This is a genomic window from Rhodococcus sp. NPDC004095 (genome assembly GCF_053604015.1).
Window position 1 is genome coordinate 115344 of the sequence record NZ_JBSGGS010000005.1, and the last position, 57671, is coordinate 173014.

Consider the following 57671-nt stretch of genomic DNA (forward strand, 5'->3'; position numbering starts at 1 on the left):
AGTCCCGCCAGGAACGGTTCCAGCCCGACGTACGCGACGAGCTGCTTGAGCACCGACGCGCCCTTCGCGTAGGTGATGCCGTCGAAGTTCACCTCGACGGCGGCGAGGTCGGGGATGTCCGCGGCGATCGGGTGGGTGGACGGCAGCTGGTCCTGCCGGTACGCCCATGACTTCTCGACGTTCGCGAAGGTCGTCCAGGCGTTGGTGTACTCGGTGGCCTCGGTCTGGCACAGCACCGACGCGAAGGTGGCGAACGACTCGTTGAGCCACAGGTCGTCCCACCACTTCATCGTGACCAGGTCGCCGAACCACATGTGCGCCATCTCGTGCAGCACCGTCTCCGCGCGGCGCTCGTACGAGTAGCGGGTGACCTTGGACCGGAAGACGTAGTCCTCGAGGAACGTCACCGCGCCTGCGTTCTCCATGGCGCCCGCGTTGAACTCGGGCACGAACAGCTGGTCGTACTTTCCGAACGCGTACGGAATCCCGAAGTTACGGTGGTAGAAGTCGAAGCCCTGCTTCGTCTCGGTGAACAGGCGCTCGGCATCCATGTGTTCGGCCAGCGAGGAACGGCAGTAGATGCCGAGCGGAACGTGGCCGTGCTCGTCGGAGTACGAGTCGGTCCACTGCGCGTACGGTCCGGCGATCAGTGCCACCAGGTAGGTGCTCATGCGTGGGGTGGTGCGGAAGTGGTGCTCACCCGGCGTCGCGACCAGGGTCTCGACGGTCGCGGCGTTCGAGATCACCTTCCAGTCCACCGGCGCGGTGACCCGGATGTCGAAGGTGGCCTTCAGGTCCGGCTGGTCGAAGCACGCGAACATCCGCTTGGCGTCCGCGGTCTCGAACTGCGAGTACAGGTAGACCGCGTCGTCGGTGGGGTCGACGAAGCGGTGCAGTCCCTCGCCGGTGTTGGTGTACAGGCAGTCGGCGTCGATCACCAGCTCGTTGCGGGCCGCGAGGCCGGTGAGCGCGATCCCGGTTTCCTCCGAGTAGCCGGAGATGTCGACCGGGAGGCCGTTGAGGGTGGCCGAGTGCACGGTCTTCGCGATCAGGTCGATGAACGTCGCGCCGCCCTCGGAGGCGTCGAACGTGACCGTGGTGCGGGAGCGGAACGTGCTCTCGCCCGGGGCCCCGGCACCGTCGGTCAGGTCCAGGTCGACGGCGTAGTTGTCGACGGTCAGCAGCGCCGCGCGCTCTGCTGCCTGCTCGCGGGTCAGGTTCGGTGGGGCCACGTTTCGACGCTCCTCGGGATTGGATTCGGTAACGGACGACCCCTATCCCATCACGCGCGGGCGACGCGATCGACCGCTCACCCGAAGACGTCGTCCAGCGCGACCGCCGGATCGGTCAATCGATCGACGTCCACGGGCTGCCGGGAGCCGACGAGTTCCTTGACGTCGTCGGTGACGTCCCAGACGTTGACGTTCATTCCCGCCAGCACCCGGTTGTCCCCGTCGAGCCAGAACGCGACGAACTCGTGCCGGGCGGCGTCACCACGGACCGCCACCCGCGCATACCCGTGCGGGGCGTACCCGACGTACTCCATGCCCAGTTCGTACTGGTCGGTGAAGAAGTACGGCAGGTTCGTGTACTCGGCCGGGTGCCCGAGCATCGTCGCGGCCGCGACCGCAGGCTGGTTGAGGGCGTTGGCCCAGTGCTCGACGCGGATCCGGGCGCCGAGCACCGGGTGCTGCTGGGCGGCGATGTCGCCGATCGCGACGACATCGGGGTCGCTGGTGGTCAGGGACGCGTCGACGAGGACGCCCCCGTCGACGGCCAGACCGGCGCTCTCGGCGAGTTCGACGTTCGGTTGCGCGCCGACCGCGACCAGCACTGCGTCCGCATCGACCACCTCGCCGGTGCCCAGGCGCACCCCGGTGGCGCGCCCGCCGGCGACGACGACGGCGTCCACCGCGCTCTCGAGGCGCAGGTCGACACCGTGCTCGCGGTGCAGTTCGGCGAACAGGGTCCCCATCTCGGGACCGAGCGCCCCCAGCAGCGGGAGCGGCGCGGTCTCCACCACGGTCACCATGGCGCCGTGTCCGCGGGCGGCCGCGGCGACCTCGAGGCCGATCCATCCGGCACCGACGATCACCAGCCGAGCGCCGTGCCGCAGTGTCGCGAGGAGCGCGTCGGACTCGTCCACGGTGCGCAGGAAGTGCACTCCGTCGGCGCCGGAGCCGGGGATCGGGGGCCGTCGCGGTCGGGAACCGGTGGCCAGCGCCGCCTTGTCGTAGTGAACGGTGCTGCCGTCGGGGAGCGTGACGGTGTGGGCCGCGGGGTCGAGTGCGGTGACGGTGGTGCCCAGGCGCAGGTCGATGTGGTGGTCGCGGTACCAGTCGGAGGGGTGCACGGTGAAGTCGGCGAGTGGCTTGCCGCCGATCAGGTGGTCCTTCGACAGCGGCGGCCGCTCGTACGGCAGGTGCTCCTCCGCGCAGAACAGAACGATCCGGCCGTCGAAGTCCTTCTCTCGCAGTGCCTGTGCGAGTTTGGCGCCGGCGAGCCCACCGCCGACGATGGCAAAGGTCCGGCTCGTTGACATCGGTCACCCTCCGGGGTCCGCGGGTACGTCCGTACCTGTCGACCGTACTGCCCGGCCGCGGTGGGCGGGAAGCAAACGCGGCAGGTGTTGGTTGATCCCACAGGACGACTGTTCCCACCGACGAGTGATGGAGATGCGCGTGAGCGAGAGCCTGCAGAAGGACACCGCCGATTTCTGGTTCGACCCGCTGTGCCCGTGGTGCTGGATCACCTCGCGCTGGATTCTCGAGGTGGAGAAGGTTCGCGACATCGACGCCCGGTTCCACGTGATGAGCCTCGCGGTGCTCAACGAGGGCAAGGACCTCCCGGAGGAGTACCGCGCGATGATGGAGAAGGCGTGGGGCCCGGTCCGCGTCGCGATCGCCGCCGCGCAGGCACACGGGGACGAGGTGCTCCGCCCGCTGTACACCGCGATGGGCACCCGGATCCACAACGAGGGCAACAAGGACTTCGGTGTGGTGATCGCCGAGTCCCTCGCCGAGGTCGGGCTGCCCGCCGACCTGGCATCCGCCGCCGACACCGACGTCCACGACGAGGCGCTGCGCGCGAGCCACAAGGCGGGTATGGACGCGGTGGGCGACGACGTCGGTACCCCGACGATCCACGTCAACGGCGTGGCGTTCTTCGGTCCGGTGCTCTCGCGGATCCCGCGCGGCGAGGACGCCGGCCGGGTCTGGGACGGCGTCGTCGCGATGGCGTCCTACCCGCACTTCTTCGAGCTCAAGCGCACCCGCACCGAGGGCCCGTCCTTCGAGTAGCGGCGCTTCGCGCCCGTGCGCGCTTCCGGTGGCCAGGGCTACCGGAAGCGCGCACAGGTGGCGCGGCCGCCTAGATCATCGAGCGGTGGATGCCCTGCGGCTCGCCACCGAGCTCGGTGAGCGCGGACGCGTAGAAGATCGAGCCCGGCACGTGGATCGCGTGTGACAGGCCCGCGTGCGCGTCGCGCCAGAACCGCTGCAGCGGCAGCTTGTTCTGCAGCGCGCCGCCACCGGAACGGGCGAAGATCTCGTCCACTGCCCGCACCGCACGCCACGCGGCGGCGGTCTGGGTGCGCCTGCCGACGGCCCGCTGCTCGAAGGTGACCTCCTTGCCGCTGTCGGTGATGTCCCAGAAGCGGTCCACCGTCTCCAGGATCGCGGCGCGGGAAGCAGCGATCTCCGCGGCCGCCTCACCGATCGCGAACAGCACGTGCGGATCCTCCTTGATCGGCACGCCGGTGATCGCCACCCGGTTCTTCTGCGTGGCGATGTGGATCGCCAGGGCGCCCTCGGCGATGCCGATCAGCGAGGAGGTGATGCCGAGCGGGAAGATGCACGAGAACGGGAAGTTGTACAGCGTCTCGGGCCGGCCGGCGTTCTTCGGCGCGGTGCCGTCGTACACCGTCGCGGAGTCGATGGTCCGGTGCTCGGGAAGGAATGCGTTCTTGACGATCAGGTCCTTGCTGCCGGTGCCTCGCAGGCCCACGACGTCCCAGCTGTCCTGGTCGATCTCGTAGTCGCTGCGCGGCAGCAGCACGTGCAGGATCTTCGGCGGCATCTGCGGCTTGCCGTTCTGATCGCCGACCATCGCGCCGATCATCACCCACTGGCAGTGGTCGGTACCCGAGGAGAACGACCAGCGGCCGTTGAGGATGTAGCCACCGTCGGTCGGCACCGCGACACCCATCGGCGCGTACGGTGACGCGATCCAGGTGTCCTGGTCCTGACCCCAGACCTCCTCCTGCGCCTTTGGATCGAAGAACGCCATCTCCCACGGGTGCACGCCCACGATGCCGCTGACCCAGCCGGTGGCGCCGTCCATCGCGCCGATCGCCATCGCGGTCTCGGCGAACTCCCGCGGGTGCACCTCCAGGCCCCCGTGACTCTTCGGCTGCAGCATCCGGATCACGCCGGCATCCTTCAACCGCTTGGCGCTGGCGTCGGTCAGGCGCATCAGCTTGTCGCCCTCGACACCGTCCGCGCGGATCTCGTCCGCGTACTGCTCGATCCGATCCAGGACCTGCCCCATGACTTCCCTCATCTCTGACGTCGGTGGTCCGCTTCCTCCGGAATACTAGAACACGTTCTAGTTGGTTAGGGGCGAAAGAACACTCGCCCGTGCCGGGACCGGTCCCGGAGTGCGCTTGCCCGCCAGGTGAGCACCGGATGGCCGGCGAGCAGGTTCACCAGCCAGGGGAAGAATCCGGTCTCGGTGCGTGCGCGGTCGGCCATCTCGTGGAAGCCGACCAGTCCCAGCAGGTACTTGCCTGCGCCCATGACCCCGATCGCCCCGGCGGCGCCGTCGGGCCGGTAGCACAGGCCGTGGTTGTCGGCCGTGTACTCCTGCGCCCGTGAGAGCGCCGAGCCGAGCACCGGGATGTAGTTCGACGCGAACATCCCGAGCTGACGCCAGTAGGAGGCGTGCCCCGCAGCGATGTGCCCCACCTCGTGGCCGATGATGAACGCCAGGGCCTCCGGGTTGCGGGCCTGCCCGCCGACCTCGAACAGGTCGCTGTAGACCACCACGTACCGACGGAACCCGTGTCCGGAGGCGAACGCGTTGATCTGGCCGTTCCCGAGAACGACGTAGCCGTCCGGCACCTCGGCCATGCCGAAGCGAGCCGCGGCGTCGACGAGCATCCGGTATCCGTCGGGGAACTGTGTCGGCGACATCTTCACGCCGTTGACACGCTGCGCCGCGTACATCCGACCCCGTGCGAGGTACACCAGAACCGGGGCCGCCAGCAGGAGCGTCGCCACGTAGTCGAGACTGCCGCTCAGCAGCATGCCGAGCGCCGTCAGGTATGCGATTGCGGTGACCCCGACCGCGAGGACGAGCAGCGGATTCTCGAACCGGTGCCGGGCCGGCATCCCCCACGGAGACAGTCCGCGGGGCGGAACCACTTGCGGCGGTGGGAAACCCGGCGCAATCGGGGGCATGGGTGCGTGTCCCGGTGCGGGCGTGTACTGCTCCATGTGTTCCGACTGTAGGCGTGGGCGCCTCGTTCGCCCGGTTGCAGACCTGTCAGAATTGGGCCATGCGCGTATACCTGGGTGCCGACCACGCCGGCTTCGAGCTCAAGAACACCATCAAGGACCATCTGATCGCGAACGGGCACGAGGCCATCGACTGCGGGGCGCACGAATACGACGCCCTCGACGACTACCCGGCGTTCTGCATCGACGCCGCGCGCCGCGTCGTCGAGGACGAGGGCAGCCTCGGCATCGTGCTCGGTGGCAGTGGTAACGGCGAGCAGATCGCGGCGAACAAGGTGCCCGGCGCCCGCTGCGCGCTGGCGTGGAGTGTCGAGACCGCGCAGCTCGCGCGTCAGCACAACAACGCCCAGCTGATCGGAATCGGCGGCCGCATGCACTCGGTCGAGGAGGCGCTCGCGATCGTCGACGCGTTCCTCGCGACCCCGTGGTCGGAGGAGGAGCGCCACCAGCGTCGCATCGACATCCTCGCCGAGTACGAGCGCACCGGCGTCGCCCCCGCCGTCCCGGGCGCCGAGAACTAAACACGCATGCCCGAGGGGCACACCCTCCATCGACTCGCGCGGGAGCACCAGCGACACTTCGCCGGTGCTCCCGTTCGTGTGTCCAGCCCGCAGGGCCGGTTCGAGGCCGGCGCGGCAGCCGTCGACGGGCGCGTCCTCGAACGGGCCGAGGCCGTCGGGAAGCACCTGCTCCACCACTACGAGGGCGGCCGGATCGTGCACGTGCACCTGGGCCTGTACGGCAAGTTCACCGACCTGCCACTGCCGATGGGTGAGCCGGTCGGGCAGGTGCGGATGCGCATGGCCGGTGCCGACATCGGCACCGACCTCCGAGGCCCGACGGCCTGTGAGATCTACGACGAGCCCCAATTGCGCGCTCTCGAAAGCAGACTCGGCCCCGACCCTCTGCGTTCCGATGCCGACCCAGACCGGGCCTGGCGCCGGATCTCCAAGTCCCAGACCGCGATCGGGTCGTTGCTGATGGATCAGGCGGTGCTCGCCGGTGTCGGCAACGTGTACCGCGCCGAGGTCCTCTTCCGGCACGGCATCCACCCCGAGCGGCCCGGGTCGAAGATGAGTCGCGGCGAGTGGGACGAGATCTGGGCCGACCTGGTCGCGCTGATGGCCGTCGGCGTGGACGCCGGAGTGATGCACGTGGTGCGTCCCGAACACGACAACGGTGCGCCTGCCTACGCGGTGGACCGGCCGCGGACCTACGTCTACCGGCGCGTGGGGGAGTCGTGTCGGGTGTGCGGTACGCCCGTCCTGCACGCGGTCATGAAGGGCCGCAACCTCTTCTGGTGCCCGACCTGTCAGCCCGCCTGACGCACACAGCGGCCCGGGTCCGAGGACCCGGGCCGCTGCCGTTGTTCGTGACTCAGAAGTCGAAGCCGCCGTCGAAACCGCCGCCGTCGAAGCCGCCGCCGCCCCAGTCGCCGCCGCCCATGTCTCCGCCCCAGTCGCCACCGGCGTCGCCGCCCATGTCGCCACCGGCGTCACCGCCCATGTCGCCACCGTCGCCGCCGCCGGCCTCCAGTCCGTCCTGGTAGCCGTCGCCGTAGCCGTTCTCGAACGCCTGGGCGTCATACGGGACGCCGGACATGCCGCTGAACATCGCGGAGAACAGCATCATCGAGCCCAGACCCCACGCGCCGGCGACCAGCGCCGGCTTCCACCACGGCTCGGAGTACCAGCCGGCCGGGACCGGGCGGCCGGCAACCCGACCGCCGGGGTAGTAGTTCGGGGTGGCCGCGGACGGGTTCGGCGAGGCCGAGACCTGCCGGCCCTCGAACTCGATCTGCCGGTCCTCGGTGACCTGGCCCGCGGACTTCTGACCGTCGATGCTTGGCACCTCGGGGCCGGGGTCCATGCCCATCGCGGTTCGTGCGGCGCGGATGTAGTAGAGGCCCTCGAGCGCGGTCTGCTTGGCGAGGCGTGCCTGTGCCGGGGTGTTGGCCTGCTCGATCTGCGAGCCTGCCGCGGTGTAGCGCTCGGAGGCGTCGGCGAGCGCCTGCTTGGAGGCGTCGTCGGTGCCGGTCAGGTTGTAGACCTGCCCGCCGAGCCGCTCGATCGACTGCCGGGCGTCGGCCTTGGCGTCCTCGAGTTGGTTTGCGGTGTGCCCGGCGGTCTTCTTCTGGCTCTTCATGACCAGGTAGACGACGGCGCCGAGGACGACGAGGATCAGGAGGAGTTCCACGCGAGACCTTCCAGTCGAACCAGGCCCGACACGCTTTCGAACGCGGCGGGGCGATGATTCGAGCACAGGGACAAATCGGACAATCACAGGATACCGGTGATTCGACACCGCCTCCTGTTCTCCTATCGTGAAACGCCGGAGTTGTCGGTGGCCGATGCGAACATGTGTTCGTGTCCAACCCCGAAGCGCATGAGGCGTCGATCCTGCACGCCGATCTCGACGCCTTCTACGCGTCGGTCGAGCAGCGGGACGACCCGTCGCTCCGCGGAAGGCCGGTGATCGTCGGCGGCGGGGTGGTCCTCGCCGCCAGCTACGAGGCCAAGGCCTTCGGTGTGCGGACCCCGAGCAACGGTGCCCAGGCGCTGCGGCTGTGCCCGCAGGCCGTGGTCGTGCGGCCTCGGATGAAGGCGTACGCCGAGGCAAGCAAGGCCGTGTTCGAGGTATTCCGGAACACCACCCCGCTGGTGGAGGGCATCTCGATCGACGAGGCCTTCCTCGATGTCGGGGGCCTGCGCCGGGTGTCCGGCACTCCGGTCGAGATTGCCACCCGGCTCCGGCGTGAGGTCCGTGAACAGGTCGGGCTGCCGATCACCGTCGGGATCGCCCGCACCAAGTTCCTCGCCAAGGTGGCCAGCGCCGTCGGCAAACCGGACGGGTTGCTGCTCGTCCCTCCGGATCGTGAGCTCGAGTTCCTGCACCCGCTGCCGGTCGAGCGGTTGTGGGGTGTCGGTGCGGTGACGTCACGCAAGCTCCGCGATTACGGCATCGCCACGGTGGGGCAGATGGCGGCCCTACCGGAACGCGAGCTCGCCGCCGTGGTGGGGCAGGCGGCGGGACGACACCTGCACGCGTTGGCCTGGGCGCGGGACCCGCGCCGCGTGCAGACGGGCGCCCGGCGACGCTCCATCGGCGCCCAGCACGCCCTCGGGCGCCGGCCGCGATCCCAGGATGAGATCGACGTCCTCGCCGCGGCACTGGTCGACCGCGTCACCCGTCGACTGCGCCGAGCAGGCCGGGTCTGCCGCACCGTGGTGGTGCGGATGCGGTTCGCGGACTTCACCCGAGCCACCCGCTCGTTCACGCTGCCGCAGGCGACGGCGCGCACCGAGACGATCCTGTCGGCGGTGCGGGCCCTGCTCGACCAGGCGCGGCCGCTGATCCTCGGTCAGGGGCTGACGCTGATCGGGGTCGCACTGACCAATCTCGACCGCGAGGGCGCCGAGCAGCTGGCGCTGCCGTTCGACGCCGGGGTCGGGGCGCCCGAGCGGGCGTCGCGGGACGTCACCGCCCTCGACACCGCACTCGACTCGGTGCGGGATCGCTTCGGCGCGGTGGCCGTCACACGGGCCGCGCTGCTCGGGAAGGATCGGGGCCAGAGCGTCCCGATCCTTCCCGACTGACATCAGGCGTTCGCGGCCGCCTCGTTGAGCTGCTCGAGGGTGCCGGTGGCCTCGAGGTACTCCTGCACCCACCGCTCGATCACCGCGGAGGTCTTCTCGACCTTGGTGAACTGGCCGACGACCTGGCCGACCGGGTTGAATGCGACGTCGACGGTCTCGTCCGGGTACTTGTGGGTGGCTGCGACGGCCATCCCGGACACCATGTACTGCAGCGGCATGCCGAGCGGCTCCGGGTTGCCCTCCGTCTCCCACGCCTCGGTCCAGTCGTTCCGCAGCATGCGGCACGGCTTCCCCGTGAACGAGCGGCTGCGGACCGTGTCGCGGCTGGAGGCGTCGATGTACGCCTGCTGCTGGACCGTGGTGTTCTCGGCCTCCTCGACCATCAGCCACTGCGAGCCGGACCAGGCGCCCTGGGCGCCCAGGGCCAGCGCCGCGGCGATCTGCTGACCGCTGCCGATGCCGCCCGCGGCGAGCACCGGAACCGGTGCGACCTCCTTGACGACCTGCGGCCACAGCACGATCGAGCCGACCTCGCCGCAGTGGCCGCCACCCTCGCCGCCCTGCGCGATGATGATGTCGACGCCGGCGTCCGCGTGCTTGCGGGCCTGGTACGGCGAGCCGCACAGCGCCGCGACCTTGCGGCCCGCGTCGTGGATGTGCTTGATCATGTCGGCAGGCGGCGTGCCGAGGGCGTTCGCGATCAGCGTGACCTTCGGGTGCTGCAGCGCGACCTCGACCTGCGGGGTCGCCGTGGCCTCGGTCCAGCCGAGAAGCTGCAACGCGTTCTCGCTGCCGTCGTCGGGCAGGGGCACGCCGTGGTCGGTGAGGATCTTGCGTCCGAACTCGAGGGTGGACTGCGGCACCATCGACTGGAGCATCTTCGTGAGCTCGTCGGCGGACAGGTTCGAGTCCATGCCCTCGTACTTGTTCGGGATGACGATGTCGACGCCGTACGGGTGGTCGCCGATGTGCTCATCGATCCACTTCAGTTCGATCTCGAGCTCCTCGGGAGTGAACCCGACCGCGCCGAGCACGCCGAAGCCGCCGGCCTTGCTCACGGCGACGACGACGTCACGGCAGTGGGTGAACGCGAAGATGGGGAACTCGATGCCGAGTTCGTCGCAAAGCGGGGTGTGCATACGACATTCCTTCACTGAGGCGGATGGCAGACTGAAACATGTTCCACCTTAAGTGGAGCGGCTTCCGGATTGGGGCGGTCTGCGCATCGTTCTCAGTCGACTGCCAGGGTCCGTCCGGCGCGCGCCGCCCGCCACGCCGCGAACGCCTCCCTGGTCGTGTACCGCGGCGTGTATCCGAAGACGCACTTGAGGCGGTCGTTCTTGAGCACGGGACGGTACTGCAGGAACTTCGTCTGTTCCGGTCCGTGCACGGTCAGCCCCAGCGCGTTGCCGACGGCCAGCCCCGCGCGGACCGCGGCCGCCGGGACCGCGAGCGTGGGCTTGCCCAGTGTCTCGGCGATCTCGTCGATCGTCATCGCGCCGTCCCCGGCGACGTTGAAGATCCCGGTGCGGGTGCCGGTGACGGCCTGCACCATCGCGGCCGAGACGTCCTCGTCCCAGACGAAGACGAACGGACTGTCGCTGCCGCGGATCTTGAGCAGCCGCTTCTTGTCGAACAGCGCGGTGATCTGGTTGTCCACGTCGGCACCGAGAATGGTGCCGATCCGGAACACCGTCTGCTCCAGGTGGGGATGGTCGCGTCGGTACTCGGCGAGCATCTCCTCGACGAGACGCTTGTGCCGGCTGTAGGCGAAGCTGTCGTTGCCGCGCAGCGGCGTGACCTCGGTGATCCAGGGTGGATTGTCGGCGTGGTAGCCGTACGCGGCCCCGCTGGAGGACACGACGATCCGCCGGACGCCGTGTGCCACGCACGCCTCGAGGACGTTGCGCGAGCCGTCGACGTCGACGCGGTACTCCTGCTCGCGGGTCGTCGACCTGCCGGGGTTGACGATGGAGGCCAGGTGAACGACAGCCGTGCTGGGGTGTTCGGTCAGCGTCGCGGTCAGCGACGCCGGGTCGCACACGTCGGCGGTTCGGTAGACGACGCCGTCCAGTTGCTCGGCGGGCGGGCGCAGGTCCACGCTGATCACCTGCGCGCCGGCGTCGCGGAGCCCGCGAACCACCGACCGCCCGAGAAATCCGCTACCGCCCGTGACAGTCACGGTCATGCCGGAACCCCTTCCTTGTTCGTGGTGTCCCTGTTCGTGGTGCGACGTCGCGCCCACGCGCTCGCCAGGACGAGCCCGGCGACGATGTCCCAGATGCCCCACCAGCCGGCCACGATGGCCATGCCACCGAGGCCGTCGAAGAACGTGAACACCAGGCCCAGGCCGAGCCCGGCATTGCGGACGCCGACCTCGAACGTCACCGCCCGCCGGCTGTACTCGTCGAGTCCGGTCGCGGTCCCGCACAGATAGCCGAGCGCCAGGGCCGCCGCGTCGTGAAGGAACACCGCGACCAGGACGACCCCGATGTGCGCGGCGAAGACGGAGAAGTTCCCGGCGAGCGCGGCGGCGATGAACACAAGCAGTGCGAGCAACGAGAGGTTCTTGACCCAGGGTTCGGCCGCGGCCGCCCAGCCCGGCCGCCGGTTCGCCAGCAGCAGACCGAGGGCGAACGGGACACCGATGATCAGGGCGATGTCGGCGAGCATCGCGGCCGGGCTCAGCGAGACCGAGCGCAACAACGCGTCGGTCTCGGCCTGCCGGCTGCCCCAGAAGGCGATGTTGAGCGGCATCAGGAAGATCGCGAGCACGTTCGAGATGCCGGTCATCGACACCGACAGGGCGACGTTGCCCTTCGCGCGGTGCGTGAGCACGTTGGAGATGTTGCCGGGTGGGCAGCACGCGACCAGGATCATGCCGAGCGCGACCGACGGCGGCGGATTCAGTGCCAGCGTGAGCAGGTAGGTCACCGCGGGGAGCAGCAGGAACTGCGCGGTGATGCCGACGGCCATCGCGCGTGGCATCCGCAGAGCGGCGCGGAAGTCGTCGACCGTGGTGTCGAGGGCGATCCCGAACATGATCGCGGCGAGGACGACGTTGAGCAGGGTCAGCGACGTCGGGTTGAAGTTCAGCACCACGTCATCGATCGGCATGATCGGCTCCCTTCGGGACGACGGCCGCGGTGTCCAGGCGCGCGATGTGCTCGGTGACGGCGCGGCGGTACGCGTCCTTGTTCACGTAGTACGACATCCGGTCCAGTTCGAGGTACCGATAGCCGCCGCTGAGATCCGGCCGCGGTCCCGCCACCCGGGCCGCGAACTCGGCGGCGGCGTGCGGGGACTCGTCCTGCGCGCGAATCACCTTCGCGACGAGTTCGGCCTGCTCGTGCCGACCCTGCCAGCCGATGCCGGATGCCTCGACCATGCCGAGCACGAAGAGGTTGCGATGCCGCCGCGAGGCGATGTTCAGGTACAGAGACGGGGCGCGACCGGCCCAGTCCAGGTGTTCGGGATCGATGAACGGGTAGTGCAACCGGTAGCCGGTCGCGCACATCACCAGGTCGTAGTCGCGGCGGTCTCCGTCGACGAAGTGGACGGCGGTGCCGTCGAACCGGGCGATGTCGCGGCGGATGGTGACGTCGCCGTGTCCGAGGTGGTGCAGGATCAGCGAGTTCACGACCGGGTGCGACTCGTAGATCCGGTGATCCGGCACCGGGAATCCGAACCGGACGGGGTCGCCGGTGAACATGCGCAGCAGTCGCCCGTCGACGCGTTGCTTGAGCCAGGGCGGCAACTGCGCGCGGCCCCCAACGGTGTCGGCGGGGCGCCCGAACACGTACTTCGGCACGAAGTGGTACCCGCGGCGGACGCTGAGGTCCACCGACCGGGCATGGTGCACGGCGTCGACGGCGATGTCGCAGCCGCTGTTGCCCGCCCCCACCACGAGCACCCTCTTCCCGTCGAAGATCCGGGGATCCTTGTAGGCGCTGGTGTGCATGACCTCGCCCGAGAAGGCGCCGGGGAAGGCCGGAACATTCGGCTCGGAGAGGGTGCCGTTGGCGATGATCACCCCGCGGTAGCGGGCGGTCGTGCGGCGGCCGTCGGTCTCGGTGTCGACCATCCAGTGGTCGCCGTCGGGTTCGACGCGGACCACGGTCGTGCCGAAGCGGAAGTGCCGATGCAGGTCGAACCGGAGCGCGTACGCCTCGAAGTACTCGCGCAACTCGGAGTGTCCCGGATAGTCGGCGGCGCTGTCGGGCATCGGGAACTCGGTGAACTGCGTCGTCGTCTTCGACGAGATGAGATGTGCGGAGTGGTAGACCGTGCTGCGCGGGTTGTCGATGTTCCAGAGTCCACCGACCTCCGAGTGCGACTCGAATCCGTCGAACGCGATGTCGAGCCGGGACAGGTTGCGGGCGGCGGCGAGGCCGGACGGTCCGGCTCCGATGAGCGCGTAGCGGTCGTCGGTGCTCGTGGGCGGTGGTGTGGACATGATCACCCGGGCCTTTCGTGCCGATGGGCCGGATCCGCGGATTCGGTGCGTCGGTGAATCGTCCCGTTCGCTGCGACGGTGTCCACGTTTTGCAGGAAACCGTGAGAATAATTGGGTATGACGCAGGAAACTGACGGCAGCATCGACGAGGCGGACCTCCGGCTGATCAACGCGCTCCAACTCGCGCCGCGGGCGTCGTGGACGCAGCTGGCCGGGGCGCTCGACCTCGACCCGGTGACCCTGGCCCGCCGGTGGCAGCGGCTCGCCGGGGCGGGCAACGCGTGGATCACGGTGTCGCCGGCCGCGAGCGTGTTCCGGCAACTCTGCACCGCCTTCCTCGAGATCAGGTGCAGCCCGGACCGGGGAACCGCGGTGGCCGAGGCGATGCTCGACCACACCCTTGCGGTCACCGTCGAGCGGGCGAGCGGCGACGACGACCTGCTGGTGACGGCCGGCGCCCCCGACCTCGCGGCGATGTCCCGGTTCGCGCTCGAATTCGTCGCGGCGGTCGACGGCGTCGAATCGGTCCGGACACGGCTGATCACGCAGTGGTTCACCGAGGGAAGTCGATGGCGCCTGAACGCGCTCGGACCGGAGGAACGCTCCACACTGCCTGCCGCACGCAGGTCCGGGGGAGGAGTGGGTGCCCCCGCGATGTCGCAGGCCGACAGGGCGTTGCTCCGGATGCTCTCGCAGGACGGACGGATGTCGCTGACCGACCTCGCGGCCGGAGTGGGGATCAGCGCACCCGCCGCGCGGCGACGACTCGACCGACTGCTGCAACTCGAACTGGTCACCATGCGGTGCGAGTTCGCGCGCCCGCTAGCGGGATACGCGGTGCTCGCGACCTTCTGGGGGCGGGTGCCGCCCGCCGGACTGGAGGACACCGGACGGCGCCTCAGCCGCGAACCGGAGGTGCGCAACTGCTTCGCCCTGCACGGCCCGAACAACCTGGTCGCCCAGGTGTGGCTCCGGTCGGTCGGCGACCTCGGCGCGTTCGAGCAGCGACTCGCGGACGGATACCCGGATCTCGAGGTTCGGGACCGGTCGGTGGTCCTGCGTCTGCACAAACTGCTCGGGCACGTGCTCGACGAGCGGGGCAGGCGGGTGCGCTCGGTGGTGCCGGACGTGTGGGGAAACGACGAAGGCCCGTCACCTCGACGGTGACGGGCCTTCTCCCTGCTGGAGGGGATGACGGGAATCGAACCCGCGTAGCTAGTTTGGAAGACTAGGGCTCTACCATTGAGCTACATCCCCGAAGCACACGACATCTTGGGATCGCCATGACTGCCGTCTGCGTTGGAGACTGTACATAACCTCGCTTTGGATTCGCCAATCGGGTGGTCGTAGGATTCCCACTCGGTGCGGATGCCGCGGTTTCGATCGCGGTGTCGGTGCTTCGCGAACGGACGGGGTGTGGCGCAGCTTGGTAGCGCATCCGCTTTGGGAGCGGAGGGTCGCAGGTTCGAATCCTGTCACCCCGACCAGGGACAACATGAAGAAGACGCGGGCATCCGAAGACCGGGTGCCCGCAGACCGGATAGACCACACGAAGGAGCATGTCCGTGAAGAGCACCGTCGAGCAGCTGAGCCCGACGCGGGTCCGTATCAACGTCGAGGTGCCCTTCGAGGAGCTCAAGCCCGACTTCGACAAGGCGTACAAGGCCCTCGCCCAGCAGATCCGTCTCCCCGGCTTCCGTCCGGGCAAGGCTCCGGCGAAGCTGCTCGAGGCCCGTGTCGGCCGCGGCGCCGTCCTGGAGCAGGTCGTCAACGACGCGCTTCCCGCTCGCTACACCGAGGCCGTGACGGCCGGCGAGATCAAGGTCATCGGCCAGCCCGAGATCGAGATCACCAAGATCGAGGACGGCCAGGAGCTCGCGTTCACCGCCGAGGTCGACGTCCGCCCGGAGATCACCCTGCCCGACTTCTCGGCCCTCGCTGTCGAGGTCGACCCGATCGAGGTCACCGACGAGGCCGTCGACGAGCAGCTGCTGTCGCTGCGTCAGCGTTTCGGCACCCTGGTTGGCGTCGACCGCGCCGTCGAGGAGGGCGACTTCGTCTCCATCGACCTGTCCGCCACCGTCGACGGTGAGGACGTCCCGGAGGCTTCCACCACCGGCCTGTCCCACGAGGTCGGCTCCGGCCAGCTCATCGAGGGCCTGGACGAGGCCGTCGTCGGGCTCAAGGCCGGCGAGTCGAAGGAGTTCACCACCAAGCTGGTTGCCGGCGAGCACGCCGACAAGGAGGCCGTGGTGACCGTGAAGGTCGACACCGTCAAGAAGCGTGAGCTGCCCGAGGCCGACGACGAGTTCGCCCAGATGGCCAGCGAGTTCGACACCCTCGAGGAGCTGAACGCGGATCTGCGTGAGCGCGTCGCCCGGGTGAAGAAGGTCGAGCAGGCCGGCCAGATCCGCGACAAGGTCCTCGAGACGCTGCTCGAGACCGTCGAGGTCCCGCTGCCCGAGGCCGTCGTCAAGGCGGAGGTCGACGCCGCGCTGCACGACGCGATCCACGCGCTCGACCACGACGAGGCCAAGCTCGGCGAGCTGCTCGAGGCGCAGGGTTCCTCGCGTGAGGAGTTCGACAACGACACCAAGGCCGCCGCCGAGAAGTCCGTCAAGACGCAGCTGCTGCTCGACGCGATCGCCGAGGCCGAGGGCACCAACGTCGGCCAGCAGGAGCTGACCGAGCGGATCCTCTTCCAGGCGCAGCAGTACGGCATGTCGCCGGATCAGTTCATCCAGCAGATCCAGCAGGCCGGTCAGCTCGGCGCGGTGTTCGCGGACGTGCGCCGCGGCAAGGCGCTGGCCACGGTCGTGGAGAAGTTCGCGGTCACCGACACCACCGGTGCCACCGTCGACACCAAGGAGCTGTTCGGCAGCCCCGACGAGGACGGCACAGACGAGTCGGCCGACTCCGACGAGAGCTAGTTTTCACGCCATCAGCGAACAGGGGCGGCACCGGGACTCCGGGGCCGTCCCTGTTCGTTAGTGTCTGTGTCAGGAAGCAACGTTTCAGTGATCGTGACGACTCGAGCGATCGAGAACCGGCGATCGAGAAACCCCAGTGATCGAGCAAACTCAGCGATCGAGAAGGCAGGTACCGTGACTTCACAGAACCCGGCGGCTTCGCAGGGCCCCGCCATGACTTCGGCCACGTCAGGTCTGAACCTCAGCGACTCGGTGTACGAGCGGCTGCTCCGTGAACGCATCATCTTCCTCGGTACCCAGGTCGACGACGACATCGCGAACAAGCTGTGCGCCCAGATCCTGCTGCTCTCGGCCGAGGACCCGACGCGCGACATCTCGCTCTACATCAACTCGCCGGGTGGCTCGGTGACGGCAGGAATGGCGATCTTCGACACCATGCAGTTCGCCGAGTGCGACATCGCGACCTTCGGCATGGGCCTGGCCGCGTCGATGGGGCAGTTCCTGTTGTCCGCGGGCACCAAGGGCAAGCGGTACGCCCTGCCGCACGCGCGGATCATGATGCACCAGCCGTCCGCCGGTATCGGGGGCACCGCGTCCGACATCGCGATCATGGCCGAGCAGTTCGCCCACACCAAGCGTGAGATGGCCGAGCTGATCGCCGAGCACACCGGTCAGACGGTCGAGCAGATCACCGAGGATTCGGACCGCGACCGCTGGTTCACCGCGACCGAGGCCAAGGAGTACGGCTTCGTCGACCACGTCATCTCCCGCGCGCGGCAGGCCGGCGGCACCGGCAACAACTAGCCGCCGCCCGTCCGACGCCCCTACCCTTCCTGGAGAAGCAGATGACCAACCTGTACAACCCCCGCGCGCTCTCGGGCACCGCCCCGGCCGGCCCGTCGGCCCGCTACATCCTGCCGCAGTTCACCGAGCAGACCAGCTACGGCGTGAAGACCTCCGACCCGTACAACAAGCTGTTCGAGGAGCGGATCATCTTCCTGGGCAACCAGGTCGACGACGTGTCCGCGAACGACCTGATGGCGCAGCTGCTGGTGCTCGAGTCGCAGGATCCGGACCGCGACATCACGATGTACATCAACTCGCCCGGTGGCTCGTTCACCGCGCTGATGGCGATCTACGACACCATGCAGTACGTGCGCGCGGACATCACCACCGTGTGCCTCGGGCAGGCGGCGTCGGCGGCGGCGGTGCTGCTCGCGGCAGGCACCCCGGGCAAGCGGCTCGCGCTGCCGAACGCGCGGGTGCTGATCCACCAGCCGGCCACCGGCGGCATCCAGGGCCAGGTCTCGGACCTCGAGATCCAGGCCGCGGAGATCGAGCGCATGCGTCGCCTGATGGAGGACACCCTCGGCCGGCACACCGGCAAGGACCCGCAGGTGATCCGCAAGGACACCGACCGCGACAAGATCCTGACGGCCGACGAGGCCAAGGAGTACGGGATCATCGACGACGTCCTGGCCTACCGGAAGCTCTCCGCGCAGAAGTGACGTCTTCCGCGCTGTTGTGACGCACTGGTGCCGACCCGCCCTGACCTGTAACGGGTAGGGCGGGTCGGCGCGAAACACGGTCAACAAGTCGACCCCGTTCCGGCTGGGCGGGTACGGTCACAGTCAGGGGTTTCGCCCGCGCCGGGCGAGGGCCCGCGACATCAGCCCAACCAGCAGCTCGAACAGCCGGCCCGGAACGGTCAGCACCCGTAGCGAGTGCAGCTGAGAAGGAAGTAGGACCTGACGAGATGGCACGCATCGGTGACGGCGGAGACCTGCTGAAATGCTCGTTCTGCGGCAAGAGTCAGAAGCAGGTGAAGAAGCTCATCGCGGGCCCCGGGGTGTACATCTGCGACGAGTGCATCGACCTGTGCAACGAGATCATCGAGGAAGAGCTCGCCGAGTCCAGTGAGGTCAAGCTCGACGAGCTGCCCAAGCCGGCCGAGATCCGTGACTTCCTCGAGAACTACGTGATCGGGCAGGACGCCGCCAAGCGGACCCTCGCGGTCGCGGTCTACAACCACTACAAGCGCATCCAGGCCGGCGACAAGGGCCGCGACGTGCGCGGGGAGACCGTCGAGCTGGCGAAGTCGAACATCCTGATGCTCGGCCCGACCGGCTGCGGCAAGACGTACCTGGCGCAGACGCTCGCGAAGATGCTCAACGTTCCGTTCGCGATCGCGGACGCGACCGCACTGACCGAGGCGGGCTACGTCGGTGAGGATGTCGAGAACATCCTGCTCAAGCTGATCCAGGCGGCGGACTACGACGTCAAGCGCGCCGAGACCGGCATCATCTACATCGACGAGGTCGACAAGATCGCCCGCAAGTCGGAGAACCCGTCGATCACCCGCGACGTGTCCGGTGAGGGCGTGCAGCAGGCGCTGCTGAAGATCCTGGAGGGCACGCAGGCGAGCGTGCCGCCGCAGGGTGGACGCAAGCATCCGCACCAGGAGTTCATCCAGATCGACACCACCAACGTGCTGTTCATCGTCGCCGGCGCGTTCGCGGGTCTGGAGAAGATCGTCTCCGATCGGGTCGGCAAGCGCGGCATCGGTTTCGGTGCCGAGGTTCGCTCGAAGGCGGAGATCGACACCCAGGACCACTTCGCCGAGGTGATGCCGGAGGATCTGATCAAGTTCGGTCTGATCCCCGAGTTCATCGGCCGTCTCCCAGTGGTCGCGTCGGTGACGAACCTGGACAAGGAATCGCTGGTGCAGATCCTGTCGGAGCCGAAGAACGCGCTGGTCAAGCAGTACACCCGGCTGTTCGAGATGGACGGGGTGGAGCTCGAGTTCACCACGGACGCCCTCGAGGCGGTGGCCGACCAGGCGATCCTGCGCGGTACCGGTGCCCGCGGTCTGCGCGCCATCATGGAAGAGGTCCTGCTGCCGGTGATGTACGACATCCCGAGCCGCGACGACGTCGCCAAGGTGGTTGTGACCGGCGAGACCGTCAACGACAACGTGCTTCCGACGATCGTCCCGCGCAAGCCGGACCGCGAGCGCCGCGACAAGTCGGCGTAGCAGCCGGAAACGACGAAGGCGCCCCCACCACCTGGTGGGGGCGCCTTCGTCGTTGGAGGGGGTCAGCCGAGTCGCTCGAAGACGGCGGCGAGGCCCTGCCCGCCGCCGATGCACATGGTCTCGAGACCGTAGCGGCCCTCGCGCCGATCGAGTTCGCGCAGGAGGGTCGCGAGGATGCGGGCGCCGGTCGCCCCGACGGGGTGGCCGAGGGAGATGCCGGAGCCGTTCGGGTTCAGCCGCGGGTCGGTGGGGTCGAGGTCCCAGGTCCGCAGGACGGCGAGGGCCTGCGCGGCGAACGCTTCGTTCAGTTCGATGACGTCCATGTCGGCGAGGGTGAGCCCGAGCCGGCCCAGGGCCCGTTCGGTCGCGGGGACCGGCCCGATGCCCATCGTCCGCGGCGCCACCCCGGCGACCGCCCAGCTCGCGAGCCGAGCGAGGGGGCGCAGTCCCAGCGCGGCGGCCTTCTCCGACGTGGTGACGATGCACACCGCGGCGCCGTCGTTCTGGCCGCTCGCGTTGCCCGCGGTCACGGTGGACTCGGGGTCGACACCGGCGCGGATGGCCCTCAGCTTCGCGAGCGACTCGACGGAGGTGTCGGACCGGGGGTGCTCGTCGGTGTCGACGACGATCGGATCCGACTTGCGTTGCGGGACCGGAACTCCGACGATCTCGTCGGCGAAACGTCCGTCCTTCTGGGCGGCGACCGCGCGCTGATGCGACTGGACGGCGAGGGCGTCCTGGTCGGCGCGGCTGATGGAGAACTCGGCGCGCAGGTTCTCGGCGGTCTCGATCATGCCGCCCGGGACCGGGAAGTTCTTGCCGCCCGCGGTGACCCGGGCCCGCGCGAGGCGGTCCATCAGGGCGACGCCGTCGCCCTTGACACCCCAGCGCATCCCGGTGGCGTAGAACTCGGCCTGGCTCATCGATTCCGTGCCGCCGGCGAGGATCAGCTCGGATGCGCCGGTGGCGACCTGCATGCATGCCTGGACGACGGCCTGCAGTCCGGATCCGCAGCGGCGGTCGACCTGGAGTCCGGGCACGTCGATGCCGAGTCCTGCGTCGAGCGCGGCGATCCGGCCGATCGCGGGGGCGTCGCCGCCGGGGGACGCCTGGCCGAGGATGACGTCGTCGATCTGCGAGCCGTCGATGCCGGTGCGGGTGACGAGTTCGGTGATCACCGTCGCGGCAAGCGATTCCGGGGCGATGTCCTTGAACACGCCTCCGAACCGGCCGACCGGGGTGCGCAGCGGTTCACAGATGACGGCGTCGATCATGGTGGGTCCTCACATGTGTTTCAGGGTTGGGATTGCGTGCGCACCAGGTCGGCGCCGATCGCGTCGACGGTGCTCAGGAGTGCAGGAAGCAGGTCCGTCCGCACCGCCTCGGCGGAGTAGCGGGCGGCCTGCGTGGAGATGTTGGCGGCGGCGACCACCGTGCCGCTCGCGTCGCGGATCGGGGCGGCGAGGGAGCGCAGCCCCTCCTCGAGTTCCTGATCGACGATGCAGAATCCGTCGGCGCGGACCTTCGCGATCTCGTCGCGCAGGGCGTCGGGGGTGGCGAGGGTGCGAGCGGTGAGCGGGGTCAGCATGACGGTCGTCAGATAGTCCTCGAACGCGCTCTCGGACAGTCCGGCGAGGAGCACCCGGCCCATCGAGGTGGCGAACGCGGGGAACCGGGTGCCGATGGTGATGGCGACGGTCATGATCCGGCTTACCGGGACCCGCGCGACGTAGACGACGTCACCGTGGTCGAGGATCGACACCGATGCGGACTCGTGCACCTGCTTGGTCAACGCTTCGAGGTGCGGTCCGGCGATCTCCGGCAGCGTCAGGCTCGACAGGTAGCTGTAGCCGAGCTCGAGGACGCGCGGCGTCAGCCAGAAACCCGATCCGTCGGTGCGCACGTAGCCGAGTTCGACGAGGGTGAGCAGGAACCGGCGGGCGGTGGCGCGGGTGAGTCCGGTGGTCTTGGCCACTTCGCTCAGGGTCTGCCGAGCGTGCTCGGCGTCGAATGCGCGGATGACGGACAGTCCGCGGGCCAGGGACTGCACGTAGTCGGGTGACGCTTCGATCATGGTCCGGAAGGCTCCTCGGTGTCGGTCGTGCCGGCGGTGTCGACGGTGTCGGCTGCGGTGTCGGCCGATCCGGCCCCGTCAGCGAGAGCATTCTTGCCGAGGGCGAATGCGCGGTTGCTGTTCGGTACGCCCGCGTAGATCGCGGTGTGCAGGAAGACTTCCACCAGTTCGTCGGCGGTGACGTCGTCGCGCAGTGCCGCGCGGATGTGCATGTCGAGTTCGTGCTCGTTGCCGACCGCGGTGAGGATCGCGAGGGTGAGCAGGCGTCGGGTGTGGTGGTCGAGACCGGGTCGGGTCCAGATGTCACCCCACGCGGTGCGGGTGATGAAGTCCTGGAACGGTGCGGTGAACGCGGTGGTGCCTGCGATCGCGCGATCGACGTGGGCGTCGCCGAGGACGGTGCGCCGCACCCGCATACCGGCCTCGTACGCCTCGCTGCGTTGCGCGGGGCCGGCCACGTGGGCGGCGACCAGCGCGGTGACCCGGCCGGCCTGTTCCACACTGGCCAGGTGTGCTGCCGGATCGAGCACGTGCAGTGTGGAATTCGCGATTCCGTCGGCGATCGCCCGCAGGTCCGCCGGAGTGGTGGCGGGGTCGTGACGGCCCGCGATCACCAGCGTCGGCGCCGCGATGCGGGCGAGATCGGCGCGGCCGTCCCATCCGGACAGCGCCTCGCAGCAGGCCGCGTATCCCTCGTCGGCGGTGGCGTCCACCATCGCCCGCGACGACGCGATCAGTTCGGGGTCGCGGGCGGCGAGCCCGTCGGTGTACCACCGTCCGACGACGCTCTCGGCGATGGACCCGGTGCCCTCGGCGCGGACGGCGGCCGCCCGGTCCAGCCAGGTCTGTGGTTCGCCGAATCTGGCGGAGGTGCACAGCAGGGTCACCGTGTGGACGCGGGTGGGCGCGTGGGCGGCGATCCACTGGGCGACCGCGCCGCCGAGGGACAGCCCGACCAGGTGCACCGCGGGCTGTTGCAGGTTGTCGAGCAGCGCCAGTACGTCGCGGCCGAGGTCGTCGATCGTGTACGGCCCTGAGGGAACCGGGGATTCGCCGTGCCCGCGCAGATCGACGGCGACGACGTTGGCGTCCGCGGACAGGGCCCGCACCTGGGGATCCCACATGGTCCGGTCCGACCCGAGCGACCCGAGCAGGACGACGGTCGGGGCGCCGGGTCCGGGGCCGGTGACCTGGTGGGCGAGGGCGACCGTCACCGGGTCTCCTCCTTCGTGGTCGATCGGGCGGCCAGCACGCGGTCGACGAGGTCGCCGGCGTGGCCGAGGTAGGTTGCGGGATCGAGCAGTTCACGCACCGCCTCGGGTGCGAGGAACTCGACGACCGCCGGGTCGGTGTCCAGCGGCCGGCCGGCCAGGCATGCGGCGGTGACCAGGTCGCGCGCGGCGCCGGTGTGCCCGGACAGGGCCGCGGTGACGCGTTCGGCGAGCAGCATCCCCCCGGTCGCGTCGAGGTTGCGGCGCATCGCGGCGGCGTCCACCTGCAATCCGCTCAGGCACTGGCCGATTCTGTGCGCGGCGCCGCCGGTGAGCCGGAGCAGGTCGGTGACCGTTTCCCACTCGGCGTGCCAGGCACCCGTGGCGCGCTGGAACTCGTGGGACATCGAGCCGAGCACGGTCGCGACGAGTCCCGGCACCCGCACGGCCGCGCCCCGCGCGGTCACGGCCGCGACCGGGTTGCGCTTGTGCGGCATCGCGGACGAGCCACCGGGGGCGTCCTCGGCGACCTCGCCGACCTCCGTCGCGGCCATCAGCACCACGTCGCCTGCGATCTTCGCCACGACGCCCGCGGCGACCCCGAGGGCCGATGCGATCTCGCCGATCCGGGTCCGCTCGGTGTGCCATGGCACGGACTGCCGGGCCAGGCCCAGCTCGTCGGCGAGCCGATCGGCCACCTCGAGCCCGAGCGGGTGCAGCGCTGCGAGAGTGCCTGCGGCACCACCGAATTGCACCGGAAGATGGGCGATCACGGTGGTGAGGGAGCGGTGCGCCCGGTCGAGGCCCGCGCACCATCCCGCGGCCAGCGCCCCGAATGTGGTCGGCAGTGCCTGCTGGCCGAGGGTGCGGGCGGCCATCGGGGTGTCCCGGTACCGACGCGCCAACGATGCCGCGGCGTCCGCGGCCACCGCCAGGTCGTCGGCCACCACGGCGCCGGCTCGCCGTGCTATCACCATGAGCGCGGTGTCGAGGATGTCCTGGCTGGTCGCGCCGGCGTGCACCGCCGATCCGGGCACCCCGGCCGGTGCGCACTCGGCGCGCAGGTGCTTGACCAGTGGGATGACCGGGTTGCCACCGGCTGCGCCCTCGACGCCGAGCAGCGCCGGGTCGAGTGTGCCGGACAGAGTGTTGGCGGCTGACGCGATCGCGGTCGCCTGGTCGGAGGTGATCACGCCGGAGTCGGCGGCCGCGTGGGCGAGTGCGCTCTCGACTTCGAGCATCGCCGCCACCCATGCCCGATCGGACAGCAGTGGATCGATCCGCTGCGCCCCGAACACCGGATCGAACAGCTCACCCCGGGTCACGCGGTCCTCCGGGAGTGGCGTGGGGGCGGGTGCAGCATGTGCGGCCTTTTCGTCGTGGGAACCGTACGGCCTGTTCGTGATGAGAACGCAGCGCCGCTATGCGAACACGATAGGGCCTCGCAGTGACTCGGGCAACGCCGGCCCCGAAATATGTTCGCAATGCGGACGCATGTTCACAGAACGCACGACCCGCGCTATCGTGGTCGCCGTGATGGACAAAGTCATTTCCACAGCAGCCGAAGCGGTGGCGGACATCCCGAGCGGCGCGTCACTCGCGGTCGGCGGATTCGGGGTGGTCGGCGTGCCGGAGGCGTTGATCGCGGCACTGCTCGAACAGGGCGCGACCGATCTCGAGACCGTCACCAACAACCTGGGAATCGACGGGTTCGGTCTCGGCACGCTTCTCGCCGCCAACCGGATCCGGCGCACGATCAGCTCCTATGTCGGAGTGAACAAGGAGTTCGCCCGGCAGTACCTGGCCGGTGAGCTGGAGGTGGAGCTGACGCCGCAGGGCACCCTCGCCGAACGGATGCGTGCCGGCGGCGCCGGTATCCCCGCCTTCTTCACCCCGGCCGGTGTCGGTACCCAGGTCGAGACCGGTGGCCTGCCCCGCAGGTACGACGGCGACGGCGGCATCGCGATCGCCAGCCCGCCGAAGGAGACACGCGAGTTCGACGGCGTCACCTACGTGATGGAGCGCGCCATCGTCACCGACTACGCGCTCGTCCATGCGTGGAAGGGCGACCGGCACGGAAACCTCGTGTTCCGCAAGAGCGCTCGCAACTTCAACCCGCCCGCGGCGGCGGCCGGCCGCATCACCGTCGCCGAGGTCGAGCACCTCGTCGAGCCCGGTGAGATCGACGCGGACGAGGTGCACACCCCGGGTATCCACGTGCAGCGTGTGGTGCACGTGCCGGTGGTCGGTGAGAAGCAGATCGAGAACAGGACGGTGCGGAAGTGAGCTGGACCAGGGACGAGATGGCGGCCCGTGCCGCACGGGAACTCGAGGACGGGCAGTACGTCAACCTCGGCATCGGCATGCCGACGCTGATCCCGAACCACATCCCGGACGGCATCGAGGTCGTGCTGCACTCGGAGAACGGGGTGCTCGGGGTCGGGCCGTATCCGTTCGAGGACGAGGTCGACGCGGATCTGATCAATGCGGGCAAGGAGACGATCACCGTCCTGCCCGGCGCATCCTTCTTCGACTCGGCGCAGTCGTTCGGGATGATCCGCGGCGGCCAGGTCGACGTCGCGGTGCTCGGTGCGATGCAGGTCAGCGAGACCGGCGACCTCGCGAACTGGATGATCCCCGGCGCCATGGTCAAGGGCATGGGCGGCGCGATGGACCTGGTGCACGGCGCTCGCCGCGTCATCGTCCTCACCGACCACTGCAGCAAGACCGGCGAGCCGAAGATCGTCGTCGAGTGTTCGTTGCCGCTCACCGGAAAGCGGTGCGTCAACCGGATCATCACCGACCTGGCGGTCCTCGACGTGACGGCGGACGGTCTGCGGTTGGTCGAGACCGCTCCCGGTGTGACCGTCGACGAGGTCCGGGCCGCGACCGGGGCCGAACTCCTCGTCGACGTCGTCGCGGTCGGCTGACCGGCGACGAGACGCCCTCGAACGGCGCCCCGGCTGCAAGCCGGGGCGCTGTCGGCGTTGCGGGGTGTCGATGCCGGCGAGTAGGAGTGACAGCGAGGGGAGGCGGTACGAGAGGATGCTGCGATGGCCGGACAACCCCGTGAGCCGGGGCGCACCACGACCTCGCGGGTGCTCGCGATCCTCGAGGCTTTCGAGTCGGGGGCCGAACCCCTGCCGCTCACCGACATCGCCACCGCGGCGGATCTGCCGCTGAGCACGGTGCACCGGCTCGTCGGCGAACTGGAGAGCTGGGGTGCACTCCAGCGCGGCTCGGACGGGCGCTACCAGGTCGGTATCCGGCTGTGGGAAATCGCCCAGAACGCCGGCCAGGGGCTGCGTGACATCGTGCATTCGCCGCTGCAGGACCTGTTCGACCTGACTCGGGAGACGGTGCACTTCGCGGTGCGGCGCGGCACCGAGGCGATCTACGTCGACCGGATCTACGGGAGTCGGCGAATCCCGCGGATCGCACGGGTCGGTGCACGGCTGCCGCTGCATCCGACGGCCGTCGGCAAGGTCTTGCTGGCGTACGAGGAGGACTGGTTCCGCGAGGCGTACCTCTCCCACGCGCTCGAGCGCCGGTCGCGATACACGATCACCGACGCCCGTCGCATGGCGCGAGAGCTGGACCTCGTGCGGGAGAACGGGTACGCGCAGACCCGCGAGGAGATCGCGCTCGGGCTCTGTTCGGTGGCGGTGCCGGTGCACGCGCCCAAGGGCGACGTCGTCGCGTCCGTCGGCATGGTCCTGCCCAGCTCGCGGTACGCCGAGATCCCGCGATTCCTCCCCGCGATGCGGGGGACCGTCACCAGGCTCGAGAAGCTCTTCCGGGACCTGCCGCAGCCCGTTGAACAGGCAATTCGAAGCTTCTGGCTCGACTCTTCCGTTGAACGGAAGAAATAGCTGGGCCGCGCGCCCGTCGCACGTGAAGGTGGTCTCCATCACAAGGAGGATTCATGGAGACCAGCATCACCACCGCCGGTTGTCCCGTGGCCCATCACGGCTACGAACCGTTCGCGATGACCGACCCGTTCCCCGCCTACTCCCGTCTGCGTGCGAACGAACCGGTCATGTTCGACGAACGGATCGACTGCTGGGTGATCAGCCGCTACGACGACGTGAAGGCCGTCTTCGACGACTGGGAGACGTTCAGCAGCGAGAACGCGCAGGCGCCGGTCCGTCGGCACGGACCCCAGGCGCGAAAGGTCATGGAGGACGGCGGATTCACCGCATACTCCGGTCTGTCGGCGCGGATTCCCCCGGAACACACCCGAATTCGGAAGGTCGTGTCGAAGGCGTTCACGCCGCGGCGGTACCGGGCCCTCGAACCGTTCATCCGCGACAACGTCGACGCCCAGCTGCGGGCGATGCTCGCGCGTCCGGACCGGCGCGGCGACCTGCTGCGCGACCTCGCCTACGAGGTGCCGACCGTGACGATCTTGACGCTGATCGGCGCGGACGCCGGCCAGGTGGACACCTTCAAGCGATGGTCCGACTCCCGCGCGGCGATGACCTGGGGCGACCTGAGTGACGAGGAGCAGATCCCGCACGCGCACAATCTCGTCGAGTACTGGCAGGAATGCCGGCGCTTGGTGGCGCATGCCCACGCCCACGGCGGCGACAGTCTGGTCGCGGACCTGGTGCGAGCCCAGCGGGAGGGGGACCCGATCAGCGACCACGAGATCGCGTCGGTCTGCTACAGCCTGCTGTTCGCCGGTCACGAGACCACGACGACCCTGATCTCCAACACCCTGCGCCTGCTGCTCGCACACCGCGATCAGTGGGCCGCCCTCGCCGCGGACCCGCAACTGATTCCCGCGGCCGTCGACGAGGTGCTCCGGTTCAGCCCGTCCATCGTCGGGTGGCGACGGAAGGCGCTGCGGGACACCGAGGTCGGCGGAGTCGCGATCCCCGCTGGGGCCAACCTGCTGCTGCTGATGGGATCCGCGAACCGCGACGACGCCCGATTCGAGGACCCGGACGTCTTCGACATCTCGCGGGCCAACGCGCGCGAGCACGTGGCGTTCGGGTACGGCATCCACTACTGCCTGGGCAACATGCTCGCGAAGCTGCAGACCCGGATCGCGGTGGAGCAGGTGCTGGCCCTTGCCCCCGATCTGGAACTGCTCGACCCCGATGCCATCACGTTCGGAGACAACCTGTCGTTTCGGGTCCCGACCGCGGTGCCGGTGCAATGGGGCGGAGTGGACGAGGGCCCGTACATCCAGTTCTTCGACGACGACACCGCGCCGCGGCACGAACTGCTCGGTGGCAAGTGCGCGTCGCTGGTGTCGATGACGCAGGCCGGTATGCCGGTGCCGCCCGGGTTCGCGGTCACGACCGCCCTCTACGACGACTTCGTCGCCGAATCCGGTGTCGCCGAAGGAATTCGGAGGCTGCTCTCGGATATCGACCCGGACGACGTTGCGCAGGTCGACACCGTCTCCGCCCGGATTCGCGATGCGATCGTCTCCCGGCCGGTACCGGACCGACTGCGACGGCTGACGATCGAGGCGTACGAGCGCTTGCAGTCCGGTTTCGACGAGCCGGTTCCGGTGGCGGTGCGGTCCTCCGCGACCGCCGAGGACCTGCCCGACGCGAGCTTCGCCGGCCAGCAGGACACCTACCTGTGGCTGACGGATCTCGATTCGGTGACCGAGCACATCCGCCGGTGCTGGGCGTCGTTGTACACGAGCCGCGCGATCACCTACCGACTGAAGAACAACATTCCGGACGAAGGACTGTCGATGGCGGTGGCCGTCCAGAAGATGGTCAACGCAAAGGTCGCCGGTGTCGCGATGACACTCGACCCCACCAACGGTGACCGCTCGAAGATCGCCATCGACGCGTCCTACGGGGTGGGGGAGATGGTCGTCTCCGGGCAGGTGACTCCGGACAACATCGTGCTCGACAAGGTGACACTGGGCCTGGTCACCGAGAAGGTGGGCGCCAAGCACTCCGAGCTGATCCCGGACGCCGAGTCCCGCAGCCTGGTCGAGCGGGAGGTGGACCCGAGCCGCCGCGCGTGCCGGTGCCTGACCGAAGACGACCTGCGCGCGGTGGCGACGATCGCCAAGCGTGCCGAGAAGCACTACGGGTGCCCGCAGGACATCGAGTGGGCCCTCGACGCGGACCTGCCCGACGGGCAGAACCTGCTGCTGCTTCAGTCCCGTCCGGAGACTGTCTGGTCGTCGAAGCCCGCGACCGCCCCGACCGCCTCGCCGGCGAAGCCGCGCAGCTTCAGCGTGGCCGGCATCACGAAGTCCATGACCCGACGCCCCGTCGCCCACTGACCGACCCCGTGACCACGATGAGGAACATCCCCATGTCGATGAAGTCCTTCCCAAGCCCCTTCACGCTCGAGACGCCGGAAGGCGCCGAGGGCTGGCAGGAGCTGTACCCATACAACCTGGTGTTCCAGGACAGCCTGCAGGAGGCCGAGGACGAGAAATTCTGGTTCTGCGACAGCCAGCACTGGCCGACCGTGTTCAAGCCGTTCGAGACGATCGGCGGCGAGTTCGCGGTCAAGTGCCTCGGCCAGTACAACACCCGGCACCTGCTGATCCCGAACTCGAACGGCATCGAGTTCCGGATCCACCTGGGCTACCTGTACATGTCCCCGATTCCAGCTCCCGAGAACGAGTTCGAGTCTCGGGTACCGCATTTCGAGGAGCGCGCGGCCTACTACTACCAGAACTGGGATCGCCTTCTCGAGGAGTGGCACAAGAAGGTGCGCACCACGATCGACGAGATGGCCGCGCTGACGTTCGCCAAGCTGCCGGACATGGTCTCGATCGAGGACATCACCTCGGGCAGGGCGAAGGACGGGACCGAGGTGCTGCTCGAGAACTACGACCGGCTGATCCAGCTGTGCTACCAGAACTGGCAGTACCATTTCGAGTTCCTCAACCTCGGCTACATCGCCTACCTCGACTTCTTCGGGTTCTGCAAGCAGGTGTTCCCGAACATCCCGGATCAGTCGATCGCCACGATGGTGCAGGGCGTGGACATGGAGCTGTTCCGGCCGGACGACGAACTCAAGAAGCTCGCAACCCTCGCCGTGGAACTGGGGCTGGACGCGGCCTTCGACGATCCGACCGACGCGAGCGCCACCCTCGCCGAGGTCGGCGCCGCGGAGGGAGGGGAGGGGTGGCTCGCCGCGTACCGGACCGCGCAGGATCCCTGGTTCAACTTCACCGTCGGCAACGGCTTCTACGGCCATGACAAGTACTGGATCGAACACCAGGAGATCCCGCTCCAGTACATCGCCGACTACATCCGCCGGCTGCGAAACGGCCAGGACATCATGAGGCCCGTCGCCGAGCTCGCTGCCGAGCGGGAACGGATCTCCGCCGAGTACCGCGACCTGCTGAGCGGTGAGGACCGGGACATCTTCGACGGCAAGCTGGAACTGGCTCGTACCGCCTACCCGTACGTGGAGAACCACAACTTCTACATCGAGCACTGGACGATGGGGGTGTTCTGGCGCAAGGTTCGCGAGCTGTCCCGGATGCTGCACGAGGAGGGCTTCTGGGAGCAGCCGGACGACCTGCTGTACCTGAGTCGGGGCGAGGTCCGCGAGGCGCTCTTCGACCTCGCCACCGGCTGGGGCGTCGGTGCCGCCCCGATCGGTCCGAGCTACTGGCCCAAGGAGATCGAGCGTCGTCGCGGGATCATCGACGCGCTGAAGTCGCGCCGGCCCGAGCCTGCCCTGAACACCCCGCCCGAGTTCATCACCGAACCGTTCACCAGCATGCTCTACGGCATCACCACCGAGCAGGTGCAGCAGTGGCTCGCCGACGACGAGGACACCTCCGGCGGGCTGCGGGGTATGGCCGCGTCCCCGGGTGTCGTCGAGGGTGTCGCCCGGGTGGTGACGAGCGCCGACGAGCTCACCGAGGTCCAGGAGGGCGAGATCCTCGTCGCCCCGATCACCGCCCCGTCCTGGGGCCCGATCTTCGGGAAGATCACGGCGACCGTCACCGACATCGGCGGCATGATGAGTCACGCCGCGATCGTGTGCCGGGAGTACGGCCTGCCCGCGGTCACCGGCACCGGGTCGGCGTCCACTCAGATCCGGACCGGTCAGCGACTACGGGTCGACGGCACCGCCGGCACCGTCACCGTGCTGGACGCGTGAGATGACGACCGCGAGAACCGTGCTGATCACCGGCGGCGCAGGCGGACTCGGGCGCGCCTTCGCACTCGGCTTCGCCGGGCGCGGCCACCGGGTCGCCGTCGCCGACATCGACGGCGCAGGCGCGCAGGAGACCGCGCGTCTGGCCGGTGACCTCGGTGCCGAGGCAACCGCCCTCACCGTGGACGTCACCTCCGTCGACTCCACGGACGCGATGGCCGCGGCCGTCGCCGAGTTCGGTGGCGGCAGCATCGACGTGCTGGTCAACAACGCCGCGATCTACGCGGGGGTCACCCGCAGCCCCTTCGAGCAGATCGACCCCGCCGAATGGGACCGGGTGATGGCGGTCAACCTCAAGGGGCCGTGGATGTGTGCGCGGGCGTGCAGTCCGTACCTGGAGTCCGGATCCCGCGTCGTCAACGTCTCGTCGGCGACCGTCTACAGCGGGTCCGAGCAGTGGATGCACTACGTCGCCTCCAAGGGTGGAGTGGTGGCGATGACCCGGGTGATGGCCAAGGAACTCGGTCGGCGGTCCATCACCGTCAACGCCATCGCACCGGGGTTCACCCTCACCGAGGCCAGCTACGGGCTGATCGAGGGCGCCGAGAACTACGGCGTCGACCGCGGAGCGATCAAACGGGCCAGCAGGCCGGAGGACATCGTGGGCGCGGCCCTGTTCCTCGCCTCCGAGGAAAGCAGCTACATCACCGGACAGACGCTCGTCGTCGACGGCGGACGCCAGTTCATCTAGGAGAGACACAGTCATGCCCAAGGTCACATACACCGACTGCGAGGGGAATTCGCGCGCGTTCGACGGGAACGTCGGCGACTCCGTGATGGAGGTTGCGATGCGTAACGGCGTCCCGGGAATCGTCGCCGAGTGCGGCGGATCGCTGTCCTGCGCGACGTGCCACGTCCTCGTGCGCGACGACGAGTTCGCGGCGCTGCCCGACATGGACGAGATGGAGGACGAGATGCTCTACGGGACCGCGGCCCCTCGTGAAGACAGCTCGAGGCTGTCCTGCCAGATCAAGCTCACCGCGGACATGGACTTGCACGTGCGGACTCCCGAAGTGCAGGTGTAGCCGTGGCCGACCACGACGGCGGTCTGCTGATCATCGGGGCGAGCCAGGCCGGGGTGCAGCTGGCCGGCTCCCTGCGTGCCCTCGGCTACGAGGAGCCGATCACGTTGCTCGGAGACGAGAACCACCGCCCGTATCAGCGGCCCGCCCTGTCCAAGGAGTTCCTGCAGGGCGAGGTCACGGCCGAGTCGCTGATCTTCCGCACCGCCCAGTACTGGGACGAGCACCGGATCCGGCTGGTCAAGGGTGAACGCATCACTGCGATCGACCGCACGAACGCCGGCGGAGGCGTCGCGCGTTCCGAGTCGGGAGCGCGGTTCGCGTTCGATCGACTCGCCCTCACTGTCGGGGCGCGGGCCCGGCGGCTCGACGTGCCCGGTGCCGATCTGGGGGGAGTGCTGTATCTGCGCAACGCCGACGACGCGCTGGCGTTGAAGGCCCGGATGCCGGACGCCACCGACGTCGTCGTGATCGGTGGCGGATTCATCGGGCTCGAGGCCGCGGCCAGCGCCCACAAGATGGGCAGGAAGGCAACGGTTCTCGAGGCCGGACCGCGACTGATCGGCCGTGCTGTCGGGCCGGAGACCTCACGCTTCTTCCTCGACGCGCACCGCAGTCGGGGCATCGACGTCGTCCTGAACGCCCGGATCGCCAGGATCGTCGGCACCGAGGGAGCCGTCACCGGCGTGGAGCTGGCCGACGGCCGGGTCGTTGCCGCGCAGATCGTTCTCGTCGGCATCGGCGTCCTTCCGAACACGGAGCTGGCCGAGGCCTTGGGCCTGGAGTGCGACAACGGAATCCGCGTCGACGAGTACGCCCTCGCCTCCGACGGCGTCACCGTCGCGGTCGGCGACTGTGCGAACCTGCCCAACCCTGTCCGTGGCGCGCCGCCCGGGGACCGGATCCGCATCGAGAGCGTCAACAATGCGATCGAACAGGCCAAGGTCGCCGCCTACTCGCTCACCGGCCGCCGCGCGGAATACGCCGGGACCCCCTGGTTCTGGTCGAACCAGGGCGATCTGAAGCTGCAGATCGCCGGACTGTCCACCGGCCACGACCGGACGGTCGTCCGACGCGACGACGAGAAGGGCCGGTTCTCGGTCCTGTACTACCGGGACGGGCAGATCACCGCCGCCGACTGCGTCAACCACCCGCTCGACTTCATGGCGGTCAAGAACGCACTCGCCAAGGGCGCGAACATCCCCGCCGGCCCGGCGGAGAACGCCGCCACACCACTGAAGTCGATCATCACCGAGGGCCCGCCCGCGGCGACAGCGCCGCCGGCGACGGCCCGGTCAGAGAGGTAACCATGCGCATCCCGACGACCCAGAGCGTCGACACGTCGCCGATCGCCGCCGCACCGGACGAACCCACCGATCTCGATCCGGTATGGAAATCCGTCGTGCCGGAATCCCGGGCCCGCAGCAACGACATCCATCTGCCGATCTCCCTCGCCTACGCCCAGCGGCTGTGCCTGGCGTACCCGCACGCGGACTCCCTCGTCGTGCGGATCGCGATCCTGCTGCACGACACCGGCTGGGGTCGGGTCGACGAATCCCGGATCATCTCCGAAGGGTTCAGCGGCGACTGGCGCAAGGCCGCGATCCGGTACGAGCACGAACGCCAGGGGTGCATCATCGCCCGGGAGGTGCTGCCGTCGCTGGGCTACGACGACGAGTTCGTCGAGCGGGTGTGCGCGATCATCGACGGTCACGACACCCGGCCCGACGCGCACTCGCTGGAGGACGCGCTGGTGCGCGACGCGGATCGGCTCTGGCGGTTCGGCGTCACCGGAATCGCGTTGGCTTCCTCGTGGTTCGGGCTGACCCCGGCCCTCTACTGCGACCGGCTCGAGATCGAGATCGTCCCGGAGCTCAAGACCGAGGCTGCCGTCGAGATCGCGGCGGCGGAGTTGGCACGCTCCCGTGCCCTGCTCAAGACCGAGGTGCTGAGGTGAGGCGATCGGCGGTCCAGCTCCCGTACACCCATGTCGACGACGTGTTCGTCGACGGCGAATGGGTACCGGCCACGAGCACCGACCGGATCGACGTCGTGGATCCCACAACCGAGGAGACCTGGGGTTGGGTGCCCGATGCCTCTCCGGAGGACGTCGACCGCGCCGTCACGGCCGCCGACCGGGCCTTCCGTGGCGCCGGATGGTCGGATCTTTCGCCCTCGGTGCGCGCGGAGTACCTGCTGCGGCTGGCGGACGAGATCGAGAAGCGGGCAGCACCGATGTCGTGGACCAACACCCGCGAGAACGGCAGTCCGATCGCCGAGACGGCGGGCGCGGCGACGAACGCGGCGGGCATCTTCCGGTACTTCGCGTCGCTGGCGTCGTACCTCGAGTCCGAGGACGTGCGCCCCTACCCGAACCGGCCCGGCGAGACGGCGGTGTATCGCGATCCGATCGGGGTGTGTGCGCTCATCGCGCCGTGGAACTTCCCGATCAACCTGGTCGTGGCCAAGCTGGCGCCGGCACTGATCGCGGGCTGCACCGTGGTGATCAAGCCGGCGTCGCCGACGCCGCTGTCGATCCGGTTCGTCGTCGACGCGGCACTGGCCGCGGGTCTGCCGCCGGGGGTGATCAACCTGGTGACCGGTTCCGGGAAGGTCGGCGACCGCCTGGTGCGGCACCCGCTGGTACGGAAGGTGGCCTTCACCGGGTCGACACCCGTCGGTCGGAGGATCGCCGCCGCGTGCGGCGAGCTCCTGCGCCCGGTGACCCTCGAGCTCGGTGGGAAGTCGTCGGCGATCGTGCTCCCCGATGCGGACCTGGACGCGATGTCCGAGGTGCTGATCCGGTCCTGCATGCGCAACACCGGGCAGACCTGCTACATCTCCACACGCATCCTCGCTCCCGCGCAGCGCTACGACGAGGTGGTCGACATGGTCACCCGGACCGTCGCCGCAGGCAAGCAGGGTGACCCGTTCGACGAGGACACCGTCTTCGGTCCCGCAGCGACCCGGGCGCAGTTCGACATCGTCCTCGATCACCTCGAGTCGGCACACGAGGAAGGCGCCCGCGCCACGACCGGTGGCGCGAGGGCCGACGTCGAACGCGGCTGGTTCGTCCAGCCGACGGTGTTCGCGGACGTGACGCCCGGGATGCGGATCGCCCGTGAAGAGGTCTTCGGGCCGGTCGTCGTCGTGCTTTCGTACGACACCGTCGACGAGGCGGTGGCACTGGCCAACGACACCGAGTTCGGCCTGGGCGGACTCGTCTTCGGGCGCGACACCGACGCCGCGATGCGGGTGGCGCGACGCATGGACACCGGTTCGGTCGGCGTGAACTTCTTCGCCTCGAACCACAGTGCGCCGTTCGGTGGGCGCCACGACTCGGGGTTGGGTGTGGAGTTCGGAGTGGAGGGGCTCGGCGCCTACCTGACCCCGCAGTCCGTGCACCGGGCCGGCTGAGCATCCAGGTGTCGACTAAGGTGCCGCGGGTGAGCAGTTCGACCCGCGGCACCGAGGTGGACCGACTCGACGCGCTGCGCGGCGTGCTGGTCGGGCCGCTACCGGAGATCGGGCGCAGGTTCTCGCCGCTGGTGGCGCCGTTGGTGCCGCATTCGGCCCTGGTGATCTTCACCCGGGAGTGCACCGGCCGGCCGCGCAAGGTCGCAGGCGACCCGCGGATCGTGGACCGGGTCACCGTGGCAGAACTCGACCGGCTGCGTACCGAACTCGGTCCGGCGCAACCCGATTCGTCGATCGTCCACCGCGGAACCGCGGTGCTTGGCGGACGGGAACACCCGGTGCACGCGATCCTCGACCGCACGGACACCCTTCTGGTGGTGATCCCACGCGGTAAGGCCGAGGTCGACACCGACCTGCTCGGCGCCCTGTTCTCCGTCGTCGCCCTCGGCATCCAGTTGCAGGTGCGGCACGCCAGCCCCGCCTACCTGGCCGAGTCGCGGGCCGCGTCCGCCGAACGGGCCCGCACCGTCGCCGAACTCACTCAGGCGCACGCCGCGACACTGGAGACCATCCTCGCGACCCTGCGGTCGCCCGACCTCGACGACACCCGCGCGCGGGCGACCGCGCGGGAGTCGGCGACTTCCGCGCTGATCGGCCTCCGCACCGCCGTCGACCAGCACCGCGCGATGGCCGAAGAGGCGGTGACCACCGCGTTCGCCCGCCTGCGGGGAGAGCTCCGGGGCCTGGTGCCCGAGGGCGTCGGCGTCGAGTTCGTCGACCCGCCGGTCGGCGGACGGGGTCTGCCCGGCGAGGTCGCGCACGCGGCGCGGGCCGTGGTGCGCGGTGCGGTGCTCGGGCTGGTGGTGCAGCCCGACCTCGGTCGCGTGCGGGTGGCCTGGGACTGTGACGGCGCGAATCTGCTGATCGACGTCCGGGACGACGGCCGCGGCGCCGTCGACCTGGCCGAACTCGCCCGGCAGCTGCGCCCGCGCGTCGAAACCCTCGGCGGCACATACGAATCCGAGTCGACCCCGGGGTGGGGCTCCCGACTGTCGGCGACTCTGCCGCTGGACCACGCCGAGTCGGGGGAGGGCAGTCACGCCCTGTCGGTGCTCGGTCCGCGCGAGATCGAGGTGCTCGAACACCTCGTCGCCGGCAGGCGCAACCGGGTGATCGCGGAGCGCTTGCAGGTCAGCGAGAGCACCGTGAAGTTCCACGTGGCGGCGGTGCTGCGCAAGCTCGAGGTCGGCACCCGCGGCGAGGCCGCGGCGCTGGCCGCCGACGCGGGGGTCAAGGCCGCGCCCTGAGCGCGTCCGCGGCCTGTCTCGTGATCCGGGTGTGCAGCGCGCGCACCATTTCCGTTGCCAGCACTGCGTGGCCGCTCATCGAGAAGTGGATACCGTCGGCGCTGAGGAGATTCGGGCGCAGGCGCATCGGGTGCTGCCAGAGGTCGACACAGACGGCGTCGTACCGGCCGGCCAGTTCCCGCATCGTGTCGTTGAGGACGATCATCCGCTCGCGTATCGCCTGTAGTCGCGGTCCGCGGAAGTTGTCGGCGAACGTGAGCGTGGTGATGGCGGCGCCGGTGGCTGCGACCCGATCGAAGACGGTCGTGACGTTGGCGCGCATCGCGGCGAGGTCGGCGTCCGGGGACCACAGGTCGTTCGCGCCGCAGGTGATGTGCACCAGGTCGGGTGCGAAGTCGGAGACGGGTTCGATCTGGGTGTCCAGCACCCGGGCGCTGGTGGCACCCATCCGGCCGGTGTTCAGGTAGGCGAGGTCGGGCTGGGCGGTCCGCAGCGAGTTCGCGACCCGATCCGCCCACGAGACGGTCGCGTATCCCGGGCTGGGATCGCCGATGCCCTCGGCGATCGAGTCGCCGAGGACGGCGAACCTCCGCCACGGGGCACCGGCGAGGAGTTCGCCGAGATCCTGCTGGGGAAGGCAGTACGGGTCGGTCGCCTCGGTGAGTCCGGCCGGAACGGTAAGGGTGTCGGTCATGATCATCGCTCCTGGGGTTCGCGGTGCCCGGATCGGCACTCGGAAACAAAACGTACGATCGATCGTGTAATTAAAGTACGATCGTTCGTGTGCTTTGGCAAGACCTGGAAGGATGGACACGTGAGCGACACGACCACCGACGGCAGGCTGCTCAAAGGCGCGCGGGCGCGTGCCTCCATCGCTCGGCACGCTGCCGACGTCGCATCGGTCGAGGGGTTGACCGGGCTGAGTCTCGGGCGGCTCGCCGCCGATCTCGGTCTCAGCAAGAGTGGTGTCGCGACGTTGTTCGGCACCAAGGAGAAACTGCAACTCGCGGCCGTGCAGGCGGCTCGGGAGGTGTTCGTCGAGCGCATCGTGCGCCCCGCCCTCGTGGAGGAGCCGGGACTGCCTCGGCTGAGGGCGCTGATCGAGCGGTGGTTCGAGTACGTGAGCGAACCGGTCTTCCCGGGCGGATGCTTCCGCGCGGCGACGATCGCCGAATTCGACAGCAGGCCGGGCGCCGTTCGGGACGCCCTGGCCCGCGATCGCGTGGAATGGCTCGCCCTGCTGGAAGGTGAGGTTGCATGCGCGCAGGAAGACGCGGGCCACGGCGTGCCGTCGCCGGGGGAGGTGGCGTTCGAGATCGACGCGGTTCTCGGCGCGCTGAACACCGCCCTGCGGATGGACGACGGTGAGGCGATCGAGCGGGCGCAGGCGATCCTCGGTCGGATCCTCGGGGGCCTGTAGGCGGGCCGTCTGGCATTTCGGCTAGGTGGAACCATCCTTTCGGTCAGGTCGCCGACGTGGGTGATCGGGCTACGGTCGACATGCGGGTATCGCAATGTGTGCACCCGCATGTCGACAAGGTGAGGAGACCAGGCCATGCCGCAGCAGGTACGAGGCGTGATCGCGCGCTCGAAGGGCGCACCGGTGGAGATCGTCCCGATCACGATTCCCGACCCCGGCCCGGGCGAGGTCGTGGTCGCGGTCGCCGCCTGCGGCGTCTGCCACACCGACCTGACCTACCGTGAGGGCGGCATCAACGACGAGTACCCGTTCCTGCTCGGTCACGAGGCCGCGGGTGTGGTCGAAAGTGTCGGTGAGGGAGTCGATTCCGTCGCCGTCGGTGACTTCGTCGTGCTGAACTGGCGGGCCGTCTGTGGCCAGTGTCGCGCCTGCAAGCGAGGCCGTCCGCAGTACTGCTTCGACACCTTCAACGCCACCCAGAAGATGACTCTCGAGGACGGCACCGAGCTGACCCCGGCGCTCGGCATCGGCGCGTTCGCCGACAAGACCCTCGTCCACGCCGGTCAGTGCACCAAGGTCGATCCGTCCGCCGACCCGGCCGTCGTCGGCCTGCTCGGCTGCGGCGTGATGGCCGGCATGGGTGCCGCGATGAACACCGGCAACGTCGGCCGCGGCGACTCGGTCGCCGTCATCGGCTGCGGCGGTGTCGGCGATGCCGCGATCATGGGCTCGCGCCTGGCCGGCGCGGGCACGATCATCGCGATCGACCGCGACCCCAAGAAGCTCGAGTGGGCCACCGACCTCGGTGCCACCCACACCATCAACGCCACCGAGGTCGACGACGTGGTCGAGGCCGTGCAGGAGCTGACCGGCGGCTTCGGCGCCGACGTCGTCGTCGATGCCGTCGGCCGTCCCGAGACCTGGAAGCAGGCCTTCTACGCCCGCGACCTGGCCGGCACCGTCGTCCTCGTCGGTGTTCCCACCCCGGACATGACCCTCGAGATGCCGCTGGTCGACTTCTTCTCGCGCGGCGGATCGCTGAAGTCGTCCTGGTACGGCGACTGCCTGCCCGAGCGCGACTTCCCGATGCTCGTCGACCTGTACCAGCAGGGCAGGCTGCCGCTGGAGAAGTTCGTCACCGAGCGGATCGCTCTCGATCAGGTCGAGGAGGCGTTCGAGTCGATGCACCGCGGTGAGGTGCTGCGTTCGGTGGTGGTCTTGTAATGGCGAGCGAAGCGACGGGGAATCGACGCAGTGGCGCCCTGCGGGTCGACCGCGTCGTCACGTCGGGGACGTTCAGTCTCGACGGCGGCACCTGGGACGTCGACAACAACATCTGGCTGATCGGCGACGACTCCGAGGTCGTGATCGTCGACGCCGCCCACACGGCGCAGCCGATCATCGATGCAGTCGGTGGCCGGAAGGTTGTCGCGATCGTGTGCACGCACGGGCACAACGACCACGTCACCGTCGCGCCGGAGCTGTCCGAGCGGCTCGACGCGCCGATCCTGCTCAGCCCTGCCGACGACGTGCTCTGGGAGATGACCCATCCCGGCGTCGCGCACGGCACCCTCGAGGACGGGCAGCGGATCACGGTGGCGGGCACCGACATCCAGGCGATCGCCACTCCCGGACACTCCCCGGGCTCGACCTGCCTGTACTTGCCGGAGGCGGGGGAGCTGTTCACCGGCGACACCCTGTTCTCGGGCGGCCCGGGTGCGACCGGGCGGTCCTACTCGGACTTCCCGACGATCATCGGCTCGATCCGCGACAAGCTGTTCGCGCTGCCTGCCGAGACCAAGGTGCACACCGGCCACGGCGACGGCACCACGATCGGCACCGAGTCGCCGCACCTCGAGGAATGGATCAAGCGGGGTAGCTGACCGTCACCAGACCGTGAAAAGGGGTGTGCACAGGGGTTTTCGACCGTGCGCACCCCTTTTCGGCGTGCATCGGGCCTGTGTGTGTGGGAGAACCCCTGTGCGTACGGCGGTGTGCGTGCGGGAAAGTTCGTGTGCGCAGGGGTGTTGGCTCGTGTGCACCCCTTTTCGGTGTGCAGCGGGCCTGCGCGTGCGGGACCACCCCTGTGCACCGGGGTTTCGATGGCGCTCGGCGGGCGGCTGGTAGTGGCGATCGCCCATGGTTTGACGCTCCGCCGCCTACACTCCGACGATGCGCCTTCGACTACGTGTGTTGAGTGTTCTGCTGACGGTGTGTGGAGCGGTGGTGTCCGTCCCGGCCGCTGCATCCGCTGAACCCCCGGGTATCGACGACTTCTACCGCGCACCAGCTGGTTTCGAGTCGGCGAGGCCGGGGACGATCCTGGGCGAGCGCCCCGTCCAGTTGGCCTCCTACTCGCAACTGCCGTTCAACGCGCAGGCGTGGCAGCTGCTGTACCGGACCACGGATTTCACGGGCGCGCCGACCACGACGGTGACAACGGTGATCCTGCCTGCGGGCGCACCGCCGGCGGGTGGGCGCCCGCTGCTGTCGTATCAGGTGGCCCACGACAGCACCGATCCCGCCTGCGGGCCGTCGGTGGCGATGCGGGCGGGGTCGGGTCCCGAAGGGGTGTTCACACAGAGTGAGATGACCTTCGTCGATCACGCGCTGCAGCAGGGATGGGCGGTGTCGGTGCCCGATCACGAGGGCCCGTCGGCGCGAATCGCAGCGCCCCGCGAACCCGGCTATGCGGTCCTCGACGGCGTCCGGGCCGCGCAGGCGTTCGCACCGCTCGGCCTGGCCGGGACACGGACCCCGGTCGGGCTGTGGGGCTACTCGGGTGGCGGGCTGGCGACCGGGTGGGCCGCGCAGGTACAGCCGACGTACGCGCCGGAGCTGGATCTGCGCGGCGTCGCGATGGGCTCACCGGCGCCGGATCCGGCGGCCGTCACCCAGCTCGGCGGGACGGCGTGGTCGGGGCTGGCGGTCGCCGTGCTCGCGTCGCTGCGGGAGGTGTACCCGGACGTGGGCCGGGTGATGGACGCGCACCTCACGCCCGGCGGCCGGGCTGCCGTCGACGCCATGTCCGGCCAGTGCGTGGCCCGGGCGGTCGCGTCGAACGCCTTCCGCCCCACCTCCGACTTCCTCACCGTGTCGTACGCACAGCTGGTGGCCGACCCCGCGGTGGCCGCCGCACTCGCGGATGCGGGGTTGGGTGGCTCGGCTCCCACCGCACCGGTGTACGTGTACAGCGGCGTCCACGACGAGATCATCCCCATCTCGACCGTCGACACGATGGTGGATCGGTACTGCCGCGGCGGAACCCCGGTCACCTACCGCCGCGACGAGACGAGCCTGCACGCCACGCTGATCGTCACCGGCGCCTCCGACGCCCTGAACTGGCTGCGAGCCCGGTTCGACGGTGCTCCGGTCCCGTCCGGCTGCGACACCCGCACCGTGACGTCCACGGTGACGGAGCCGGGCGCGGCGAACACCTACGTGTCCACCAACTCCGGAGTCCTCGGAACGATGCTGGGGGTTCCGATCGGACCACGCTGATCGGCGTGAGCGTCGGAATCGTCCCGCGTTGCAGCCAGGAAGAGGAGGGTGCACAAGGTCGTTCGAGGCGCTGTGGCTCCGACTCACGGAACGGGACAACCAGATCAACGCCGAGTTCCGCAGGCTCGAGCCGTTCTCGGACGAGAAGTCGCCGCAACTGACCCAGTTGCGGAGCGGTCACGAGGTGCTGGTCCGGCTGCTCGACTTCATGTTCGAGAACGGACTCGGCCCGAAGGCGATCCCCGAGCCTGACGGCAACCTGGATGCCCAACTGGCGTTGACCATGTGATGGCACCGACCGGGCGGTTGCCGGATGTGCCTCTCGTGCGATGGTCCGGCAACCGCCCGTTCGGCGCAGGTCACCCCAGTTTGATCCGCTGCTCGCCGGTGTAGACGTTCATCGTCTCGCCGCGCAGGAACCCGACCAGCGTCAGGCCGGATTCCGCGGCCAGGTCGACCGCCAGCGACGACGGCGCCGAGACCGCTGTCAGCATCGGCACACCCGCCACGACGGCCTTCTGCACCAGCTCGAACGAGGCCCGTCCACTGACCGCGAGGATCGCCTCGGACAGCGGTACCCGGCCCTCGGTCAGCGCCCAGCCGAGGACCTTGTCGACGGCGTTGTGCCTGCCGACGTCCTCCCGCAACGCCAGCAACGCCCCGTCGGTGGTGAACAGTCCGGCGGCGTGCAGGCCACCGGTGGAATCGAACACCCGCTGCCGGGACCGCATCGCGTCCGGCAGCGAGGCGAGCACCGCGGCGGGGACGGTCAGGGGCGAGTCGGCCAGCACGTACGGCGCCCGCACCCGGACAGCGTCGAGCGATGCCTTTCCGCACACCCCGCACGCCGACGTACTGAGAAAATTCCGTTCCGCGACAACGGGTTCCGGGACACCGGGCGCGAGTGAGACGTCGAGGACGTTGTAGGTGTTCGCGCCCTCCTCGTCGACACCGTCGCAGTAGCGGATCACCGAGATGTCCCGGGCGGACCGGATGATCCCCTCGCCGAGCAGGAAGCCGTGCACCAGATCGATGTCATTGCCGGGGGTGCGCATGGTGACCGCCAGCGACCGACCGGCCATCCGGATCTCCAGCGGTTCCTCGACGGCGAGGCTGTCCGGTCGGCGGACCGTGCCGGTCGGCCCGATCCGCAATACCGACCGCCGGGCGGTGACGCGTCCCATCAGTTGCCCCCGACCGGCTCCAGGCGCACTACGACGGCCTTGGAGACCGGCGTGTTGGACTTCGCGGCAACATGATCGAGCGGGATCAACGGATTGGTCTCGGGATAGTAGGCGGCGGCGTTGCCCTTCGGGGTCGAGTACTCGACCACCCGGAAGTCGTGCACCCGCCGTTCCTCGACGGTGCCGTCGACCGCCGTCCACTCGGAGACGATGTCGACCCGGGACCCGTCGATCAGATTCAGGTCCACGAGGTCGGCCGCCGAGACGAACACGACGCGCCTGCCGCCCTTGACGCCGCGGTAGCGGTCGTCGAGGCCGTAGATGGTGGTGTTGTACTGGTCGTGGCTGCGCAGTGTCTGCAGGATCAGCCGCCCGGGCGGGGTCGGCACCCACTGCAGTTCGCCGGTCACGAAGTTCGCCTTGCCGGTGTGCGTCGGGAATTCGCGGCGATCGCGCGGCGGATGCGGCAACTGGAAGCCGTCCGGCCGGCGCACCCGCTCGTTGTAGTTCTCGCAGCCGGGCACCACCCGGGAGATGGCATCCCGGATCCGGTCGTAGTCGGCGGACAGGGACGCCCACGGGACGCTGTGGCCGGCGCCGAGCAACTCGAGGGCCAGGTCGCAGACGATCGCGACCTCACTGCGCAGGTGCTCGCTCACCGGCGTCAGGTTGCCGCGGGACAGGTGCACCATCGACATCGAGTCCTCTACGGAGACAACCTGTTTCCCGCTCGCCTGGATGTCCTTGTCGGTGCGGCCCAGGGTGGGCAGGATCAGCGCGGTGGTGCCGGTGACCACGTGCGAACGATTCAGCTTGGTGGAGACCTGCACCGTCAAGCGGCACCGGCGCAGCGCGTCCTCCGTCGCAGCGGTGTCCGGGGTCGCGCGGATGAAGTTACCGCCCATCGCCACGAACACACCGGCCTTGCCGTCGCGCATGGCCCGGATCGCGTCGACGGTGTCGAGGCCGTGCTTGCGAGGACTGGTGATCCCGAACTCGCGATCGAGGGCGTCGAGGAACGAGTCCGGGGCCTTCTCCCAGATCCCCATCGTGCGGTCGCCCTGCACGTTCGAGTGACCGCGCACGGGGCAGACACCGGCGCCGGGCTTTCCCATCATGCCGCGCATCAGCAGCAGGTTGGTGATCTCCTGGATGGTCGCCACACCGTGGGTCTGCTGCGTCAGACCCATTGCCCAGCAGGCGATCGTGCGCTGCGAGCGAATCAGGGCGTCGGCTGTCTCCCGTAGCTGGGTCATCGTCAGGCCGGTGGCCCCGAGGACGGTGTCGAGGTCGACGGTGCGGGCTGCGCGCTCGTACTCCTCGAACCCGGCACAGTGCTCGTCCACGAACGCCCGGTCCACGACGGTGCCCGGTGCCGCGTCGTCGGCCTCGAACAGCAGCCGCGCCAGCCCGCGGAACAGGGCCATGTCGCCGCCGAGCCGGATCTGCAGGAACTCGTCGGCGATGTCGACACCGCGGCCGACCACGCCGCCGACCTTCTGCGGGTCCTTGAATCGCAGCAGGCCCGCCTCGGGCAGCGGGTTGATCGCGATGATCTTCGCGCCGTTGCCCTTCGCGGCCTCCAGGGTGGAGAGCATCCGGGGATGGTTGGTGCCGGGGTTCTGGCCCGCGATCAGGATCAGGTCGGCGAACTCGAGGTCGGGAACCGTCACCGACCCCTTGCCGATACCGATGGACTCGGACAGCGCGCTGCCCGACGACTCATGGCACATGTTCGAGCAGTCCGGCAGGTTGTTGGTGCCGTAGCTGCGGATCATCAGCTGGTACAGGAACGCGGCCTCGTTGCTGGTGCGCCCGGAGGTGTAGAAGACGGCATGGTCGGGTGTGGGAAGTGAGCGGAGTTCGCCGGCGATCAGGCGGTACGTCTCGTCCCAGCCGATCGGCGTGTAGTGCGTCGCGCCCTCGCGCAGCACCATCGGGTGAGTGAGCCGGCCCTGCTGACCGAGCCAGTAGTCCGTCCTGTCCGCGAGTTCGGCGACGGAGTGCGCCGCGAAGAACTCCGGGGTGACGGTGCGTAGCGTGGCCTCCTCGGCGACGGCCTTGGCGCCGTTCTCGCAGAACTCGGCAGGCTTGCGGTGGCCGGGGGTCTCCGGCCAGGCGCATCCGGGGCAGTCGAATCCGTGCCGCTGGTTCAGTCGGGTCAGTGTCTGCGCCGTTCGGACCGTGCCCATCTGCTCGACGGCCCGCTGCAGCGACACCGCGACGGCCTCGACGCCGGCGGCGTGGTCCTTGGGGTGGGTGACCACGAGCTGGGATTCGTCGATGTCCTGGGCGGGGCCTCTGCGCGTCATGTGTCCATACTGGCCCGGTCGGTGGTCCGCGGGAAGTCGGGCCGCCCGCCGCGGTCGATATTTCGGCTAACCTTCCCTCGCTTTTGTCGAGGGAGGGTGGTGCGATGGCCGGGCTGACACGTCGCGGGTTTCTGATCGGGACGTGGGGGGCCGTGCTCACGTCCGCGGGGGTCGGCTGCGGCGGTGGCGAGCAGACCGAGGCGTCGACCGGCGCCACGCTGACGACACGCTACGGTCGCACCGTCGTCGGTGCCGACCCGCACCGTGTCGTCAGCGTCGGCTACAACGACCACGACGTGGTCCTCGCCCTGGGCGTGATCCCCGTCGGGGTGTTCGACTGGTACGGCGACAAGCCCGACGCGACCTGGCCGTGGGCCCACGACCTGCTCGGCGGCGCGCACCCGACTGTCGTCGGTACCTCGAGCAGCGGCATCGACGTCGAGGCTGTCGCCTCGACCGACCCCGACCTGATCGTCGGCACCTACTCCGGGCTCACATTGCGCGAACACGACATGCTCTCCGTGCTCGCCCCGACCGTCGCACAGCCGGACGAGTTCGCCGACTTCGGTGTGCCGTGGCAGATCCAGACCCGGGTCATCGGCAAGGCGCTGGGCCGGTCGGCGAAGGCCAACGAACTCGTCCGGTCGGTGCAGGGACGGTTCACCGAGGTGGCCGCCGCGAATCCGTCGTTCGCGGGCAGGACCGTGATCGTCGGCGCGCTCAAAGGGCCGGGTCAGTTCGGCGTCTACGGTCCCGAGGACCCGAAGGTTCGGTTCTTCACCGAACTCGGTTTCGTCAACCCGCCCGTCACCCAGCAGGTCACCGGAACCAACTTCGCGCCGATCAGCACCGAGCAGCTCACCCTCGCCGATGCCGATCTGCTCGTCTGGTACGCCGGCGGCGGCTTCGGCGACAAACTCCGCGCCGAACTCGACCGGACGCCGGTCTACGCGGATCTGCGCGCAGTCAGAGAAGGGCGGATCGTCGTCCTCGAGGACGACGCGGCCGAGGCGATGGCGTGGAGCACCGTGCTGTCACTGCCCTACGCGCTGGAGGAGATTCCTCCACGGATCGCGCCGCTGCTGGCCGGACACGGGCCGCGCACCGTGCCCGGCGCCTGGTGAGGTTCGCGGGCTGCACCGTCTCGGGCCCGTACGACACCGTCATGGGCTAGGTTCGTCGGCACGCGTGCCCGGGCGGAGACAGCCGGCATCGCCGGCGCGGGGCACGGCACGAAGGGGCGGTCGAGGCATGAGTGTTACTCGGACAGCGTTGGTCACCGGAGCGTCGTCGGGCATCGGCGAAGCCGTGGCACGGGCGCTCGCCGGTCGCGGCTGGAAGGTGTACGGCACCAGCCGGAACCCGTCGTCGCTCCCACACCCGATCCCCGGCGTCGAGTACCTGCCGCTGGACCTGACCGACGAGGCGAGCATCGTCGCGTGCGCCGAGGCCGCGGGTGCGGTGGACGTGCTGGTGAACAACGCGGGGGAGAGCCAGAGCGGGCCACTCGAGGAACTGCCGATGGAGGCGATCGAGCGACTGTTCCGCACCAACGTGTTCGGGGCGGTCCGCCTGACCCAGTTGCTGCTTCCCGGCATGCGGGCCCGGCACTACGGGCGCGTGGTGATGGTCGGGTCGATGCTCGCGAGTTTCCCCCTCGCACACCGCTCCTCGTACGTGGCGACGAAGGCAGCGATCAAGGGCTTCGCGACCGCCGCGCGACGTGAGGTGTCACCCTTCGGGGTTGCGATCACCACCGTCGAACCCGGGTCGATCAGCACCGGCATCGGTGAGCGCCGCACCCACTATCTTGCCGAGGGGTCGCCCTACACCGCCGACTACCGCACGATGATCGAACATCTCGACGCCAACGAACGGTCCGGCATCACCGCCGACCGGGTGGCGCAGACCGTGCTCGCCGCCATCGACGCGGACAAGCCGAAGCCGCTGTACGCGGTCGGCAGCAACGCGCCGGTGGTGTTCGCGCTACGCCGGATCGCGCCCCGCGGGCTCGTCGAGAAGATGATCGCCCGGCGGCACGGCCTGCGCTGAGTCCGCGACCGAGGTGTCGTGATGGTCGCCGCCGAGATTGAGCACCACCACACCGGCGACGATGAGGGCCAGGCCCGCCACCTTCGCGATCGAGAGCGGCTCACCGAGCAGCAGCACCCCGATCACCGCGACCGCCGCGGTGCCGATGCCCGACCACAGCGCGTAGGTCAGGCTCACCGGGAGGGTTCGCAACGCCTGCGCCATGCACGCGAACGAGGTGACGTAGCCGGCGATCACGACCAGTGACAGGGCGGGCCGGGTGAACTGTTCGGTGCTGTCGAGCAGGACGGTGGCGATGATCTCGCTGGTGATCGCCGCCGCGAGGAACGCCCACGCACGCGCTCGGGCGGTCACGCGACACCACCGAGGTTCAGTGCGACGACACCGGCGATCACCAGACCGATCCCGACGATCTTCGACGCCGAGCGGGGTTCGTGCAGGATCAGCATCCCGATCGCCGCGATGACGGCGGTGCCGACGCCGGCCCACACCGCGTACGCCACCCCGACATCCAATTGGCGCAGGGCCTGCGACAGGCAGTACAGCGCCGCGCCGTACAGGCCCAGCACCGCGACGGTCGGACCGGGCCTGCGGAACCCGTCGCTGCGCGGAAGCAGGCTGGTGCCCGCCACTTCCGCGCAGATCGCCACCGCCAGGAAGATCCACGCCGTCGTCATGGCCGCCAAACCTAGTCGGCGAACACCGGTGGTTGGCGTTCACGCCACGGCACCGCCTGCTCGAGTTGCGCCGCGACCGCAAGCAGCAGGTCCTCGCGTCCGACCGCGGCGACGAGCTGCACCCCGATCGGCAGTCCCTCACGGCTCTGCCCGAGGGGCAGGCTGATCGCCGGATTGCCGGAGATGTTGAACGCGGCGGTGAACGGGCCGACCTCGAGAATCCGGCGGATCCACGAGCGCACCGTGTGGCCGTCCTCGTCGTAGTCGAGCGTGCCGTGGGGTGGGGGCAGCTGCGCCAGCGTCGGCGTCACCAGCACGTCGACGGTCGTGAAGAACGTGCCCACCGCACGGGTCACGCGGCCCTGCGCGTCGAGTCCGGCAGCGACGTCGAGCATCGTCGCCGCGGCGGTCTCGCCGAGCACGACCCTCGAAACAGCTTCGAGCAGATCGGGACTCGGACGCACCGGTGCCCGCAGCATCGCCGCCCCGGTGGCGTACGCGGTGAGCGCACACGCCTCGACCACGTCGTCCGCATCGACCGGCGGGGCACCCTCGACGACGTCGTGCCCGATCCACTCGAGCACCCGCCCGACGTTCACCGCCGCGTCGGCGACCTGACGGTCGACCGGGGCGCCGGCGGCCGTGGACACCGCGATCCGCAGCCGGCCGGGATCGGTGCGGGCGGCGGTGGCGTACGGCCGGGCCGGGGGAGCCGCGGCGTACTTCTCACCGACGATCGGTCCGCTGACCGCGTCCAGGAGTGTCGCGCAGTCCCGCACCGTGCGGGTCAGCCCGAACTCGTACACCTGCCCGAATCCGACCTCGCCGGCGGGAACACTGCCCGAGGCTTCGCCCGAGAGGGACGACTCCACCGGCACTCGGCCCCGGCTCGGTTTCAGCCCGACCAGTCCGCAACACGACGCGGGCACCCGCAGCGACCCGGCGCCGTCGTTGCCGTGGGCGATCGGTACCGCACCCGCCGCGACCAGCGCGGCCGAGCCGCCGCTCGACCCGCCGGTCCCTCGGGTCGGGTCCCACGGGTTGCGCGTCGTCCCGTATCGACGGGATTCGGTCGCGAAGTTCAACCCCAGCTCGGGAGCGGTGCTCTGACCCAACGCGACCAGCCCGGCCGATCGCAGTCGCCCCATGAGTACGTGGTCCTCGCGCGCGACCGCGCCACGGATCGCACGGCTGCCCAGGGTGAACGGCACTCCCCGCACGAACGGGCCGCTGTCCTTGACCACGAACGGCACCCCCGCGAGCGGTCCGGTCGGGTCGGCCACCGGGGCAGGGTCGAACAGGGGCAGCGTCAACGCATTCAGGTCGGCGTTCACCGCGTCGAGTGCGCGCCGCGCAACCGACTCGACCTCGGCCGCGGTCACGTCCCCGGACCGGATCGCGGTGGCCAGCCCGACCGCGTCGAGGCTCGCGTATTCGTGGAGATGCACCGTGCCATCACACCCTGGAGGCGGCGGATCGGCCATCGAATTTCGGTACCCGAGAGCGCAGTCGGGTTAGCCTCGGGCATGGCCACCGTGCGCGCCGCCACCCGATCCGACGTCCCCGCAACCGCCCGCGTGCTGGCGCGGGCCTTCGACGACGACCCGGTGATGACGTGGATGTGGCCCGACGCCGCGGACCGGCGGCGAGGCCTGCCGCGGATGTTCGCCGCCTTCACCCGGCATCACCACCTGGCGCACGGCGGGGTCGAGCTGGCCGCAGTGGACGGCGGCACCGTCGGGGCCACGTTGTGGGATCCCCCCGGCCACTGGCGCCAGTCCGGGTGGACCCAGGTGTTGATGATGCCCTCGATCATGCGGGCGTTCGGCCGCCGCGCCGGCGTCGCTCGCGCGGTGGGCGAGACGATGGAGTCGGTGCATCCGGAGGAGCCGCACTGGTACCTCAGCGCCATCGGGACCGACCCGTCTGCCCGGGGCGCGGGTCACGGCCGGGAACTGATGCGGTCGCGCCTCGACCGCTGCGACATCGAACACGCGCCCGCCTACCTCGAGTCGAGCAAGGAGTCGAACGTGCCCTACTACCAGCGCTTCGGCTTCGAGGTGACCCGAGAAATCGTGATACCCGACGGTGGTCCCACGCTGTGGGCCATGTGGCGCGAACCACGGTAGGTGCCGTTCTCTAGAATTGCGCAGGTGACCAGTGCCGCGCCGCAAGACCCCAAGAACCCCGCCGACGCCCTCCCGAAGAGCTGGGACCCCAGCACCGTCGAGGAGCAGTTGTACGAGGGCTGGGTAGCGGCCGGATACTTCGAGGCCGACGCGACCAGCGACAAGCCCGGCTACTCCATCGTCCTGCCGCCGCCGAACGTCACCGGCAGCCTGCACATGGGCCACGCCCTCGACCACACCCTGATGGACGCGCTGACCCGCCGCAAGCGGATGCAGGGCTACGAGGTGCTGTGGCTGCCGGGCATGGACCACGCCGGTATCGCCACCCAGACCATCGTCGAGAAGCAGCTCGCCGCCGACGGCACCAAGAAGGAAGACCTCGGCCGCGAGGCGTTCATCGAGCGGGTGTGGGACTGGAAGCGAGAGTCCGGCGGCACCATCCAGGGCCAGATGCGTCGCATCGGCGACGGCGTCGACTGGTCCCGGGACCGTTTCACCATGGACGACGGGCTGTCCCGTGCCGTCCAGACCATCTTCAAGCGGCTCTACGACGACGGCCTGATCTACCGCGCCGAGCGCCTGGTCAACTGGTCGCCGGTGCTGCAGACCGCGATCTCCGACATCGAGGTGAAGTTCGAGGAGGTCGAGGGCGAGCTCGTGTCGCTGCGCTACGGCTCCCTCGACGACGCCGAGCCGCACGTGATCGTCGCGACCACCCGCGTCGAGACCATGCTCGGCGACACCGCCGTCGCCGTGCACCCCGAGGACGAGCGCTACAAGCACCTGGTCGGCACCACCCTCGAGCACCCGTTCACCGGCCGCCGGATCCCGATCATCGCCGACGACTACGTCGACCCCGAGTTCGGCACCGGCGCCGTGAAGATCACCCCGGCGCACGACCCCAACGACTTCGAGATGGGCCTGCGGCACAACCTGCCGATGCCGACCATCATGGACAAGACCGGCAAGATCGCCGACACCGGAACGCAATTCGACGGCATGGACCGGTTCGAGGCCCGGGTGAAGGTGCGCGAGGCCCTCGCCGAGCAGGGGCGCGTCGTCGCCGAGAAGCGTCCGTACGTGCACAGCGTCGGCCACTCCGAGCGGTCCGGCGAGACCATCGAGCCGCGGCTGTCGATGCAGTGGTGGGTCAAGGTCGACTCGCTCGCCAAGGCTGCCGGCGACGCGGTCCGGAACGGCGAGACCACCATCCACCCGGCCAGCCAGGAACCGCGCTGGTTCGCGTGGGTCGACAACATGCACGACTGGTGCATCTCCCGCCAGCTGTGGTGGGGCCACCGGATCCCGATCTGGTACGGCCCGAACGGCGAGGTGCAGTGCTTCGGCCCCGACGAGACCGCTCCCGAGGGCTGGGAACAGGATCCCGACGTCCTCGACACCTGGTTCTCGTCCGGACTGTGGCCGTTCTCCACGATGGGCTGGCCGGACAAGACTCCTGAGCTCGAGAAGTTCTATCCCACCAGCGTTCTCGTCACCGGCTACGACATCCTGTTCTTCTGGGTGGCCCGGATGATGATGTTCGGTACGTACGTCTCCGGCGACGACGCGGTGCAGGGTGACGGCGAGCGAAGCGACGAGCGAATTGGGCTCGGCACCGTGCCGTTCACCGACCTGTTCCTGCACGGCCTGGTCCGCGACCAGTTCGGCAAGAAGATGTCGAAGTCCCGCGGCAACGGCATCGACCCGCTGGACTGGGTGGACCGTTTCGGCGCCGACGCGCTGCGCTTCACCCTGGCCCGCGGTGCCAACCCGGGCAGCGACCTCGCGGTCGGTGAGGACCACGCGCAGTCGTCCCGTAACTTCGCGAACAAGCTGTTCAACGCCACCAAGTTCGCGCTCATGAACGGCGCCGTCGTAGCCGACCTGCCGCCGCGCGAGCAGCTCACCGACGCCGACCGTTGGATCCTGGACCGCCTCGAGCAGGTCCGCACCGAGGTCGACGAGGCGTTCGAGCGCTTCGAGTTCTCCAAGGCGTGCGAGGCGCTGTACCACTTCGCGTGGGACGAGGTCTGCGACTGGTACCTCGAACTGGCCAAGGTCCAGGTGGCCGAGGGCTCCGTGCACGCCGACGGCACCAAGGCTGTGCTCGGCAACGTCCTCGACACGCTGCTGCGTCTGCTGCACCCGGTGATCCCGTTCGTCACCGAGACCCTGTGGAAGGTGCTCACCGGTGGCGAGTCCGTGGTGATCGCGTCCTGGCCGTCCGCAACCGGCGTCCCTGCCGACGCCGACTCCGCCCGCCGGATCGGTGACCTGCAGAAACTTGTCACCGAGATCCGCCGGTTCCGCAGCGACCAGGGCCTCAAGCCGTCCCAGAAGGTGGCCGCCCGGCTGACCGGCGCTGCCGACGCGGACATCGAGGGCCAGCTGGCGGCAGTCTCCTCGCTCGCCAAGCTCACCGAGCCCGCGGACGGGTTCGCCGCCACCGCATCGGTGGAGGTGCGGCTGAGCCGCGCCACCGTCACCGTCGAGCTCGACACCTCCGGTGCCGTCGACCTCGGCGCCGAGCGCAAGCGACTGGAGAAGGATCTCGCGGTCGCCGAGAAGGAACTCGCCGGAACTGCCGCGAAGCTGGGCAACGAGGCGTTCCTCGCCAAGGCGCCCGACGCCGTCGTGGACAAGATCCGCGGCCGGCAGCAGGTGGCGCAGGAGGAGATCGCCCGCATCACCGCGCGACTGAAGGAGTTGGGTCAGGCGTGAGCGACGAGCAGGGGACACCGTCCCCGGTGGATCTCGCGGAGCTGGCACTGGTCGAGGCGGAACTCGACAAGCGTTGGCCCGAGACGAAGATCGAGCCGTCCCTGACCCGGATCGCGGCGCTGATGGACCTGCTCGGGTCGCCGCAGCAGGCATACCCGGCGATCCACGTCGCCGGAACCAACGGCAAGACGTCGGTGACCCGGATGGTCGACGCCCTGCTCACCCGGCTGCATCGCCGGGTGGGCCGGACCACCAGTCCGCACCTGCAGCTGGCGACCGAGCGGATCAGCATCGACGGCACGCCGATCTCGCCGCGCACCTACGTCGACACCTACAACGAGCTCGCGCCGTACATCCAGATGGTGGACGCCCAGTCGCAGGCCGCGGGCGGCCCGGCGATGAGCAAGTTCGAGGTGCTCACCGCGATGGCGTTCGCCGCGTTCGCCGAGGCGCCCGTCGACGTCGGCGTCATCGAGGTCGGGCTCGGGGGCCGCTGGGACGCAACGAATGTCATCGACGGTCAGGTCGCGGTGATCACTCCGATCAGCCTCGACCACGCCGAGTATCTGGGTACCGATCTCGCCGGTATCGCCGCCGAGAAGGCCGGGATCATCAAGAAGGCGCCCGACTCGCTGGTCCCGCGCGACACCGTGGCGATCCTGGCGCAGCAGGAACCCGAGGTGATGGACGTACTCCTGCGTCGCGCCGTCGAGGCGGACGCCGCCGTCGCGCGCGAGGGATCGGAGTTCAAGGTCCTGGCCCGGCAGATCGCCGTCGGCGGGCAGCAACTCGAACTGCAGGGCCTCGGCGGCGTGTACACCGACATCTTCCTGCCGATGCACGGCGAGCACCAGGCGCGCAACGCCGCCCTCGCCCTCGCCGCGGTCGAGGCGTTCTTCGGCGCAGGCCCGGACCGGCAACTCGACGTCGACGCGATCCGTGAAGGCTTTGCGTCCCTGACGAATCCGGGTCGGCTCGAACGGGTCCGCAGCGCGCCGACGGTGTTCCTCGACGCCGCGCACAATCCCGACGGCGCTCGCGCGCTCGCCGCGGCCCTGGCCGCCGAGTTCGATTTCCGCAAGCTCGTCGGTGTCGTCGCGGTTCTCGGGGACAAGGACGCCGACGGCATTCTCACCGCGCTCGAGCCGGTGTTCGACGAGATCGTCGTCACCCGCAACGGCTCTCCCCGCGCGATGGACGTCGAGCAGCTCGCCGATCTGGCCGTCGCCCGTTTCGGCGACGAACGGGTGGTGGTGGCACCGACCCTCCCGGATGCGCTCGAGACGGCGATCGGGCTGGCAGAGGAGGTCGCCGAACCCGGCGAGGCCATCTCGGGAGCCGGCGTCGTCGTGACCGGATCCGTCGTCACCGCGGGTGAGGCCCGCACCCTGTTCGGAAAGGACCCCGCGTGAGCACCCCCGACAACTCGGCGGCAGACGAATTCGGCGGATTCAAGCCGCCCACCACCGACCCGTGGAAGGGATTCCGCGGCGTGTGCTCCGGCACCCTGATCCTCGAGGCCATCGTGGTGTTCCTCGGGATCCCCGCGGTCGCCAAGCTCGGTACGGGCATCGGTACCGGCTCGATCGTGTATCTGACCGTCCTGGGTGTCCTGATGATCCTGGCGTGCGGTGTGCAGTCCCGTCCGTGGGCGTTGGGCCTGGACCTCGGCCTGCAGGTGGCGCTGATCGCGGGTTGGTTCATCCATCCGGCGATCGGTGTGATGGGCCTGGTCTTCGCCGCGGTGTGGATGTACCTGCTGTATCTGCGCAAGGACATCCAGACGCGGATCGAGCGGGGACTGCTTCACGGCCAGCGGGACTGACCCACTACTCTGACACCCCGTGACTGAGCGCACCCTGGTACTGATCAAGCCCGACGGCGTTGCCCGCAACCTCGTCGGGGACATCCTCGCGCGAGTCGAGCGCAAGGGCCTGTCCGTCGCCGCGCTGGAGATGCGGACCGCCGACGTCGACGTCGCGGGCAAGCACTACGCCGAGCACGCCGAGCGTTCGTTCTACCCGGACCTGCTCGAGTTCATCACCTCCGGCCCGCTCGTCGCGGCCGTCGTCGAGGGTCACCGCGCCATCGCCGCGTTCCGGCAGATCGCCGGCGGCACCGACCCTGTCGAGAAGGCGCTCCCCGGGACCATTCGCGGCGACTACGCCCTCGACGGTCAGCAGAACCTCGTGCACGGATCGGATTCGACCGAGTCCGCCGAGCGCGAGATCGCGCTCTGGTTCCCGCAGCTCGCCCGCTCCTGAAGTTCCCCACACTCACGACCCGCCTCAGGTTCCCCGGCCGCGCGCCGGGGAACCTGAGGCGGTTTCGGGCGGCTGTGGTGCGGCGTTGGCGCGGGCCGCACTCGACGTGTGGGATACTGGTGACGGTCGACCCGCACCCGCTTCGTGGTGACTCGAATTCGGGTGTGGTCCGACCGGATGACACCACGACTCGATGCCCGCATCGCTGCCGCCCGGCGGAGGAAATCCCTCCCCGTCGGCACGCTGGATGATCAGGCGCACGGGACGCGGAGATCAGCCTGCCAGGCGCCGCACGAATTGGACGTGACCGCTTCGATCACCGACAAACCGTGCGGGGCGAGACCAGACGAACTCACACCCAGGTGTGAGCACACAGACAGCGCCCTCGAGTGGCCGCGCACATCCGTATGGGTGGACGCGCCCGGGGGCCCGAGGAGACTTACGTGGCCGATCAAGCGCCGCCCGAAACTTCACAGCCCACCGAGCCGGCCTTCCCGGAGAAGATGCGCGTCCACGCGCTGGCGAAGATGCTGGGACTGACCAGCAAGCAGGTCCTCGCCCAGCTCGCCGAGTTCGGTGTGGAACTGCGCAGCGCGCAGTCCAGCCTCGACCGCGCGCTCGCCGAACGCGTGCACGCCGCGCAGAGTGCGCCCGAAGCCGCGCCGGCCGAGCCCACCGGTGCCGAGCCCGCCGGTGCCGAGCCCGCCGGTGCCGAGCCCACCGGTGCCGAGCCCACCGCCGAAGCGGTGCGGGCCGGAGCCGATCTGATCGCCGAGGCGCAGATCCCCGAACAGCCGGGCCTGTTCACCGACGTGGACACCGAGCAGGCGCCCGCCCCGGCGGACGAGGCTCCGCTGTTCCAGGCGCCGTTGTTCCTGCAGCCCGAGGCCCCGGTCGCCGAGCCCGCCCCGCGTCGTCGCCGTGCCCGACGAGAGGCCGCGGCTCCCGACGAGGCCGCGCCGATCGAGGTCACCACCGCTGGGGTCGCCGAGCCGGCTGCCGCCGAGCCCGCGGTCGTCGAGCCGACCGCGACGGAGGAGGCCGCGACCGAGGCGCCCGCCGAAGCGCACGCCGAGGACGAGACCGGCGAGGGTCACGGCCGTCGCCGCCGCCGTGGCCGCCGTGGCCGAGGGCGTGGCCGAGGCGAGCAGGGCTCGGAGAGCGAGACCACCGAAGAGGCAGAGCCGACCGAGGCCGAGACCGCCGAGGAGACGTCCGGCGGCCCGGAGTCCGAGGGCGCCGAAACCGCGGAGGCAGAAACCGAGGGCGAAGCGGTCGAGGGCGAGGAGACCGAGGGCGAGGAAGGCGGAACCAGCCGTCGCCGCCGTCGTCGCCGCCGCCGCAAGGGCAGCGCCGACACCGACACCACCGAGGACGACGGTGTCGCGACGGTGGTCCACGAACGTGAACCCCGCACCAAGGCCCGGGCGAAGGACGAGGTGCAGGGCATCTCCGGCTCCACCCGGCTCGAGGCGAAGCGGCAGCGCCGTCGCGACGGACGTGACGCCGGCCGTCGGCGTCCGCCGATCCTGACCGAGTCCGAGTTCCTGGCCCGCCGCGAGGCGGTGGACCGGGTGATGGTGGTCCGCGAGAAGAGCGGTGCCGCGCACCCCGACGGCCTGACCCAGGTGGCGGTGCTCGAGGACGAGGTCCTCGTCGAGCACTTCGTCACCACGTCGGCGTCCGCGTCGATGGTCGGCAACGTCTACCTCGGCCGCGTGCAGAACGTGCTGCCGTCGATGGAGGCCGCGTTCATCGACATCGGACGCGGACGCAACGGTGTCCTGTACGCCGGCGAGGTCAACTGGGATGCCGCCGGACTGGGCGGGAACAGCCGCAAGATCGAGCAGGCACTCAAGCCCGGCGACCAGGTGCTGGTTCAGGTCTCCAAGGACCCCGTCGGACACAAGGGTGCCCGGCTGACCACGCAGATCTCCCTCGCGGGCCGGTTCCTCGTGTACGTGCCGGGCGGCACGTCCACCGGAATCAGCCGCAAGCTGCCCGACACCGAACGCAAGCGTCTCAAGGAGATCCTGCGCGAGGTCGTGCCGCCGGAGGCCGGTGTGATCATCCGCACCGCCGCCGAGGGCGTCAGCGAAGAGGAGCTCGCCCGCGACGTGCAGCGGTTGCAGTCGCAGTGGAGCGAGATCGAGAAGCAGGCCGAGGCCGCGGACAAGGGCAAGTCGGGCAACCCGAAGGCCCTCTACGAGGAACCCGACCTGCTGGTGAAGGTCGTGCGCGACCTGTTCAACGAGGACTTCTCCAAGATCGTCATCGAGGGCGAGAAGTCCTGGTCGACGGTGGAGAACTACATCAAAACCGTCGCCCCCGACCTGCTGCCGCGGGTCGAGCGGTACGAGCCGCAGTCCGGTGGACCGGACATCTTCGCGGTCAAGCGGATCGACGAGCAGCTGGCCAAGGCGCTCGACCGCAAGGTGTGGCTGCCGTCCGGCGGCACCCTGGTCATCGACCGCACCGAGGCGATGACCGTCGTCGACGTCAACACCGGCAAGTTCACGGGATCCGGCGGCAACCTCGAGGAGACCGTCACCCGCAACAACCTCGAAGCCGCCGAGGAGATCGTGCGGCAGATGCGGCTGCGCGACATCGGCGGCATGATCGTCGTCGACTTCATCGACATGGTGCTCGAGTCGAACCGGGACCTGGTCCTGCGCCGGCTCA

At 69.4% G+C, this 57671-nt stretch carries 52 protein-coding genes, 2 tRNA genes and 1 pseudogene (2 of these 55 cut by a window edge); 35 read left to right on the forward strand and 20 right to left on the reverse strand.

What is annotated here, in order from left to right; all coding sequences use genetic code 11:
- Both pepN and ACWEPG_RS11210 read right to left on the reverse strand, forming a co-directional pair.
- Positions 1–1232: the beginning of an aminopeptidase N gene (gene pepN / locus ACWEPG_RS11205; protein ID WP_452594390.1), read on the reverse strand. It extends 1348 nt beyond the left edge of the window; only the first 1232 of its 2580 coding nucleotides appear in the window; it begins with the start codon at positions 1230–1232; the stop codon falls past the left edge of the window.
- A gap of 77 nt (positions 1233–1309) precedes the next feature.
- Positions 1310–2542 carry an NAD(P)/FAD-dependent oxidoreductase gene (locus ACWEPG_RS11210; RefSeq protein WP_450112063.1) on the reverse strand — a complete coding sequence of 411 codons (1233 nt, stop codon included), beginning with the start codon at positions 2540–2542 and terminating at the stop codon, positions 1310–1312.
- A gap of 133 nt (positions 2543–2675) precedes the next feature.
- On the opposite strand from ACWEPG_RS11210, the gene ACWEPG_RS11215 reads away from it, so the two are divergent.
- The gene (locus tag ACWEPG_RS11215) at positions 2676–3299 is read left to right on the forward strand and encodes a DsbA family oxidoreductase (RefSeq protein WP_450112064.1); all 624 of its coding nucleotides are present in this window, start codon (positions 2676–2678) and stop codon (positions 3297–3299) included.
- 70 nt (positions 3300–3369) lie between these two features.
- Here the strand turns inward: ACWEPG_RS11215 and ACWEPG_RS11220 are convergent, their stop codons facing one another.
- Both ACWEPG_RS11220 and ACWEPG_RS11225 read right to left on the reverse strand, forming a co-directional pair.
- Positions 3370–4548: an acyl-CoA dehydrogenase family protein gene (locus tag ACWEPG_RS11220; protein WP_450112065.1), complete on the reverse strand. Its 1179-nt coding sequence runs from the start codon at positions 4546–4548 to the stop codon at positions 3370–3372.
- Between the two features lie 65 nt (positions 4549–4613).
- A complete protein-coding gene (locus ACWEPG_RS11225) occupies positions 4614–5495 on the reverse strand; it encodes a M48 family metallopeptidase (RefSeq protein WP_450112066.1) in 882 nt (293 codons plus the stop codon).
- 62 nt (positions 5496–5557) lie between these two features.
- Between ACWEPG_RS11225 and ACWEPG_RS11230 the strand changes: the two genes are divergently transcribed.
- Both ACWEPG_RS11230 and ACWEPG_RS11235 read left to right on the forward strand, forming a co-directional pair.
- Positions 5558–6037, forward strand: coding sequence for a ribose-5-phosphate isomerase (locus ACWEPG_RS11230; RefSeq protein WP_450112067.1), 480 nt, complete (start codon positions 5558–5560; stop codon positions 6035–6037).
- Positions 6038–6043: 6 nt separating this feature from the next.
- Positions 6044–6841, forward strand: coding sequence for an Fpg/Nei family DNA glycosylase (locus tag ACWEPG_RS11235; protein WP_450112068.1), 798 nt, complete (start codon positions 6044–6046; stop codon positions 6839–6841).
- Positions 6842–6893: 52 nt separating this feature from the next.
- Here the strand turns inward: ACWEPG_RS11235 and ACWEPG_RS11240 are convergent, their stop codons facing one another.
- Positions 6894–7712 carry a DUF1542 domain-containing protein gene (locus tag ACWEPG_RS11240; protein ID WP_450112069.1) on the reverse strand — a complete coding sequence of 273 codons (819 nt, stop codon included), beginning with the start codon at positions 7710–7712 and terminating at the stop codon, positions 6894–6896.
- A 164-nt stretch (positions 7713–7876) separates the two neighbouring features.
- Between ACWEPG_RS11240 and dinB the strand changes: the two genes are divergently transcribed.
- Positions 7877–9112 carry a DNA polymerase IV gene (gene dinB, locus ACWEPG_RS11245; protein ID WP_450112070.1) on the forward strand — a complete coding sequence of 412 codons (1236 nt, stop codon included), beginning with the start codon at positions 7877–7879 and terminating at the stop codon, positions 9110–9112.
- A gap of 2 nt (positions 9113–9114) precedes the next feature.
- On the opposite strand, the gene ACWEPG_RS11250 is transcribed toward dinB, so the two are convergent.
- The 4 genes from ACWEPG_RS11250 to ACWEPG_RS11265 form a co-directional block, all read right to left on the reverse strand.
- Positions 9115–10251 (reverse strand): nitronate monooxygenase, encoded by a 1137-nt coding sequence (locus ACWEPG_RS11250; RefSeq protein WP_450112071.1) that lies wholly within the window; start codon positions 10249–10251, stop codon positions 9115–9117.
- Between the two features lie 92 nt (positions 10252–10343).
- Entirely contained in the window at positions 10344–11300 is a 957-nt protein-coding gene (locus ACWEPG_RS11255; RefSeq protein WP_450112072.1) for an SDR family oxidoreductase, read from the reverse strand.
- Positions 11297–12229 (reverse strand): bile acid:sodium symporter family protein, encoded by a 933-nt coding sequence (locus ACWEPG_RS11260; RefSeq protein ID WP_450112073.1) that lies wholly within the window; start codon positions 12227–12229, stop codon positions 11297–11299. The genes ACWEPG_RS11255 and ACWEPG_RS11260 overlap by 4 nt, the downstream gene beginning before the upstream one ends.
- The gene (locus ACWEPG_RS11265) at positions 12216–13568 is read right to left on the reverse strand and encodes a flavin-containing monooxygenase (RefSeq protein WP_450112074.1); all 1353 of its coding nucleotides are present in this window, start codon (positions 13566–13568) and stop codon (positions 12216–12218) included. Before ACWEPG_RS11265 ends, ACWEPG_RS11260 begins: the two co-directional genes overlap by 14 nt.
- A gap of 117 nt (positions 13569–13685) precedes the next feature.
- On the opposite strand from ACWEPG_RS11265, the gene ACWEPG_RS11270 reads away from it, so the two are divergent.
- Positions 13686–14735 (forward strand): Lrp/AsnC family transcriptional regulator, encoded by a 1050-nt coding sequence (locus ACWEPG_RS11270; protein WP_452594391.1) that lies wholly within the window; start codon positions 13686–13688, stop codon positions 14733–14735.
- Positions 14736–14751: 16 nt separating this feature from the next.
- Here ACWEPG_RS11270 and ACWEPG_RS11275 read toward each other — a convergent pair.
- A tRNA-Gly gene (locus ACWEPG_RS11275) sits at positions 14752–14825 on the reverse strand.
- 153 nt (positions 14826–14978) lie between these two features.
- On the opposite strand from ACWEPG_RS11275, the gene ACWEPG_RS11280 reads away from it, so the two are divergent.
- The 5 genes from ACWEPG_RS11280 to clpX all read left to right on the forward strand — a co-directional run bounded on the left by ACWEPG_RS11280 (position 14979) and on the right by clpX (position 19532).
- A tRNA-Pro gene (locus tag ACWEPG_RS11280) sits at positions 14979–15055 on the forward strand.
- A gap of 78 nt (positions 15056–15133) precedes the next feature.
- The gene (tig, locus tag ACWEPG_RS11285; RefSeq protein WP_450112076.1) at positions 15134–16498 is read left to right on the forward strand and encodes a trigger factor; all 1365 of its coding nucleotides are present in this window, start codon (positions 15134–15136) and stop codon (positions 16496–16498) included.
- A gap of 174 nt (positions 16499–16672) precedes the next feature.
- Positions 16673–17302 carry an ATP-dependent Clp protease proteolytic subunit gene (locus ACWEPG_RS11290; protein ID WP_450112077.1) on the forward strand — a complete coding sequence of 210 codons (630 nt, stop codon included), beginning with the start codon at positions 16673–16675 and terminating at the stop codon, positions 17300–17302.
- A 41-nt stretch (positions 17303–17343) separates the two neighbouring features.
- Positions 17344–18006, forward strand: coding sequence for an ATP-dependent Clp protease proteolytic subunit (locus tag ACWEPG_RS11295; protein WP_450112078.1), 663 nt, complete (start codon positions 17344–17346; stop codon positions 18004–18006).
- A gap of 248 nt (positions 18007–18254) precedes the next feature.
- Positions 18255–19532, forward strand: coding sequence for an ATP-dependent Clp protease ATP-binding subunit ClpX (gene clpX / locus ACWEPG_RS11300; protein ID WP_450112079.1), 1278 nt, complete (start codon positions 18255–18257; stop codon positions 19530–19532).
- A gap of 62 nt (positions 19533–19594) precedes the next feature.
- Here clpX and ACWEPG_RS11305 read toward each other — a convergent pair whose 3' ends face one another.
- Genes ACWEPG_RS11305 through pcaB form a run of 4 tightly spaced genes read right to left on the reverse strand, consistent with a single transcriptional unit; the run spans position 19595 to position 24142 of the window.
- Positions 19595–20806, reverse strand: a complete 1212-nt coding sequence (locus tag ACWEPG_RS11305; protein ID WP_452594392.1) for an acetyl-CoA C-acetyltransferase — start codon at positions 20804–20806, stop codon at positions 19595–19597.
- A 20-nt stretch (positions 20807–20826) separates the two neighbouring features.
- Positions 20827–21606 (reverse strand): IclR family transcriptional regulator domain-containing protein, encoded by a 780-nt coding sequence (locus ACWEPG_RS11310; protein ID WP_450112081.1) that lies wholly within the window; start codon positions 21604–21606, stop codon positions 20827–20829.
- Complete coding sequence (gene pcaDC / locus ACWEPG_RS11315; protein ID WP_452594393.1) at positions 21603–22820, reverse strand: bifunctional 3-oxoadipate enol-lactonase/4-carboxymuconolactone decarboxylase PcaDC; 1218 nt, start codon at positions 22818–22820, stop codon at positions 21603–21605. The genes ACWEPG_RS11310 and pcaDC overlap by 4 nt, the downstream gene beginning before the upstream one ends.
- Positions 22817–24142 (reverse strand): 3-carboxy-cis,cis-muconate cycloisomerase, encoded by a 1326-nt coding sequence (gene pcaB, locus ACWEPG_RS11320; protein ID WP_450112083.1) that lies wholly within the window; start codon positions 24140–24142, stop codon positions 22817–22819. The genes pcaDC and pcaB overlap by 4 nt, the downstream gene beginning before the upstream one ends.
- Positions 24143–24353: 211 nt before the next feature.
- Between pcaB and ACWEPG_RS11325 the strand changes: the two genes are divergently transcribed.
- From ACWEPG_RS11325 to ACWEPG_RS11380, 12 genes and pseudogenes are all read left to right on the forward strand, one after another.
- Positions 24354–25103, forward strand: a complete 750-nt coding sequence (locus ACWEPG_RS11325) for a CoA transferase subunit A (protein WP_452594539.1) — start codon at positions 24354–24356, stop codon at positions 25101–25103.
- On the forward strand, positions 25100–25747 hold the full coding sequence (locus ACWEPG_RS11330; RefSeq protein WP_450112084.1) for a CoA transferase subunit B: 648 nt from the start codon (positions 25100–25102) through the stop codon (positions 25745–25747). Before ACWEPG_RS11325 ends, ACWEPG_RS11330 begins: the two co-directional genes overlap by 4 nt.
- 123 nt (positions 25748–25870) lie before the next feature.
- On the forward strand, positions 25871–26689 hold the full coding sequence (locus tag ACWEPG_RS11335; protein WP_452594394.1) for an IclR family transcriptional regulator: 819 nt from the start codon (positions 25871–25873) through the stop codon (positions 26687–26689).
- Between the two features lie 53 nt (positions 26690–26742).
- A pseudogene (locus ACWEPG_RS11340) lies at positions 26743–27984 on the forward strand (cytochrome P450); the annotation flags it as partial.
- A 6-nt stretch (positions 27985–27990) separates the two neighbouring features.
- A complete protein-coding gene (locus ACWEPG_RS11345; protein ID WP_450112246.1) occupies positions 27991–29079 on the forward strand; it encodes a PEP/pyruvate-binding domain-containing protein in 1089 nt (362 codons plus the stop codon).
- A 32-nt stretch (positions 29080–29111) separates the two neighbouring features.
- Positions 29112–30926, forward strand: a complete 1815-nt coding sequence (locus tag ACWEPG_RS11350; RefSeq protein ID WP_452594395.1) for a PEP-utilizing enzyme — start codon at positions 29112–29114, stop codon at positions 30924–30926.
- A gap of 1 nt (position 30927) precedes the next feature.
- Complete coding sequence (locus ACWEPG_RS11355; RefSeq protein ID WP_450112087.1) at positions 30928–31674, forward strand: SDR family NAD(P)-dependent oxidoreductase; 747 nt, start codon at positions 30928–30930, stop codon at positions 31672–31674.
- Between the two features lie 13 nt (positions 31675–31687).
- On the forward strand, positions 31688–32008 hold the full coding sequence (locus tag ACWEPG_RS11360; RefSeq protein WP_450112088.1) for a 2Fe-2S iron-sulfur cluster-binding protein: 321 nt from the start codon (positions 31688–31690) through the stop codon (positions 32006–32008).
- 2 nt (positions 32009–32010) lie between these two features.
- Positions 32011–33312, forward strand: a complete 1302-nt coding sequence (locus ACWEPG_RS11365; protein WP_450112089.1) for an NAD(P)/FAD-dependent oxidoreductase — start codon at positions 32011–32013, stop codon at positions 33310–33312.
- Between the two features lie 2 nt (positions 33313–33314).
- Complete coding sequence (locus ACWEPG_RS11370; protein WP_450112090.1) at positions 33315–33962, forward strand: HD domain-containing protein; 648 nt, start codon at positions 33315–33317, stop codon at positions 33960–33962.
- The gene (locus tag ACWEPG_RS11375; RefSeq protein WP_452594396.1) at positions 33959–35422 is read left to right on the forward strand and encodes an aldehyde dehydrogenase family protein; all 1464 of its coding nucleotides are present in this window, start codon (positions 33959–33961) and stop codon (positions 35420–35422) included. Before ACWEPG_RS11370 ends, ACWEPG_RS11375 begins: the two co-directional genes overlap by 4 nt.
- A gap of 29 nt (positions 35423–35451) precedes the next feature.
- Positions 35452–36729 (forward strand): LuxR C-terminal-related transcriptional regulator, encoded by a 1278-nt coding sequence (locus ACWEPG_RS11380; RefSeq protein ID WP_450112092.1) that lies wholly within the window; start codon positions 35452–35454, stop codon positions 36727–36729.
- On the opposite strand, the gene ACWEPG_RS11385 is transcribed toward ACWEPG_RS11380, so the two are convergent.
- Positions 36713–37423, reverse strand: coding sequence for an SGNH/GDSL hydrolase family protein (locus ACWEPG_RS11385; protein ID WP_450112093.1), 711 nt, complete (start codon positions 37421–37423; stop codon positions 36713–36715). The two genes, ACWEPG_RS11380 and ACWEPG_RS11385, sit on opposite strands and share 17 nt — an antisense overlap.
- A gap of 120 nt (positions 37424–37543) precedes the next feature.
- On the opposite strand from ACWEPG_RS11385, the gene ACWEPG_RS11390 reads away from it, so the two are divergent.
- The 5 genes from ACWEPG_RS11390 (at position 37544) to ACWEPG_RS11410 (ending at position 41939) form a co-directional block, all read left to right on the forward strand.
- Positions 37544–38149, forward strand: coding sequence for a TetR/AcrR family transcriptional regulator (locus ACWEPG_RS11390; RefSeq protein WP_450112094.1), 606 nt, complete (start codon positions 37544–37546; stop codon positions 38147–38149).
- A 135-nt stretch (positions 38150–38284) separates the two neighbouring features.
- A complete protein-coding gene (locus tag ACWEPG_RS11395; RefSeq protein WP_450112095.1) occupies positions 38285–39373 on the forward strand; it encodes an S-(hydroxymethyl)mycothiol dehydrogenase in 1089 nt (362 codons plus the stop codon).
- Positions 39373–40032, forward strand: a complete 660-nt coding sequence (locus ACWEPG_RS11400) for an MBL fold metallo-hydrolase (RefSeq protein WP_450134294.1) — start codon at positions 39373–39375, stop codon at positions 40030–40032. The genes ACWEPG_RS11395 and ACWEPG_RS11400 overlap by 1 nt, the downstream gene beginning before the upstream one ends.
- Before the next feature lie 310 nt (positions 40033–40342).
- The gene (locus ACWEPG_RS11405; RefSeq protein ID WP_452594397.1) at positions 40343–41650 is read left to right on the forward strand and encodes a lipase family protein; all 1308 of its coding nucleotides are present in this window, start codon (positions 40343–40345) and stop codon (positions 41648–41650) included.
- Between the two features lie 28 nt (positions 41651–41678).
- On the forward strand, positions 41679–41939 hold the full coding sequence (locus tag ACWEPG_RS11410) for a hypothetical protein (protein ID WP_452594398.1): 261 nt from the start codon (positions 41679–41681) through the stop codon (positions 41937–41939).
- A gap of 70 nt (positions 41940–42009) precedes the next feature.
- On the opposite strand, the gene fdhD is transcribed toward ACWEPG_RS11410, so the two are convergent.
- Both fdhD and ACWEPG_RS11420 read right to left on the reverse strand, forming a co-directional pair.
- Entirely contained in the window at positions 42010–42834 is an 825-nt protein-coding gene (gene fdhD, locus ACWEPG_RS11415; RefSeq protein WP_452594399.1) for a formate dehydrogenase accessory sulfurtransferase FdhD, read from the reverse strand.
- Positions 42834–45146 (reverse strand): FdhF/YdeP family oxidoreductase, encoded by a 2313-nt coding sequence (locus ACWEPG_RS11420; protein ID WP_452594400.1) that lies wholly within the window; start codon positions 45144–45146, stop codon positions 42834–42836. The genes fdhD and ACWEPG_RS11420 overlap by 1 nt, the downstream gene beginning before the upstream one ends.
- Before the next feature lie 104 nt (positions 45147–45250).
- On the opposite strand from ACWEPG_RS11420, the gene ACWEPG_RS11425 reads away from it, so the two are divergent.
- Positions 45251–46270, forward strand: coding sequence for an iron-siderophore ABC transporter substrate-binding protein (locus ACWEPG_RS11425; protein WP_452594401.1), 1020 nt, complete (start codon positions 45251–45253; stop codon positions 46268–46270).
- Between the two features lie 127 nt (positions 46271–46397).
- Positions 46398–47198 carry an SDR family oxidoreductase gene (locus ACWEPG_RS11430; RefSeq protein WP_452594402.1) on the forward strand — a complete coding sequence of 267 codons (801 nt, stop codon included), beginning with the start codon at positions 46398–46400 and terminating at the stop codon, positions 47196–47198.
- Here ACWEPG_RS11430 and ACWEPG_RS11435 read toward each other — a convergent pair.
- From ACWEPG_RS11435 to ACWEPG_RS11445, 3 genes are read right to left on the reverse strand one after another with little or no spacing between them, the layout of a single operon-like run.
- Positions 47133–47552: a DMT family transporter gene (locus tag ACWEPG_RS11435; RefSeq protein ID WP_452594403.1), complete on the reverse strand. Its 420-nt coding sequence runs from the start codon at positions 47550–47552 to the stop codon at positions 47133–47135. The two genes, ACWEPG_RS11430 and ACWEPG_RS11435, sit on opposite strands and share 66 nt — an antisense overlap.
- Positions 47549–47875, reverse strand: coding sequence for a DMT family transporter (locus ACWEPG_RS11440; RefSeq protein WP_452594404.1), 327 nt, complete (start codon positions 47873–47875; stop codon positions 47549–47551). Before ACWEPG_RS11440 ends, ACWEPG_RS11435 begins: the two co-directional genes overlap by 4 nt.
- Before the next feature lie 11 nt (positions 47876–47886).
- A complete protein-coding gene (locus ACWEPG_RS11445) occupies positions 47887–49323 on the reverse strand; it encodes an amidase (RefSeq protein ID WP_452594405.1) in 1437 nt (478 codons plus the stop codon).
- Between the two features lie 78 nt (positions 49324–49401).
- On the opposite strand from ACWEPG_RS11445, the gene ACWEPG_RS11450 reads away from it, so the two are divergent.
- The 6 genes from ACWEPG_RS11450 to ACWEPG_RS11475 all read left to right on the forward strand — a co-directional run.
- Positions 49402–50004 (forward strand): GNAT family N-acetyltransferase, encoded by a 603-nt coding sequence (locus ACWEPG_RS11450; RefSeq protein WP_452594406.1) that lies wholly within the window; start codon positions 49402–49404, stop codon positions 50002–50004.
- Between the two features lie 24 nt (positions 50005–50028).
- Complete coding sequence (locus tag ACWEPG_RS11455; protein WP_452594407.1) at positions 50029–52725, forward strand: valine--tRNA ligase; 2697 nt, start codon at positions 50029–50031, stop codon at positions 52723–52725.
- A complete protein-coding gene (gene folC, locus ACWEPG_RS11460) occupies positions 52722–54137 on the forward strand; it encodes a bifunctional tetrahydrofolate synthase/dihydrofolate synthase (RefSeq protein WP_450112110.1) in 1416 nt (471 codons plus the stop codon). Before ACWEPG_RS11455 ends, folC begins: the two co-directional genes overlap by 4 nt.
- Positions 54134–54550 carry a DUF4233 domain-containing protein gene (locus ACWEPG_RS11465; protein WP_450112111.1) on the forward strand — a complete coding sequence of 139 codons (417 nt, stop codon included), beginning with the start codon at positions 54134–54136 and terminating at the stop codon, positions 54548–54550. The genes folC and ACWEPG_RS11465 overlap by 4 nt, the downstream gene beginning before the upstream one ends.
- A gap of 19 nt (positions 54551–54569) precedes the next feature.
- A complete protein-coding gene (gene ndk, locus ACWEPG_RS11470) occupies positions 54570–54989 on the forward strand; it encodes a nucleoside-diphosphate kinase (RefSeq protein WP_450112112.1) in 420 nt (139 codons plus the stop codon).
- A 443-nt stretch (positions 54990–55432) separates the two neighbouring features.
- Positions 55433–57671, forward strand: the 5' portion of a protein-coding gene (locus tag ACWEPG_RS11475; protein ID WP_452594408.1) for a translation initiation factor IF-2 N-terminal domain-containing protein. The gene runs 944 nt beyond the window's last position; the window shows 2239 of its 3183 coding nt (coding positions 1–2239); it begins with the start codon at positions 55433–55435; the stop codon falls past the right edge of the window.

Bases quoted from the DNA above. Each gene is read 5' to 3' on its own strand.
- ACWEPG_RS11210 (WP_450112063.1), bottom strand. From the start codon at position 2,542: ATGTCAACGAGCCGGACCTTTGCCATCGTCGGCGGTGGGCTCGCCGGC.
- ACWEPG_RS11215 (WP_450112064.1), top strand. From the start codon at position 2,676: ATGCGCGTGAGCGAGAGCCTGCAGAAGGACACCGCCGATTTCTGGTTC.
- ACWEPG_RS11220 (WP_450112065.1), bottom strand. From the start codon at position 4,548: ATGGGGCAGGTCCTGGATCGGATCGAGCAGTACGCGGACGAGATCCGC.
- ACWEPG_RS11225 (WP_450112066.1), bottom strand. From the start codon at position 5,495: ATGGAGCAGTACACGCCCGCACCGGGACACGCACCCATGCCCCCGATT.
- ACWEPG_RS11230 (WP_450112067.1), top strand. From the start codon at position 5,558: ATGCGCGTATACCTGGGTGCCGACCACGCCGGCTTCGAGCTCAAGAAC.
- ACWEPG_RS11235 (WP_450112068.1), top strand. From the start codon at position 6,044: ATGCCCGAGGGGCACACCCTCCATCGACTCGCGCGGGAGCACCAGCGA.
- ACWEPG_RS11250 (WP_450112071.1), bottom strand. From the start codon at position 10,251: ATGCACACCCCGCTTTGCGACGAACTCGGCATCGAGTTCCCCATCTTC.
- ACWEPG_RS11255 (WP_450112072.1), bottom strand. From the start codon at position 11,300: ATGACCGTGACTGTCACGGGCGGTAGCGGATTTCTCGGGCGGTCGGTG.
- ACWEPG_RS11260 (WP_450112073.1), bottom strand. From the start codon at position 12,229: ATGCCGATCGATGACGTGGTGCTGAACTTCAACCCGACGTCGCTGACC.
- ACWEPG_RS11265 (WP_450112074.1), bottom strand. From the start codon at position 13,568: ATGTCCACACCACCGCCCACGAGCACCGACGACCGCTACGCGCTCATC.
- ACWEPG_RS11270 (WP_452594391.1), top strand. From the start codon at position 13,686: ATGACGCAGGAAACTGACGGCAGCATCGACGAGGCGGACCTCCGGCTG.
- ACWEPG_RS11295 (WP_450112078.1), top strand. From the start codon at position 17,344: ATGACCAACCTGTACAACCCCCGCGCGCTCTCGGGCACCGCCCCGGCC.
- clpX (WP_450112079.1), top strand. From the start codon at position 18,255: ATGGCACGCATCGGTGACGGCGGAGACCTGCTGAAATGCTCGTTCTGC.
- ACWEPG_RS11305 (WP_452594392.1), bottom strand. From the start codon at position 20,806: ATGATCGACGCCGTCATCTGTGAACCGCTGCGCACCCCGGTCGGCCGG.
- ACWEPG_RS11310 (WP_450112081.1), bottom strand. From the start codon at position 21,606: ATGATCGAAGCGTCACCCGACTACGTGCAGTCCCTGGCCCGCGGACTG.
- ACWEPG_RS11325 (WP_452594539.1), top strand. From the start codon at position 24,354: ATGGACAAAGTCATTTCCACAGCAGCCGAAGCGGTGGCGGACATCCCG.
- ACWEPG_RS11335 (WP_452594394.1), top strand. From the start codon at position 25,871: ATGGCCGGACAACCCCGTGAGCCGGGGCGCACCACGACCTCGCGGGTG.
- ACWEPG_RS11350 (WP_452594395.1), top strand. From the start codon at position 29,112: ATGTCGATGAAGTCCTTCCCAAGCCCCTTCACGCTCGAGACGCCGGAA.
- ACWEPG_RS11355 (WP_450112087.1), top strand. From the start codon at position 30,928: ATGACGACCGCGAGAACCGTGCTGATCACCGGCGGCGCAGGCGGACTC.
- ACWEPG_RS11360 (WP_450112088.1), top strand. From the start codon at position 31,688: ATGCCCAAGGTCACATACACCGACTGCGAGGGGAATTCGCGCGCGTTC.
- ACWEPG_RS11370 (WP_450112090.1), top strand. From the start codon at position 33,315: ATGCGCATCCCGACGACCCAGAGCGTCGACACGTCGCCGATCGCCGCC.
- ACWEPG_RS11385 (WP_450112093.1), bottom strand. From the start codon at position 37,423: ATGACCGACACCCTTACCGTTCCGGCCGGACTCACCGAGGCGACCGAC.
- ACWEPG_RS11395 (WP_450112095.1), top strand. From the start codon at position 38,285: ATGCCGCAGCAGGTACGAGGCGTGATCGCGCGCTCGAAGGGCGCACCG.
- ACWEPG_RS11400 (WP_450134294.1), top strand. From the start codon at position 39,373: ATGGCGAGCGAAGCGACGGGGAATCGACGCAGTGGCGCCCTGCGGGTC.
- fdhD (WP_452594399.1), bottom strand. From the start codon at position 42,834: ATGGGACGCGTCACCGCCCGGCGGTCGGTATTGCGGATCGGGCCGACC.
- ACWEPG_RS11420 (WP_452594400.1), bottom strand. From the start codon at position 45,146: ATGACGCGCAGAGGCCCCGCCCAGGACATCGACGAATCCCAGCTCGTG.
- ACWEPG_RS11425 (WP_452594401.1), top strand. From the start codon at position 45,251: ATGGCCGGGCTGACACGTCGCGGGTTTCTGATCGGGACGTGGGGGGCC.
- ACWEPG_RS11430 (WP_452594402.1), top strand. From the start codon at position 46,398: ATGAGTGTTACTCGGACAGCGTTGGTCACCGGAGCGTCGTCGGGCATC.
- ACWEPG_RS11440 (WP_452594404.1), bottom strand. From the start codon at position 47,875: ATGACGACGGCGTGGATCTTCCTGGCGGTGGCGATCTGCGCGGAAGTG.
- ACWEPG_RS11450 (WP_452594406.1), top strand. From the start codon at position 49,402: ATGGCCACCGTGCGCGCCGCCACCCGATCCGACGTCCCCGCAACCGCC.